This is a genomic window from Peristeroidobacter soli, from assembly GCF_004138485.1.
Classification (GTDB): domain Bacteria; phylum Pseudomonadota; class Gammaproteobacteria; order Steroidobacterales; family Steroidobacteraceae; genus Steroidobacter; species Steroidobacter soli.
Genome location: NZ_ML142848.1, coordinates 1,455,114 through 1,512,784 on the forward strand (window position 1 = coordinate 1,455,114; position 57,671 = coordinate 1,512,784).

General features: G+C 63.5%; 51 protein-coding genes and 1 pseudogene (2 of these 52 cut by a window edge). 30 read left to right on the forward strand and 22 right to left on the reverse strand.

Annotated features, from left to right (window positions below):
• The 9 genes from EKO19_RS06110 to mgtE all read left to right on the forward strand — a co-directional run.
• Positions 1-946, forward strand: partial view of a KpsF/GutQ family sugar-phosphate isomerase gene (locus EKO19_RS06110; RefSeq protein WP_217705140.1) — the 3' portion only. 53 nt of this gene lie to the left of the window's left edge; 946 of the gene's 999 nt are visible here — the last part of the coding sequence; its start codon lies beyond the left edge, outside the window; its stop codon occupies positions 944-946.
• A gap of 4 nt (positions 947-950) precedes the next feature.
• On the forward strand, positions 951-1,469 hold the full coding sequence (gene kdsC / locus EKO19_RS06115) for a 3-deoxy-manno-octulosonate-8-phosphatase KdsC (RefSeq protein WP_129775464.1): 519 nt from the start codon (positions 951-953) through the stop codon (positions 1,467-1,469).
• On the forward strand, positions 1,466-2,038 hold the full coding sequence (lptC, locus tag EKO19_RS06120; protein ID WP_129775465.1) for an LPS export ABC transporter periplasmic protein LptC: 573 nt from the start codon (positions 1,466-1,468) through the stop codon (positions 2,036-2,038). Before kdsC ends, lptC begins: the two co-directional genes overlap by 4 nt.
• Positions 2,007-2,762, forward strand: coding sequence for an LptA/OstA family protein (locus EKO19_RS06125; RefSeq protein ID WP_129775466.1), 756 nt, complete (start codon positions 2,007-2,009; stop codon positions 2,760-2,762). Before lptC ends, EKO19_RS06125 begins: the two co-directional genes overlap by 32 nt.
• Positions 2,759-3,484, forward strand: a complete 726-nt coding sequence (lptB, locus tag EKO19_RS06130; protein ID WP_129775467.1) for an LPS export ABC transporter ATP-binding protein — start codon at positions 2,759-2,761, stop codon at positions 3,482-3,484. Before EKO19_RS06125 ends, lptB begins: the two co-directional genes overlap by 4 nt.
• A gap of 56 nt (positions 3,485-3,540) precedes the next feature.
• Entirely contained in the window at positions 3,541-5,040 is a 1,500-nt protein-coding gene (locus EKO19_RS06135; RefSeq protein ID WP_129775468.1) for an RNA polymerase factor sigma-54, read from the forward strand.
• A gap of 40 nt (positions 5,041-5,080) precedes the next feature.
• A complete protein-coding gene (gene hpf, locus EKO19_RS06140; RefSeq protein ID WP_129775469.1) occupies positions 5,081-5,401 on the forward strand; it encodes a ribosome hibernation-promoting factor, HPF/YfiA family in 321 nt (106 codons plus the stop codon).
• Positions 5,402-5,567: 166 nt separating this feature from the next.
• Positions 5,568-6,440: an RNase adapter RapZ gene (gene rapZ / locus EKO19_RS06145; RefSeq protein ID WP_129775470.1), complete on the forward strand. Its 873-nt coding sequence runs from the start codon at positions 5,568-5,570 to the stop codon at positions 6,438-6,440.
• A gap of 64 nt (positions 6,441-6,504) precedes the next feature.
• A complete protein-coding gene (mgtE, locus tag EKO19_RS06150) occupies positions 6,505-7,857 on the forward strand; it encodes a magnesium transporter (RefSeq protein WP_129775471.1) in 1,353 nt (450 codons plus the stop codon).
• Here mgtE and EKO19_RS06155 read toward each other — a convergent pair.
• Positions 7,822-9,072 (reverse strand): patatin-like phospholipase family protein, encoded by a 1,251-nt coding sequence (locus EKO19_RS06155; protein ID WP_129775472.1) that lies wholly within the window; start codon positions 9,070-9,072, stop codon positions 7,822-7,824. The genes mgtE and EKO19_RS06155 overlap by 36 nt on opposite strands.
• A 165-nt stretch (positions 9,073-9,237) precedes the next feature.
• Between EKO19_RS06155 and EKO19_RS06160 the strand changes: the two genes are divergently transcribed.
• Entirely contained in the window at positions 9,238-9,807 is a 570-nt protein-coding gene (locus EKO19_RS06160) for a peroxiredoxin (protein ID WP_217705141.1), read from the forward strand.
• Between the two features lie 281 nt (positions 9,808-10,088).
• On the opposite strand, the gene EKO19_RS06170 is transcribed toward EKO19_RS06160, so the two are convergent.
• The 7 genes from EKO19_RS06170 to tkt all read right to left on the reverse strand — a co-directional run bounded on the left by EKO19_RS06170 (position 10,089) and on the right by tkt (position 20,296).
• Positions 10,089-11,264, reverse strand: coding sequence for a vWA domain-containing protein (locus EKO19_RS06170; RefSeq protein ID WP_129775473.1), 1,176 nt, complete (start codon positions 11,262-11,264; stop codon positions 10,089-10,091).
• A 10-nt stretch (positions 11,265-11,274) separates the two neighbouring features.
• The gene (locus EKO19_RS06175; protein WP_129775474.1) at positions 11,275-12,123 is read right to left on the reverse strand and encodes an AAA family ATPase; all 849 of its coding nucleotides are present in this window, start codon (positions 12,121-12,123) and stop codon (positions 11,275-11,277) included.
• A 70-nt stretch (positions 12,124-12,193) separates the two neighbouring features.
• Entirely contained in the window at positions 12,194-14,605 is a 2,412-nt protein-coding gene (locus tag EKO19_RS06180) for a penicillin acylase family protein (RefSeq protein WP_129775475.1), read from the reverse strand.
• Positions 14,606-14,615: 10 nt separating this feature from the next.
• Positions 14,616-16,049: a pyruvate kinase gene (gene pyk / locus EKO19_RS06185; RefSeq protein ID WP_129775476.1), complete on the reverse strand. Its 1,434-nt coding sequence runs from the start codon at positions 16,047-16,049 to the stop codon at positions 14,616-14,618.
• 13 nt (positions 16,050-16,062) lie between these two features.
• A complete protein-coding gene (locus EKO19_RS06190) occupies positions 16,063-17,256 on the reverse strand; it encodes a phosphoglycerate kinase (RefSeq protein ID WP_217705210.1) in 1,194 nt (397 codons plus the stop codon).
• A gap of 2 nt (positions 17,257-17,258) precedes the next feature.
• Complete coding sequence (gap, locus tag EKO19_RS06195) at positions 17,259-18,272, reverse strand: type I glyceraldehyde-3-phosphate dehydrogenase (protein ID WP_129775478.1); 1,014 nt, start codon at positions 18,270-18,272, stop codon at positions 17,259-17,261.
• A 20-nt stretch (positions 18,273-18,292) separates the two neighbouring features.
• Positions 18,293-20,296 (reverse strand): transketolase, encoded by a 2,004-nt coding sequence (gene tkt, locus EKO19_RS06200; RefSeq protein ID WP_129775479.1) that lies wholly within the window; start codon positions 20,294-20,296, stop codon positions 18,293-18,295.
• 347 nt (positions 20,297-20,643) lie between these two features.
• Between tkt and EKO19_RS06205 the strand changes: the two genes are divergently transcribed.
• Positions 20,644-21,465 (forward strand): metallophosphoesterase, encoded by an 822-nt coding sequence (locus EKO19_RS06205; protein WP_129775480.1) that lies wholly within the window; start codon positions 20,644-20,646, stop codon positions 21,463-21,465.
• An 84-nt stretch (positions 21,466-21,549) separates the two neighbouring features.
• Positions 21,550-22,416, forward strand: a complete 867-nt coding sequence (locus EKO19_RS06210) for a TraB/GumN family protein (protein ID WP_129775481.1) — start codon at positions 21,550-21,552, stop codon at positions 22,414-22,416.
• A gap of 4 nt (positions 22,417-22,420) precedes the next feature.
• Here the strand turns inward: EKO19_RS06210 and EKO19_RS06215 are convergent, their stop codons facing one another.
• Positions 22,421-22,585, reverse strand: a complete 165-nt coding sequence (locus EKO19_RS06215; RefSeq protein ID WP_116810406.1) for a rubredoxin — start codon at positions 22,583-22,585, stop codon at positions 22,421-22,423.
• Positions 22,586-22,736: 151 nt separating this feature from the next.
• Between EKO19_RS06215 and hemL the strand changes: the two genes are divergently transcribed.
• Together hemL and EKO19_RS06225 are read left to right on the forward strand one after the other, a co-directional pair.
• The gene (hemL, locus tag EKO19_RS06220; protein ID WP_246038836.1) at positions 22,737-24,005 is read left to right on the forward strand and encodes a glutamate-1-semialdehyde 2,1-aminomutase; all 1,269 of its coding nucleotides are present in this window, start codon (positions 22,737-22,739) and stop codon (positions 24,003-24,005) included.
• 68 nt (positions 24,006-24,073) lie between these two features.
• Positions 24,074-24,790 carry a glycosyltransferase gene (locus tag EKO19_RS06225; RefSeq protein WP_175596967.1) on the forward strand — a complete coding sequence of 239 codons (717 nt, stop codon included), beginning with the start codon at positions 24,074-24,076 and terminating at the stop codon, positions 24,788-24,790.
• Here the strand turns inward: EKO19_RS06225 and EKO19_RS06230 are convergent.
• A complete protein-coding gene (locus EKO19_RS06230) occupies positions 24,787-26,823 on the reverse strand; it encodes a capsule assembly Wzi family protein (protein WP_129775484.1) in 2,037 nt (678 codons plus the stop codon). The two genes, EKO19_RS06225 and EKO19_RS06230, sit on opposite strands and share 4 nt — an antisense overlap.
• Before the next feature lie 12 nt (positions 26,824-26,835).
• Positions 26,836-27,747: a galactosyltransferase-related protein gene (locus EKO19_RS06235; RefSeq protein WP_129775485.1), complete on the reverse strand. Its 912-nt coding sequence runs from the start codon at positions 27,745-27,747 to the stop codon at positions 26,836-26,838.
• 68 nt (positions 27,748-27,815) lie between these two features.
• Between EKO19_RS06235 and EKO19_RS06240 the strand changes: the two genes are divergently transcribed.
• A complete protein-coding gene (locus tag EKO19_RS06240; protein WP_129775486.1) occupies positions 27,816-28,649 on the forward strand; it encodes a glycosyltransferase family 2 protein in 834 nt (277 codons plus the stop codon).
• The gene (locus EKO19_RS06245; protein WP_129775487.1) at positions 28,646-30,397 is read left to right on the forward strand and encodes a glycosyltransferase family protein; all 1,752 of its coding nucleotides are present in this window, start codon (positions 28,646-28,648) and stop codon (positions 30,395-30,397) included. The genes EKO19_RS06240 and EKO19_RS06245 overlap by 4 nt, the downstream gene beginning before the upstream one ends.
• Here EKO19_RS06245 and EKO19_RS06250 read toward each other — a convergent pair.
• The gene (locus EKO19_RS06250; protein ID WP_129775488.1) at positions 30,314-31,288 is read right to left on the reverse strand and encodes a glycosyltransferase family 2 protein; all 975 of its coding nucleotides are present in this window, start codon (positions 31,286-31,288) and stop codon (positions 30,314-30,316) included. The genes EKO19_RS06245 and EKO19_RS06250 overlap by 84 nt on opposite strands.
• A complete protein-coding gene (locus tag EKO19_RS06255; protein ID WP_129775489.1) occupies positions 31,285-31,695 on the reverse strand; it encodes a hypothetical protein in 411 nt (136 codons plus the stop codon). Before EKO19_RS06255 ends, EKO19_RS06250 begins: the two co-directional genes overlap by 4 nt.
• Positions 31,696-31,866: 171 nt before the next feature.
• On the opposite strand from EKO19_RS06255, the gene EKO19_RS06260 reads away from it, so the two are divergent.
• Positions 31,867-32,736 (forward strand): CPBP family intramembrane glutamic endopeptidase, encoded by an 870-nt coding sequence (locus EKO19_RS06260; RefSeq protein WP_129775490.1) that lies wholly within the window; start codon positions 31,867-31,869, stop codon positions 32,734-32,736.
• 3 nt (positions 32,737-32,739) lie between these two features.
• On the opposite strand, the gene EKO19_RS06265 is transcribed toward EKO19_RS06260, so the two are convergent.
• The 3 genes from EKO19_RS06265 to EKO19_RS06275 are packed head-to-tail and all read right to left on the reverse strand — an operon-like array spanning position 32,740 to position 35,244.
• Positions 32,740-33,321: an LON peptidase substrate-binding domain-containing protein gene (locus EKO19_RS06265; RefSeq protein ID WP_129775491.1), complete on the reverse strand. Its 582-nt coding sequence runs from the start codon at positions 33,319-33,321 to the stop codon at positions 32,740-32,742.
• A gap of 18 nt (positions 33,322-33,339) precedes the next feature.
• Positions 33,340-34,710: a UDP-N-acetylmuramate:L-alanyl-gamma-D-glutamyl-meso-diaminopimelate ligase gene (mpl, locus tag EKO19_RS06270; RefSeq protein WP_129775492.1), complete on the reverse strand. Its 1,371-nt coding sequence runs from the start codon at positions 34,708-34,710 to the stop codon at positions 33,340-33,342.
• Between the two features lie 21 nt (positions 34,711-34,731).
• On the reverse strand, positions 34,732-35,244 hold the full coding sequence (locus EKO19_RS06275; RefSeq protein WP_129775493.1) for a hypothetical protein: 513 nt from the start codon (positions 35,242-35,244) through the stop codon (positions 34,732-34,734).
• Positions 35,245-35,321: 77 nt separating this feature from the next.
• Between EKO19_RS06275 and rnd the strand changes: the two genes are divergently transcribed.
• Positions 35,322-36,443 (forward strand): ribonuclease D, encoded by a 1,122-nt coding sequence (gene rnd, locus EKO19_RS06280; protein WP_157995134.1) that lies wholly within the window; start codon positions 35,322-35,324, stop codon positions 36,441-36,443.
• A 742-nt stretch (positions 36,444-37,185) separates the two neighbouring features.
• On the opposite strand, the pseudogene EKO19_RS39760 reads toward rnd, so the two are convergent.
• Positions 37,186-37,806, reverse strand: a pseudogene (locus EKO19_RS39760) (adenylate kinase); the annotation flags it as partial.
• A gap of 105 nt (positions 37,807-37,911) precedes the next feature.
• Between EKO19_RS39760 and EKO19_RS06290 the strand changes: the two are divergent.
• The 3 genes from EKO19_RS06290 to EKO19_RS06300 all read left to right on the forward strand — a co-directional run bounded on the left by EKO19_RS06290 (position 37,912) and on the right by EKO19_RS06300 (position 42,197).
• Positions 37,912-39,219: a 6-phosphofructokinase gene (locus EKO19_RS06290; protein ID WP_129775495.1), complete on the forward strand. Its 1,308-nt coding sequence runs from the start codon at positions 37,912-37,914 to the stop codon at positions 39,217-39,219.
• A gap of 252 nt (positions 39,220-39,471) precedes the next feature.
• Positions 39,472-41,520 carry a sodium-translocating pyrophosphatase gene (locus EKO19_RS06295; protein WP_129775496.1) on the forward strand — a complete coding sequence of 683 codons (2,049 nt, stop codon included), beginning with the start codon at positions 39,472-39,474 and terminating at the stop codon, positions 41,518-41,520.
• 266 nt (positions 41,521-41,786) lie between these two features.
• Positions 41,787-42,197: a YbaN family protein gene (locus EKO19_RS06300; protein WP_129775497.1), complete on the forward strand. Its 411-nt coding sequence runs from the start codon at positions 41,787-41,789 to the stop codon at positions 42,195-42,197.
• Here EKO19_RS06300 and EKO19_RS06305 read toward each other — a convergent pair.
• Positions 42,194-44,506: a bifunctional diguanylate cyclase/phosphodiesterase gene (locus EKO19_RS06305; protein ID WP_129775498.1), complete on the reverse strand. Its 2,313-nt coding sequence runs from the start codon at positions 44,504-44,506 to the stop codon at positions 42,194-42,196. The two genes, EKO19_RS06300 and EKO19_RS06305, sit on opposite strands and share 4 nt — an antisense overlap.
• 329 nt (positions 44,507-44,835) lie before the next feature.
• Here EKO19_RS06305 and EKO19_RS06310 point away from each other — a divergent pair, with 329 nt between their 5' ends.
• From EKO19_RS06310 to EKO19_RS06335, 6 genes are all read left to right on the forward strand, one after another.
• Entirely contained in the window at positions 44,836-45,486 is a 651-nt protein-coding gene (locus EKO19_RS06310) for a protein-L-isoaspartate O-methyltransferase family protein (RefSeq protein WP_129775499.1), read from the forward strand.
• 10 nt (positions 45,487-45,496) lie between these two features.
• Positions 45,497-45,838, forward strand: a complete 342-nt coding sequence (locus EKO19_RS06315; RefSeq protein ID WP_129775500.1) for a rhodanese-like domain-containing protein — start codon at positions 45,497-45,499, stop codon at positions 45,836-45,838.
• Between the two features lie 168 nt (positions 45,839-46,006).
• Positions 46,007-47,425 (forward strand): TolC family outer membrane protein, encoded by a 1,419-nt coding sequence (locus tag EKO19_RS06320; RefSeq protein ID WP_129775501.1) that lies wholly within the window; start codon positions 46,007-46,009, stop codon positions 47,423-47,425.
• Positions 47,426-47,598: 173 nt separating this feature from the next.
• Positions 47,599-48,135: a (2Fe-2S)-binding protein gene (locus tag EKO19_RS06325; protein ID WP_129775502.1), complete on the forward strand. Its 537-nt coding sequence runs from the start codon at positions 47,599-47,601 to the stop codon at positions 48,133-48,135.
• A complete protein-coding gene (locus EKO19_RS06330; RefSeq protein WP_129775503.1) occupies positions 48,132-50,510 on the forward strand; it encodes a xanthine dehydrogenase family protein molybdopterin-binding subunit in 2,379 nt (792 codons plus the stop codon). Before EKO19_RS06325 ends, EKO19_RS06330 begins: the two co-directional genes overlap by 4 nt.
• 151 nt (positions 50,511-50,661) lie before the next feature.
• Entirely contained in the window at positions 50,662-51,627 is a 966-nt protein-coding gene (locus EKO19_RS06335; protein WP_129775504.1) for an FAD binding domain-containing protein, read from the forward strand.
• Between the two features lie 6 nt (positions 51,628-51,633).
• Here the strand turns inward: EKO19_RS06335 and EKO19_RS06340 are convergent, their stop codons facing one another.
• Both EKO19_RS06340 and EKO19_RS06345 read right to left on the reverse strand, forming a co-directional pair.
• A complete protein-coding gene (locus EKO19_RS06340; protein WP_129775505.1) occupies positions 51,634-51,837 on the reverse strand; it encodes a hypothetical protein in 204 nt (67 codons plus the stop codon).
• A 105-nt stretch (positions 51,838-51,942) separates the two neighbouring features.
• Positions 51,943-53,202, reverse strand: coding sequence for an acyl-CoA dehydrogenase family protein (locus EKO19_RS06345; RefSeq protein WP_129775506.1), 1,260 nt, complete (start codon positions 53,200-53,202; stop codon positions 51,943-51,945).
• Between the two features lie 126 nt (positions 53,203-53,328).
• On the opposite strand from EKO19_RS06345, the gene EKO19_RS06350 reads away from it, so the two are divergent.
• Positions 53,329-54,252, forward strand: coding sequence for a LysR family transcriptional regulator (locus EKO19_RS06350; protein WP_129775507.1), 924 nt, complete (start codon positions 53,329-53,331; stop codon positions 54,250-54,252).
• Here EKO19_RS06350 and EKO19_RS06355 read toward each other — a convergent pair.
• Both EKO19_RS06355 and EKO19_RS06360 read right to left on the reverse strand, forming a co-directional pair.
• Positions 54,244-54,849: an ATP-dependent Clp protease proteolytic subunit gene (locus tag EKO19_RS06355; protein WP_129775508.1), complete on the reverse strand. Its 606-nt coding sequence runs from the start codon at positions 54,847-54,849 to the stop codon at positions 54,244-54,246. The genes EKO19_RS06350 and EKO19_RS06355 overlap by 9 nt on opposite strands.
• A gap of 44 nt (positions 54,850-54,893) precedes the next feature.
• A complete protein-coding gene (locus tag EKO19_RS06360) occupies positions 54,894-55,313 on the reverse strand; it encodes a VOC family protein (protein WP_129775509.1) in 420 nt (139 codons plus the stop codon).
• Between the two features lie 169 nt (positions 55,314-55,482).
• Here EKO19_RS06360 and EKO19_RS06365 point away from each other — a divergent pair, with 169 nt between their 5' ends.
• Complete coding sequence (locus EKO19_RS06365; RefSeq protein WP_129775510.1) at positions 55,483-56,784, forward strand: hypothetical protein; 1,302 nt, start codon at positions 55,483-55,485, stop codon at positions 56,782-56,784.
• Positions 56,785-56,988: 204 nt separating this feature from the next.
• A protein-coding gene (locus tag EKO19_RS39455; protein WP_129775511.1) for a methyl-accepting chemotaxis protein crosses the window boundary here: on the forward strand, positions 56,989-57,671 show its beginning. Its footprint extends 1,033 nt past the window's final position; only the first 683 of its 1,716 coding nucleotides appear in the window; its start codon is at positions 56,989-56,991; its stop codon lies off the right edge, out of view.

Consider the following 57,671-nt stretch of genomic DNA (forward strand, 5'->3'; position numbering starts at 1 on the left):
CGGCCGCCGCGTACTGGCCACGGAAGTCGCTGCGGTGCAAGCGCTGGAAGCACGTCTGGACGGCGATTTCGTCACGGCCTGCCAGCTGGTGCACGACTGCCGCGGTCGAGTCGTGGTCACCGGTATGGGTAAATCCGGGCACATCGGCAACAAGATCGCCGCGACCCTGGCGAGCACCGGCACGCCCGCATTTTTCCTGCATCCGGCCGAGGCCAGTCACGGCGACATGGGCATGATCACCCACGACGACGTGGTCATAGCCATTTCCAACTCGGGCGAGACCGCGGAACTGCTCACCATTCTTCCCGGCATCAAGCGGCTCGGCGTTCCTCTGATCGCCTTGACCGGCAAGCGGCAGTCGACGCTCGCGAAGGCCGCCACGGCGGTGCTCGATGTCAGCGTTCCCGAGGAGGCCTGTCCTCACAATCTCGCGCCAACGGCGAGCACCACGGCGACACTCGCCATGGGCGACGCGCTGGCGGTCGCGGTGCTGGAAGCGCGGGGCTTCAGCGAGGACGACTTCGCGCGCTCGCATCCGGGCGGCAGTCTGGGACGAAGGCTGTTATTGCATGTCGAAGATGTGATGCGCACCGGCGATCAATTGCCCGCGGTCAGCCCCGACACCTCACTCAAGGACGGGCTGCTGGAAATCAGCCGCAAGGGCCTCGGCATGACCGCGGTGGTCGACGACCGGAAGCGCGTGCTCGGCATCTATACCGACGGCGACTTGCGCCGCGCGCTGGACCATCCGATCGATATCAACGTCGTGCGCATGCGTGATGTGATGACCGCGAAACCCAAGACGATCCAACCGAGAGTCCTGGCCGCGGAAGCTGTGCACCTGATGGAAAAACATCGCATCACGCAACTGCTGGTGACCGATACCGACAATGTCCTGATCGGCGCCTTGAACGTTCATGATCTGTTCCGCGCCGGGGTGATGTAATCCCATGGACACCCTGGTGGAACGTGCCAATGACGTGCGCCTGCTGGTGCTGGACGTGGACGGCGTGCTAACCGACGGACGGCTGTACTTCACCGCCCGCGGCGAGACGCTGAAATGTTTTCACGTGCGCGACGGCGCCGGCATCAAGCAAGTGATCAATGCCGGTCTGCAGGTCGCGGTGATTTCGGGCCGCCAGTCCAAGGCGGTGGACAAGCGCATGGCCGAGCTCGGCGTGACCTGGATCCGTCAGGGGGTACACGACAAGCTGGCGGCGCTGCGCGAGTTGCTGGAAATGCTGAACCTCACCCCCCAAGCCGTGGCAAGCGTAGGTGACGACACGCCGGACCTGTCGCTGTTCGAAGCGTCGCGGCTCGCGGTCGCCGTCGCGGATGCGCATCCGAGCGTGAAGTCGCGCGCGCATTTCATTACACAGGCCTGTGGTGGTCAGGGCGCGGTACGCGAGGTGTGCGATCTGCTGCTGGAAACCCGGCGCATCGACGTGAATCGGCAGGTGCACGGATGAACTGGCGCTGGGTGTCATTGGCCGCCGCCCTCGCCGCCATCGTGATCGGCTACGGCGCGTTCGTGGACAATGGCGAGGCACCCGTGGCGAACCATGAGATGCCCGACCAGCCCGGTTACTACTTGAAGGACGCCGTCATCCTGCGCACGCGCGAGGACGGCTCGCCCGGGATCGAATTGATCGCGCGGCGCATTGAACAGCGTTTGAGCCAGCCGGCGCGCGGTGAGGCGATCACCATGGAGTCGGTGCGCGTGAATTATTTCGGGACCAAGGACTGGCAGTGGGAACTGACCGCGAAGAAGGGATTGGTTCCGCCCAATTCGCGCGTCGTACAGTTGGAAGGCGATGTGGAGCTGCGACCTCTCGAAGGCAACTCGAACATGTATCTGCGCACCAACGAGCTGGCGATCGACACCGAGAAGAATATTGCTTACAGCACCCGCTCACCCGTGCAGATGCGCTACGGCCAGCATTCGATGACCGTGAAGAGCCTGCGCGCCGATTTGACCAGCGAGAAACTGCGGCTGGAGACAGTGAATGGAAAATTTGACCCGCAAACACGACGGTAGGCGACGCGCGGCCCGGGCGGCCGGCGCGCTACTGTTGCTGTTTGCAACGGTTGGCAGCGGCGCCGCGGACGCGCCCAAGCTCGAGGGTGGCTTCACCTGGAGCGCCGATGTGCTGAGCTCGGATTTTCGCAGCGATACGCTCGACCTTTCCGGCAACGTACGCGTCCTGCAAGGCCCGAGCTCGATCGAAGCGCAGACCGCGAAAGCGCGCAATGTGCGCGCGGACACGAGCCGCTGGACCTTCGAGACGGCCGTGCGCATTCGCACCGCCGAGGCGGATTTACAGTCGAACGTGGCGACGGCCGCTTTCGTCAACGGGCAGATCGCCGATGCGCGCGTCGAAGGCTCGCCCGCGCGCTTCGAACAGATCGGCGCCTCCGACAATCGCCAGGTGCGCGGTCGCGCCGGCGTGATCGAGTACGACTTCAACACCGGCGTGGTGAAGCTCACCAATCAAGTGTGGTTCAGTAACGGCAAGGACGAGTTCCGCGGCGACGTGGTGATCTACAACGTGCGCGACGAGCGCGTGCAGATCAATCCGGGCGGCTCATCGAACCGGGTCCGCGGCATCATCCGCCCGAACCAGAAGACACAGACCAACAGCGGCGCCAATGGAACCGCCGCGGTCGTGGAGCCCGCCTTCAACGAGGGGGGCGAGGCGCTCCAGAACGAGCGCGTCGAGCCCAAGCTCGCCACCGAAAACAATCCTGGCGGCGGCGCATGACCCGGCTGCGCGTCGAGGGGCTCGCCAAAAAGTATCGCTCGCGACAGGTCGTCAAAAACCTGTCGCTCGAAGTCTCGAGCGGTGAAGTCGTCGGTCTGCTCGGCCCCAATGGCGCCGGCAAGACCACGGCGTTCTACATGATCGTCGGCCTGGTCCCCACGGACGCGGGCCGCATCATCATCGACGACCAGGACATCTCGAAGCTGCCGGTGCATCGGCGCGCGCGTCTCGGCGTGGGCTACCTGCCGCAGGAAGCCTCGGTGTTCCGCAAGCTCACGGTCGAGGACAACATCCGCGCCATTCTCGAAGTGCGCCCCGAGCTGAGCCGCGACAAGCGCGACGAGATGCTCGAATCTCTGCTCGATGAGCTGCACATCGGCCACATCCGTAACAGCGTCGGCCAATCTCTGTCCGGCGGCGAACGGCGCCGCGTGGAGATCGCACGTGCGCTGGCCGCGGAACCCCAGTTCATGCTGCTGGACGAACCGTTCGCGGGCGTCGATCCGATCTCGGTGCTGGACATCCAGCGCATCATCCGGCACCTCTCCGCACGCAATATCGGTGTGTTGATTACCGATCATAACGTCCGGGAAACCCTAGGAATTTGTGGCCGCGCCTACATCGTCAGCGGGGGCGGCGTGATCGCTGAGGGGACTGCGGAAGAGATCCTTGCAAATCAGCAGGTCCGTGAGGTGTACTTGGGTCAGGATTTCCGGCTTTAGGCATCCTGCTTGCAGGGGCCGCCCGCCGGCCCGTTGACGATCTACAAGCGAGACGAATGCTCAAGCCCGCCCTGCAGCTCCGACTCGGCCAGCAGCTGACCATGACCCCTCAGCTGCAGCAGGCCATCCGCCTTTTGCAGCTGCCCGTGCTGGAGCTTCAGCAGCAGATCCGCGAGGCGTTGGAAAGCAACGTCATGCTGGAGGCCGAGGACGAAGCGGGCAGTCTGGAGACCGGCGAGTCCGCGGAGCCGCATGAGTCGACCTACGAGTCGCCCGCGCCCAGCCCCGAGTCGAGCTCCAACAACGAGCACAACGAACACAATGAAGACCGCGGCGAGACGGCCGAGGCCGCCGAGCAGCCGCTCGACATCGTCGAGGACCAGGATTGGAGCGACACGCCAGTCACCGGCCAATCCGACACGCCCTGGTCGGGCGATGACGATCATTCGCAGGACTTTTCCGACGCGCGCGGCGAGACGCTGCAGGAACATCTGACCTGGCAGCTGGAGATGTCGCGCCTCAACGAGCGCGAGATGCGCATCGGCGCGGCCATCATCGACGCGATCAATGACGACGGCTACGTTATCGAGCCGCTCGACGAGATCGCGCGCAATTTACAGCCCGAGCTGGTCGTCGCCACCGCCGAAGTCGAGCGAGTGCTCAAACAGGTGCAGGCGATGGACCCCGCGGGCGTCGGCGCGCGCTCGGTCAGCGAGTGCATCGAGCTGCAGCTCCGTCAGCTGGACCCGGATACGCCGGGCCGCGAGACCGCGCTCGCCATCGCCGCCGGTTATCTCGATCAAGTCGCCGAGCAGCAGTACGCGCTGTTGCGACGGCAGCTGCGCGTCACCGAAGAGGAATTGGAGAACGCACTGGTGCTGGTCCGCGCCTGCCAGCCACGCCCCGGTTCGAGTGTGCATTCCGTACCTGCCGAGTACATCGTGCCCGACGTGTTCGTGCGTCGGACCGAGCGAGGCTGGGCGGTCGATATCAATCCCGCAAGCCTGCCGCGGATTCGCGTGAATCAAAGTTACGCGGGGCTGATCGGCCGCGGCGGCGACCACGCGATGTTACGTACCCAGCTGCAGGAAGCCCGGTGGCTGATCCGCAGCCTCGAAATCCGCAACGAGACGCTGCTCAAAGTGGCTCGTTGCATCGTGCAGCGTCAGTCGGCGTTCCTAGAGAACGGCGACGAATACATGCAGCCGATGATTCTCAAGGACGTGGCCGAAGCCGTGCAGATGCACGAGTCGACCATTTCCCGCGTCACGACCAACAAGTACATGCACACGCATCGTGGCGTGTTCGAGTTTCGTTATTTCTTTTCCAGTCATGTCGCCGCCAGCGACGGCACGGAGATGTCCTCCACGGCCATCCGCGCCAAGATCCGCAAGCTGGTGGCCGCGGAGGAGCCCGACAAACCGCTCTCGGACAGCCGCATCGCCGACATCCTGTCACGCGAGGGCGTGCTCGTAGCGCGACGTACCGTCGCTAAATACCGTGAAGCGCTAGGTATACCTCCGTCCAGCGAACGTAAGAGAGTTTCGGTGAGATAGCCAGCAGTTCCCCCCCGCTCCGTACCCGTAGGAGGCTTCCATGCAACTGAACGTCACTGGTCACCACGTCGATGTCACCACTTCCATGAAGGGCTACGTCGAGAAGAAGCTGGACCGCATCGTCAGGCACTCAGACCACATCATTGACGTTCATTGCATACTCAGGGTGGAGAAACTGCGCCACAAAGCCGAGGCCAAGGTACTGTTGAACGGCGCCATGGTGTACGCGGACGCCGTCGACATGGACATGTACGCGGCCATCGACGCGCTGGCCGACAAGCTCGACCGCCGGGTCAAGAAGCACAAGGAAAAGCTCGCCGACCACCACGCGCTCGAAGCACAAAAGATCCGTCCGTCCTGATCGGTCACCGCACCGGAAAAAACTGCCGAGCGGTTCACAAGTCCGCCGGCCATCGGGCACAGGGAGCGTGCCCCGCCTGTCACGCACCGCCGACTCGTTGCCGCCCCCGCACCCCTCGCTGTAGTCTTCGCGGCAGCCCCCCTCACCAGCGTTTTGTCTCGCCCCCATGCGTCTCGTCATCGTCAGTGGCTTGTCCGGATCCGGCAAGAGCGTGGCTCTGCACATGCTGGAGGATCTCGACTATTACTGCGTGGACAATATCCCCGCGGGCCTGCTGCCAATGTTCATTTCCCATACGGTACGCTCGCGTGAGTCGACGTATGGATACACGGCGGTCGGCGTCGACGCACGCAACCGGCCTGCGGAAATCGCCTCGGTGCCGAAGCTGGTCGCCGATCTCAAACGCAGCGGCGTTGCCTGTGAAGTGCTGTTCCTGCGCGCCGACCAGGAAGTCCTGCTGAAGCGCTATAGCGAGACACGGCGGCGTCATCCGCTGAGTCGCGACGGCCTGGGTCTGGCCGAGGCCATCAGCCAGGAACAGGCGCTGCTGGAGCCGATCGCCGACGCCGCCGATCTGATCATCGATACCACGCGCTCCAGCGTGCACGAATTGCGCGAGCTGATCCGCGACCGCGTGGGCGCGCGCGTCGAAGGGCGCATGTCCATCCTGTTTGAATCGTTCGCCTTCCGTCACGGCGTGCCGGGCGATGCGGACTTCGTGTTCGATGTGCGCAGTCTGCCCAATCCGTATTGGGAACCCGGCCTCGCGCGCTTCACCGGCCGCGATCCCGCGGTCGTGGAATATCTCGAACGGCATCCGCAAGTGACCAAGATGTTCGACGACATCGTCGGCTTCCTGGAACATTGGATTCCCGAATTGGTACGCACCAACCGCAGCTACCTGACCATCGCGATCGGCTGCACGGGCGGCCAGCATCGTTCCGTGTATCTCGTGGAACGTCTGGCACGACATTTCTCGGCGAAATTTCCGCAGGTTCACGCGCGTCATCAAGTTGTCGGCGCCCACCGCGCCAGCTGATCCCGGAAAATCCGTGGCAACTTAACTTCGCGGGCGCGCCTCACGCCGCTACACTGCGCGCGCCATGACCGAAGTCCAGGAACAAAAGCAGAGCCGACTCGCCGCGCTACGCAGCGCGCTCGAGCAGGGTTCGCTGCGCCATGGACATCGGCTCATCAATAGCCTGCATCCCGCGGAAATCGCCTCGTTGATCGAGTCGCTGCCGCCGGCGCGCCGCGAAATCGTCTGGGAATTCGTCGACCCTGAGCACGAGGGCGACGTCCTGATCGAGCTCAACGAGGAAGTGCGCGCCGAGCTGATCGGCGGCATGGACGCCGAGGAGCTGATCGCGGCCACCGAAGGCATGGAAGTCGACGACCTCGCCGACCTCATCGGCGACCTGCCCGAGACGCTGAACGAGCGCGTGCTCCATTCCATGGACGCGCAGGACCGCGAGCGACTGTCCGCGGTGTTGCAGTTCGACCAGGACAGCGCCGGCGGTCTGATGAACCTCGACGCCGTCACCGTCCGCGCGGACGTGACACTCGAAGTCGTCCTGCGTTACCTGCGGATGCGCGGCGAGCTGCCCGCGCGTACGGACCAGTTGTTCGTGGTCAATCGTCACGACCGCTACCGTGGCGCTGTGGACATAACCCGGCTGCTCACCGAAGACCCGGAGAAGACCGTCGGCGAGGTGATGGACTCAAGCATCGAAGGCATCGCGCCCGAAACGCCGGCGGGCGAAGTCGCGAAGCTGTTCGAAGACCGCGACCTCGTCTCCGCCGCCGTGGTGACCAGCGACGGCAGGTTGCTCGGCCGTATCACCATCGACGACGTCGTCGACGTGATCCGCGAGGAAGCCGATCACTCGGTCATGAGCATGGCCGGTCTCGGCGAGGACGAGGATATGTTCGCCGGCGTCCTCACAAGCGCGCGCCGTCGCGCGGTCTGGCTGAGCGTGAACCTGGCCACCGCGTTCCTGGCCGCGAACGTCGTCGGGCTGTTCGAAGCAACGATCGAGAAAGTCGTGGCACTCGCCGTGCTGATGCCCATCGTCGCCAGCATGGGCGGCATCGCGGGCAGTCAGACGCTGGTGCTCATCATCCGCGGTATCGCGCTCGGTCAGATCGAGCACGCCAATGCGCGCTGGCTGCTGATTCGAGAAATCTCCGTGGGCCTGCTCAACGGCATCGGACTCGCCAGCATGGTGGGGCTTGCCGCGGGTATCTGGTTCGAGGAATGGACCATCGGCGTCATCATCTTCGCCGCGCTGATGATCAATTTGTCCGCGGCGGCACTGGCCGGCGTCGGCGTGCCGCTCATATTGAAACGTTTGGGCGTCGATCCCGCGCTGGCGGGCGGCGTGATCCTCACCACCGTCACCGATACCGTGGGCTTCGCCTCACTTCTGGGCCTCGGCACGCTGTTCCTTACGTAAGTCGAGCCGCCGCAGGATGGCGGTCGCCCCCGTCGACTCAACCGAGTAACCGGCCAGGAACGACATCAAGTCGTCGGCACGCTTCATCGCGTCCTGATAGCCGAGCGCGATCAATTCCCGCGTGTACGTATCCTGGAACAGCAGATAACTCATCAGCTGACCTCCGCCGGTGTTCATCGCGCCCATCGTTCTGAGCAGCACGCGCAAGGTCCGCGGCAACGAGTCGACATGATGACGCGCGATCTCCGACAGGTCTCGACTCGGCAGAATCACCAGCATGTCGACCCGCCGCAGCTGAACCGTGCTGTCCGGATTGCTCACTGTAATGGGGCCGACCTTGTCCACGATCTGGTTCAGCTGCGTGAGCCGTTCCAGGTCCGAATACATGCCGTCGCTGAACAACGAGTCCAGCATGTAGCCGAAGATCTGGCCAAAGGTGGGACACAGCGGCGGCACCGCCATGGCCGGCGAAGTTTCGTTGCGCGTGCCGATCACTAGCAAACGTTGCGCGCCCAGATGAATGGCGGCGCTGAACGGATTCGCCTCGCGCATCGCGCCGTCGCCGTAATACTCGTCGCCGAGCAACACCGGCGGGAACAGGAACGGCACCGCAACGCTCGCCATCAAATGTTCGACCGACAGCGACACCGGTTCGCCGGCCCGCCGCGTTCGTTTCCAGGGCGAGCAGCCCGGCTTGGCTTCGAAAAAGGACACGGAGCGCGTGCTCGTGTAGCCGGCGGTCGACATGGCGAGGGCGTCCAGATGACCGTCGGCGATGGAGCGGCCGATGCGACTGAAATCGAACTGTTCCTTCAGCAGGTCGCGCAACGGCGAATTGTCGAACAACGATTTCGGCGGCGGCAGCAGCCAGCCACCGGACAGCATTGCGAACAGCCAATGCAGGCTGGCGCGAAGCATGCTGCCGGTGTCGGCCCGAAACACCTGCCCGACCTGGAAGTTCCGCCAGACCCGTTCGAGATTGCCGACCGCGACGCGGTAGCGATCGGCGTAAACGGCGATGGCGGTCGCATTCACGGCTCCCGCCGAGGTGCCGGAGACCACCGGAAAGGGATTGATGGCACGTGCCGGCAATAGATCCGAGATGGCCCGCAGGACACCCACCTGATAGGCGGCCCGCGCGCCGCCGCCGGGTAACACCAACCCGACCTTGGGCGGTCCGACCGCAGGCGCGGAGGTGGGAATGCGCTCGCTCATATGTTGAATCCGTGCCGTTATCGTTGGCGAAATTCCCGACGCTGTTGCATCGATCCGGGCGCTCGCCGCTGAGTGATTAGTATGGCACAGTGCCTCGAAACGCCCCGTGACACGCGTGTTATATGGCGTCGCGGGCCGCCTTCATTGGTTTCCAGGGGATTTACCATGAATCTTCGTCTCGCTCGCTCGAACATGCAGCTGTGGCTGCGCACCTGGGTGCTGGCCGTCACCTTCACCTGGATGGCGGCCAGCCTGGCCCAGGCCGCCGAGGGCCCGGCCGTGGGCAGCGCCGCGCCGGACTTCAAACTGCAGGACCAGGCCGGCAAATGGCATGAGCTGAAGGACTATCGCGGCAAGTGGGTGGCGCTGTACTTCTATCCCAAGGACAAGACCCCGGGCTGCACTACCCAGGCGTGCGAGTTCCGGGACAACGTGTTTGCATTCCGCGACGCCAACGCGGTCATCCTCGGCGTGAGCGTCGATGACGTCGAATCTCACAAGGAATTTTCCGAGAAACACGGGTTGCCGTTTCCGATCCTGGCCGATGACCAGAAGGTCGTCGCCAAGGAATACGGCGTGCTGAAACGCTTCCTCGGCACGTTCGAGCTGGCCAAGCGGGATACGTTTCTAATCGATCCCCAGGGCAAGATCGTGCGCCACTACGCGGATGTGGATCCGAAGGGGCATTCGCAGATCGTGCTGAAGGACATCAAGGAATTGCAGGCGAAGAGCTGATCTCTACGCTCGCTGAGGAAGCTGCGCTCGCTGGGGAAGCTGCGCTCGCTGGGGAAGCTGCGCTCGCTGGGGAAGCTGCGCTCGCTGGGGGTAAGCCTGCCTCGGGGGTGTCTTCCCCGGGACCGCGCATAACCCTTGCCCTACGCTGTCGCTGGGCCGTTGCATACACGTCCCTGTGGCGCTCTAAAAAAAGGTCCCTCTTTTTTTTAAGTCCCGGGGAAGACACCCCCGAGGCAGGCTTCCCTTTTGAGCTTTGATGGGCGGAGCAAGAGCGTCGCGGTTCAGTGCAACGCTTTGATCGCTTGCTCCAGGCCGCCGAGCGTCAGCGGAAACATTCTGTTCTCGATTAGTTCACGAGTGAGCTGCACGGACGGCGTGTAATCCCACCGTTGCTGCGGCTCGGGGTTCAGCCACACGTGATGCGGCCACGTTTTGGCAAGGCGTTGCATCCACACCGAGCCCGCCTCTTCATTCCAGTGCTCGATGCTGCCGCCGGGCTGCACGATCTCGTACGGGCTCATGGTCGCGTCGCCGACCACGATCAGTTTGTAGTCGTGACCGTAAGTGCGCATGACTTCCATCGTCGGGATCTTCTCCGCGCGGCGACGGTGGTTGTCCTTCCACACATGCTCATAGACGAAGTTGTGGAAGTAGAAATATTCCAGGTGTTTGAACTCCGAGCGGGCGGCGGAGAACAGTTCCTCGCAGACGCGCACGTGATAATCCATCGAGCCGCCGACATCGAGGAACAGCAGCACCTTGATGGCGTTGTGCCGCTCGGGCACGAACTTCAGGTCGAGCAGGCCGGCGTTGCGGGCCGTTGCGTCGATGGTGTTGTCCAGGTCCAGCAGCTCCGCTGCGCCTTCGCGGGCGAACTTGCGCAGCTTGCGTAGCGCGATCTTGATGTTGCGCGTGCCGATCTCGACGGTGTCGTCGAGATTCTTGAACTCGCGCTGATCCCACACCTTCACCGCGCTCTTGTTGCGCGACTCGTGCTGGCCGATCCGGACGCCTTCCGGGTTGTACCCGTACGCGCCGAACGGCGACGTGCCGGCGGTGCCGATCCATTTGTTGCCGCCCTGGTGACGTTCCTTCTGTTCTTCGAGCCGCTGCTTGAGCGTCTCGATCAATTTGTCCCAGCCACCGAGCGACTGGATCTGCGCCTTCTCTTCGTCGGTGAGCGTGCGCTCGGCCATGCGCTTGAGCCATTCCTCGGGAATGGCCTTCATCATGGCTTCGAACAAATCCTCCGCGCCCTTGAAGTGGGCGGCGAAGGCGCGGTCGAAACGATCGAAGTGACGTTCGTCCTTCACCAGGCAGGCGCGCGACAGGTAATAGAAATCCTCCGCGCTGGCGCTAGCGACCCGCGCCTGCAATGCCTGCAGCAACGACAGGAACTCGGTGATGGACACCGGCACCCCGCCCTCGCGCAGCTTGAAAAAGAACGGCACCAGCATGGCTCGAAACTCAGCGACCGCCGCGACGGTTCAAGAACACCAGCTGCTCGAACAGATGCACATCCTGCTCGTTCTTCAACAGCGCGCCATACAACGGCGGAATGGATTTCTTCGGATCGTCGCTGCGCAGGGCTTCGGGCGGAATGTCTTCCGCGACCAGCAGCTTGATCCAGTCCAGCAGCTCGGACGTCGAGGGCTTCTTCTTCAACCCCGGCATCTCGCGCACCTTGAAGAACGCAGTGAGCGCTTCCGACAGCAGTTCTTTCTTCAACGTCGGGTAGTGCACGTCGACGATGCGTTCCATGGTCGTCGCATCCGGGAACCGGATGTAGTGGAAGAAACATCGGCGCAGGAACGCGTCCGGCAGTTCCTTCTCGTTGTTGCTGGTGATGATGATGATCGGACGGTTGCGCGCCTTGATCCATTGACGCGTCTCGTACACGTAGAACTCCATGCGATCCAGCTCGTGCAACAGATCGTTCGGGAATTCGATGTCGGCCTTGTCGATTTCATCGACCAGCAGCACCGGCTGCACATCGCTTTCGAAGGCTTCCCACAAGCGGCCTTTGACGATGTAGTTGCCGATGTCGTGCACCTTGGCCTCGCCGAGCTGCGAATCGCGCAGGCGGGACACGGCGTCGTATTCATACAAGCCCTGCTGGGCTTTGGTCGTCGATTTGATATGCCAGCGATACAGCGGCCGCTGCAGCGAGCGCGCCACTTCTTCCGCGAGCTGCGTCTTGCCGGTGCCCGGCTCGCCTTTGACCAGCAATGGACGACCCAGCACGACGGCCGCGTTGACGGCCATCATCAAATCTTCAGTGGCAACGTAGTTGTCCGTGCCGGCGAACCGTGACATGAATACCCCGATCCAGAAGAACAGTCAGAGAAACGACACCATACCACCGCAGGCAATTTTGCTGGGTGACTTACTGTTTAGCGACGGCCGCAGGCGACAATTTCAGGGTATGTTTGGCCTCGCCCGGCAACAGCGGGCGCGGTTCGCCGCGGGCCCAGGCTTTGTGGCCCGCTCCGTAGAACGGCGACATCGGGTGGTCGACCGGCCCACCGGGCATTTGGAAATATCCCTGCGCTTCCCGCCCCGGCGACACCACCATGCGCTCGGACGCGCCGAATGCCGGCCCCTGAACGCGCGGCATGAATGAATCGCCCGACAGCGGCACCGAGGGCATATCCAGCCAGGTGCCGACGAACGGAATGGCCTGCGAGAGCGGATGTCTCATCGCCAGCATGTTCTGCGCGCCCCAGCTGCATTGGCCCAACGAGCCGCACTCGTGCACCAGCCCTTTGAGCGCGGCATCGACAGACGCGAGCAATGCATCGTCCCAAGTCGGATAGCGCGGATCGAGCATGTGCGCCGGCTGCTTGGTGACCAGTTGCCACAGCGGACCTTCGAACTGCGCCGACGGTGAGAATTTGGTCTTGGGATATTTGAGGCGCGCCGCGGCGGTCAGCGATTCGAAAATATCCTGACGAATCTGCAGACGCATGGCGCGAACCAGGCGATAGCCCACGTCATCGGCAGCGGCGCGCGCCGACCAGTCCTCCAGGAACTTCCGCGCCTCCGCTCGCAGCGGTTGACCTTGAACCGCGCGCTCATCGAACAGCTCGAGCAGGAAGTCACGCCAGCGGATCAGAAACAACGCGCGATCGTCCAGCTGAATGTTGGCCATGTCCGCCGGCGTCGCCTTCTCGAGTGCCAGCAGATCGTCGCGGATCTGCGCGGCCCGCGCACCGTTGTCGTACATGCCATCGCCCATGAACGACAGCCAGGTCTCGACATCGACAGTGCGTGCATTCGCGGTCCACAGCCGACCCGATTGTGGGTCGATGATGCGAGGATATTCCTCAGGCTTGCGCCAGCCATTCCAACCGGTCTCCGGCGTGTTCCAGAGATAGGGCATGGTCGAGTCATAGTTGCCACGTACCGGCACCTGCCCCATCAGCGACCAGCCGATGCGACCGCCGGTATCGACCGCGATGAAATTCTGCACGGGCACGCCGGAGCGATTCGCCACCAGCAAGGCATTCTCGACGGTATCGACCGTCTCGAGATCGGCCATCCGGAAGTTGGTGGCCTGCGCATGGTGCGCGGTCCACGCCAATGCCAGCGGCCGGCTCGACGTATCCTCACGCACGATCGGTCCCCACCGCGTGTTGGTGACGGTGAGCTTCACGTCGTCGCCGTCTTTCACCTTGAGAATTTCCTGACGCACCTGAAACGGCTCGGAGCCCTCGGGCGTGAGATAACGCGAAGTGTCCTGCGGATCGCGCTCGACGATGATCAGATCGGTCCAGTCGCCGAAGCTGTTGGTAAAGCCCCAGGCCACGTGACCGTTGCTACCGACGATCAGCAGCGGCAATCCCGGCAACGTCACACCGACCAGATCACGATGCGCGTCGCCTTCGGCATCGACGATCAAGCGCGCGCGATACCAGACATGGGGCAGTCGCAGGCCGAGATGCATGTCGTTCGCGAGCAAAGCGCCCTTGTCGGCGGTATGAGTGCCCGCGACGGCCCAGCTGTTGCTGCCGACATAAATCTTTTCTTCCATCGTGCCGGCCGTGCGAGGCGCCGACAAAGCCGCCGACCGTGAAGCGCCTTCGCGCAGATCGAACACGTCCGGACCAGGAATGGTTGCGGAGCGAATCGTTCCTCCCTGCATCGGCGCATCCCACTCCGTGCCCAGCGGCGAGAGGAAGGCGAACATCGCCGGCGGCAACGCGTCGCGCAGCTGCAAGCGCGTCAGCTCTTCGCTGCCCGAGGAGTCGTTCAAATTGAGATACATCGAGAACGCGGCCAGCACCGAATCTTCGGGCAGCCAGGGCGCAGGCTTGGCACCCAGCAGCAGATATTCCCAGGGCTTGGCGCTGGCTTTCGAGAGCGCGAAATTCACACCCGCCGCGTACGCATCCAGCAAGGCGCGATCACCAGCGGTTGCAGACGCGATGACTTCACGCGCGACATGCCTGAAGCCATGCACACGCAGTCTGCGATCCATGTCGAGCACGGACGAGCCCAGCAGCTCCGCCATCTCGCCCGCGGCCGCACGCCGCATCAGGTCCATCTGGAAATAACGGTCCTGGGCGTGAGCGAAGCCAGTGGCGAACGCGAGATCGGTACGATTGCCGGCGCGAATCACCGGCGTGCCTTCGGCATCGCGCTCGATGGCCGCGGGTGCGGAGATGTGCGCGTTGGCAACGTTGCCGTCGATCTGCGGCAGGCTGGCCCGCAGCGCGAAGTAGCCGATCAACCCACCGACGACCAGAACGATCAGTAAGGCAAGACCAACAACGCGCAGCGGTCGGAGCGAACGCATCTGGATGAGGTTAGACTCGGACCTCTAGAATCTTCATCGCGTTGGTCTTGCCCGAGACGCCGGACAGCTCGCCCTTGGTGATGATGATGCGATCGCCCATCTCCACCATGCCCTGCTTGAGCATGAGCTTGAAAATATCCGCGTACAGCAGCTGGGCGTTGCTGTGAGTGATATCGAACGTCACCGGGTACACGCCTCGATACAACATCACCCGGCGCCGCGTCTCCTCGTGGCGGGTGAACGCGTAGATGGGAATGTCGGCACGAATGCGCGACATCCACAGCGGCGTCGAGCCCGACTCGGTCAACGCGACGATGGCCTTCACCTTCAGATGATTGGCCGTGTACATCACCGCCATGGCGATGGCTTCGTCGGTCTTCTCGAAAATGCCGTGCTCGCTGCGAGCACGAACCGGCGTATGCGAGGACTCGTACTTCTCCGCGCCGAGGATGACCTGCGCCATCGTCGACACGGCCTTCACGGGATATTTACCAACGGCGCTCTCGCCCGAGAGCATCACCGCGTCGGTGCCGTCCATCACCGCGTTGGCGATGTCCGACACTTCGGCGCGCGTCGGCACCGGGTTGTGAATCATCGACTCCATCATCTGCGTCGCCGTGATGGCGACACGATTGCGCTTACGGCACGCGGCGATGATGTGTTTCTGCAGACCTGTCAGCTCGGCATAACCCACTTCGACGCCGAGGTCGCCGCGCGCCACCATGACGGCGTCGCTGGCTTGAATGATACGATCGAGGTTCACCAGCGCTTCACTGCGCTCGATCTTCGCGACCAGGAAACCGTGGCCGCCGGCACCACGCAACAGGTGGCGGGCTTCTTCCATGTCGTGACCGTCGCGCGCAAACGAAACGGCCAGATAGTCGACGCCCAGCTCGGCCGCGAGCTTGATGTGCTCGCGATCCTTGTCCGTCAGCGCGCCAGCCGTCAGGCCGCCGCCCTGCTTGTTGATACCTTTGTTGTCGGAAAGCTCACCGCCCACCACGACCCTGGTCATGATGCGCGGGCCATCGACATCGACGACTTCCAGCACGATCAGGCCGTCATTCAGCAGCAGCGTGTCGCCGCCACGGACGTCCTTCGGGAGATTCTTGTACGCGACACCGACCGACTTCACGGTGCCGGCCTTGGAATCCAGGGAAACGTCGAGGACGAACGGCTCGCCCTCGTTCAGGAACACTTTGCCTTCGACGAAACGATCGATGCGGATCTTCGGGCCCTGCAGGTCGCCGAGCACGGCGACCCACTTGCCGACCTGCTCCGCCACCTCACGCACCATCTTGACGCGGTTGGCGTGAGCCGCCGCCTCGCCGTGCGAGAAGTTCACTCGCACGACGTCGGCACCGGCCCGCAACATCTCACCAAGCACCTTTGGGTTGTCGGTGGCCGGCCCGAGGGTGGTCAGGATCTTGGTGCGACGGAGCATTGAGAACCTCGTGTCAACTGCGACTGCGTTCTTCCAGAACCGCAACGGCGGGCAGCTTTTTACCTTCCAGGAATTCCAGGAAGGCACCGCCACCGGTGGAGATATAGGAGATGTCGTCTTCTACACGATATTTCTCGATGGCCGCTAGCGTATCGCCACCACCGGCGATGGAAAATGCCGAGCTCTTGGCGATGGCCTGAGCCAGCGTGCGCGTGCCTTCGCCGAACTGATCGAACTCGAACACGCCCACCGGGCCGTTCCAGACGATGGTGCCGGCGCTGGCGAACGTGCGCGCAAACTTTTCAGCCGTGTCCGGACCGATGTCCAGAATCATCTCGTCGGCTTCCACCTTGTCGACCGGCTTCACGTCGGCTTCGGCCTTGGCCGAGAACTCGGTGGCAACCACCACGTCGGTGGGCAACGGAATGCTCACCTTCAGCTCCGCCGAGCGCTTCAGCAGGTTCTTGGCGATATCGATCATGTCGGCTTCGTACAGCGACTTGCCGATCGGATATCCCTGCGCGGCGATGAACGTGTTGGCGATGCCGCCACCGACGATCAGCGTGTCCACTTTGGACAGCAGGCTCTCCAGCACCGTGAGCTTGGTCGACACCTTGGAACCGGCGACGATGGCGATCAACGGCCGCTTGGGTTTTTCCAGCGCGGTCTCGAGCGCCACCAGCTCGTTCATCAGCAACGGACCGGCGCAGGCCACCTTGGCGAACTTCGCCACGCCATGGGTGCTGGCTTCGGCGCGATGCGCCGTGCCGAACGCGTCCATGACGAACACGTCGCACAGCTGCGCCATCTTTTTCGCGAGATCTTCCTTGTCCTTCTTCTCGCCTTTGTTGAAACGCACGTTCTCGAGCAGCACCACTTCGCCGGGGGCGCATTCCACGCCATCCAGCCAATGCTTCTCGAAGCGCACCTTGAAGCCCAGCAGCTCGGACAGCCGCTGCGCCACCGGCGCGAGCGAAAACTCTTCGTCGTACACGCCCTCTTCCGGGCGTCCCAGGTGCGACATGACCAGGACGCGCGCGCCCTTCTCTTTCGCCGCCTGGATCGTCGGCAGCGACGCGCGAATGCGCGCGTCGCTGGTAACAACACCACCCTGCACCGGCACGTTCAGATCCTCACGGATCAGCACGCGCTTGTCGCGCAGGTCTAAATCGACCATCCGCAAGACGGCCCCTGCCCCGACGGACATCTTCAGACCGCCTTCGACCAGGCGATCGTGGTGTCGAGCATGCGATTCGAGAAGCCCCACTCGTTGTCGTACCACGAGCACACCTTCACCAGCGTGCCGTCGATGACCTTGGTCATGGTGGCGTCGTAGGTCGAGGAATGCGGGTCGTGGTTGAAGTCCACCGACACCAGCGGGCCGTCGCTGTACGCCAGGATGTTCTTGAACGCACCGTTGGCGGCTTCCTTCATCACGCCGTTGATCTCTTCGATCGAGGTGGCGCGCCTGGCGACGAAGCTCAGGTCGACCAGCGACACGTTGATGGTCGGCACGCGCACCGAGAAGCCGTCGAGCTTGCCATTCAACTCCGGCAGCACCAGGCCGACCGCGGCAGCCGCGCCGGTCTTGGTCGGAATCATCGAGTGAGTGGCCGAGCGTGCACGACGCAGGTCCTTGTGGAACACGTCGGTGAGCACCTGGTCGTTGGTGTACGAGTGAATGGTGTTCATCACGCCGGACACGATGCCGATCTTCTCGTGCAGCACCTTGGCCAACGGCGCCAGACAGTTGGTCGTGCACGACGCGTTGGAGATCACGGTGTGGCTGGACTTCAGCGTGTTGTGGTTCACGCCGTAGACGACCGTCGCATCGACGTCCTTCTCGCCCGGAGCGGAGATCACGACTTTCTTGGCGCCGCCCTGGATGTGCAGACCCGCCTTCGCCTTGCTGGTGAACAGGCCGGTGCACTCGAACACGTAATCGACGCCGAGCTGGCCCCACGGCAGCTTGGCCGGATCGCGCTCGGCGAGCACTTTGATACGGTCGCCGTTGACGACCAGCGAGTCGCCGTCGACTTTCACTTCACCGTTGAACTTGCCGTGCACGGTGTCGTAGCGCGTGAGATGCGCGTTGGTCTGCGCGTCGCCGAGGTCGTTGAGCGCGACGATCTGGATTTCTTGCTGGCGGTTCGCTTCGTAGAGCGCGCGCAGGATGTTCCGACCGATGCGGCCGTAGCCGTTGATACCAACCTTGATGGGCATTTACGTTTACCTCGTTAGAATCACTGCAGCAGCTTGGTCACGGTGCGGACGACATTGTCCGCGGTGAAACCAAAGTGCTTGAACAAATCCTTGGCCACGCCCGACGCGCCGAACGTCGTCATGCCGATGATGGCGCCGCTCGGACCGACGTAGCGGTACCACGTTTCGGTCGCCGCCGCTTCGATGGCCACGCGCACCTGGACTGCGCGCGGCAGTACCTGCTCGCGATACGCCTCATCCTGCGCTTCGAACACATTCGTGCTCGGCATCGAGACTACGCGCACTCGCTTGCCGTTCTGCTGCAACAGGCCGGCGGCTTCGACCGCGATGCCGACTTCCGAGCCAGTCGCGATCAGGATCACGTCGGGGGTACCGTCCGAATCCTTCAACACATAACCGCCGCGGCGGATGTTTGCGATCTGCTGGTCGGTGCGAGGCTGCGGCGGCAACGCCTGACGGGTCAGCGCCAGCGTCGACGGACCATTCTTGCGCTCGATCGAGTCCGCCCAGGCCACCGCGGTTTCGGTGCTGTCGCACGGACGCCAGACCGTCATGTTCGGGATGATGCGCAGGCTCGGCAGATGCTCGATGGGCTGATGCGTCGGGCCGTCTTCGCCCAGGCCGATCGAGTCATGGGTCATGACATAGATGACCCGTTGCTTCATCAGCGCCGACATGCGCATGGCGTTGCGCGCGTAATCGGAGAACACCAGGAAGGTGCCGCCATAAGGAATCACGGCGCCGTGCAGGGCCATGCCATTCATGATTGCGGACATGCCGAACTCGCGCACGCCGTAGTGAATGTAATTGCCGGCGGCATTGGTGCCGGTGATGGACACCGAGTCCTTGCGATTGGTGTTGTTCGAACCGGTGAGGTCGGCCGAGCCGCCCAGCAGCTCCGGCAAGCCCGGGCCGTAGGCGTTCAAGGAAGCCTGGGAGGACTGACGAGTCGCGAGCGGCTTGCTCTCCTTCGCCACGTCGGCGATGTACTTCGCGGCGCTCTCGTTCCAGCCCTTGGGCAAATCGCCGGCCTGGCGACGCAGGTACTCGGCGGCGAGCTCAGGGAACTGCGACTTGTATGAGTTGAAGCGCTGCTGCCACTCAGCTTCACGCTTCGCGCCCTTGGCCTTGGCGTCCCAGCCCTTGCGAATCTCCTCGGGAATCACGAACGGCTCGTAATTCCAGCCGAGCTGCTTGCGCGTGGCCGCGACTTCATCGGCGCCGAGCGCCGCGCCGTGCGTGGCTTCGGTGCCCTGCTTGTTCGGCGAGCCCCAGCCGATGATGGTCTTGCAACAGATCAGCGACGGCTTGTCGGTCTGCGCCACCGATTCAGCGATGGCTTTCTCAATGGCGGCCGGATCGTGGCCGTCGACGTTCGGCACCACGTGCCAGCCGTACGCCTCGAAGCGCTTCGGCGTGTCGTCGGTGAACCAGCCATGCACTTCGCCATCGATGGAAATGCCGTTGTCGTCGTAGAAGGCGATCAGCTTGCCGAGCTTCAACGTGCCGGCCAGCGAGCAGGCCTCGTGCGACACACCCTCCATGAGGCAGCCGTCGCCCAGGAACACCCAGGTGCGATGATCGACGATCTCATGACCCGGCTGGTTGAACTGGCCGGCGAGGTGCTTTTCCGCCAGCGCCATGCCGACGGCATTGGCCAGGCCCTGGCCCAGCGGGCCGGTGGTGGTCTCGATGCCGAGGTGCGCGTCGTGCTCGGGATGGCCGGCGGTGTGCGAACCGAGCTGCCGGAATTTCTGCAGGTCTTCGATAGTCAGGGGGTAACCGGTCAGGTGCAGCACCGAGTACAGCAGCATCGAGCCGTGACCGTTGGACACCACGAACCGGTCTCGATCCGACCACAGCGGATTACCGGGATTGTGCTTGAGGTGATCGTTCCACAAGACTTCGGCGATGTCGGCCATGCCCATGGGCATGCCCGGGTGGCCGGAATTGGCCTTTTGCACGGCGTCCATCGCCAGGGCACGAATGGCGTTGGCGAGCTGTCGGCGGTGCGTTGTCTGCATCAGAAAATATCTCGAAAAGTGCGTGGAAGGCCGGCCGAGAGCCTGCGATGCGCGTGCCGGAAGGCCGCACATTTTGGACTAGTGGGCGAGGTGGGGCAATGCAGACCGGGAGCCAGAGGGAACGAAACCCCGCCTCGCCAGTCGGAACCGGAACGGCGGCGGCACGTTCATGCGCTGTGGGTCGCTCCATCGCGACGTCTGGAGTTTGTGAGACGAAGCGCAAAACTCACGCCCGCGACGGCTGCGAGCCATGCGATTAGACGCTGGTCACCTTTTCGCCCGGTCCCCGTTGCTACGATGATTGTGGCTATTTTGCCCCATTATGTAGCGAGCCAAAGCTAGTAACGATGCAGTCCGTCCGCCTCATTCAGTTCAGCGATCTGCACCTGTTTGGAGAGCCCAGCGCGCGCCTGCGCGGCGTGGCGTGCCTGCCAGCCTTGCAGGCTGCCGTCGCCGATGCCCAGCGTCGCAGTCATCGTGCTGACGGCGTGTTGCTGACAGGCGACTTGGTGCAGGACGACCCCGAGGGCTATCGCTGGGTGCGCCAGGTGTTCGGCGCCTCGCGCGTGCCGGTGCTGTGTCTGGCTGGCAATCATGATCTTCCGGATCACATGCGCGCGGCCTTGCGCGGCGGGCCGTTCAAAGTCGGCGGTCACACCGAATTCGGTCGCTGGCTGGTGGTCATGCTGGATTCCTGGGTGGCCAACGATGCCGCCGGGCGCGTCGGCGCCGAGCAGCTGAACTATCTGCGCGAAGTACTGCGCACTCATCGCAGCCACCACGTGCTGGTGTGCTTGCACCATCACCCGATTTCGATCCGCAGCCAGTGGCTGGATCAGGTCGGCCTGTACGACGCCGACGAGCTGATGACCATCGTGCGCGAGCACTCGAACGTGCGCGGCGTGCTGTGGGGCCACGTGCATCAGTCGCTCGACAGCTTCATTCACGGCGTGCGCTTCATGGCAACGCCGGCCACCTGCGCGCAGTTCGTGCCCGGCAGCGTCGACTTCGCCATCGACAACCGCCCGCCCGGCTATCGCGTGCTGGAACTGATGCCCGACGGCAGCATCGCCACCGAAGTGTGCTGGCTGGAGAGTTACGCGCATTCCAATGAACTCGGGACCGGGCATCTTGCCACGGCCCGAGTTGCGAGTTGGCAAAAGGCTTGACTTTTGCCTCTCGCTCGCCGCTGCAGCGGCGGGGTACATCCATGTACCCTGGGCGGCACTAGTCGACCGTCGAGATAAAACTCAATGAAGAAGCTACTCGTCGCGCTTTGCGTATTCTGGCTCAGCGCGACCGCCTGCGCCGCCACTCAAGAGCACCACAGCCTCTGGTCCCTCAAGGGCAAGACCAACACCGTCTACCTGCTCGGCTCGGTGCATTTCCTCAACGCCTCCGAGCAACTGCCGGCGGTGGTCGACGAGGCCTATAAGCGCTCCGACGTGCTGCTGATGGAGATCGACATGGACGATCTCGATCCGGCCGAAACCCAGCAGATCACGCTCGAGCTCGGCCTGTTGCCGGCCGGGCAGACGCTCGAGCAGCAGCTCGGCAAACCCACCTATGCCCGGCTGACGACCCGCGCCCAGGAAGTCGGCGTCGATCCGATGCTGCTGAATCGTTTCAAGCCCTGGTTCGCGGCCATGACCCTGGTGCAGCTGCAGCTGGTGAAGCTCGGCCTGGATCCGACCTCGGGCATCGAGCAACGCTTCACGACGCGCGCGGTCGCGGACAAGAAGCCCATTCACGGCCTGGAAACATTACGCGAGCAACTGAGCATGCTGGCCGGCCTGCCCGATCGCCAGCAACGTGAATTCCTGCTCTACAGTATCGAGGACACGGACCGGATCTCGGAGGAGATCGATGAGCTGCTGTCCGCCTGGCGGCGGGGCGACAGCAAGGCCCTGGCGAACCTGCTGGCGGAAGGATTCGATCAATATCCGGACCTGTACCGGCCGCTGACCACCGACCGCAACCGCCGCTGGCTGAGCCAGGTGGAAGCGCTGCTGGACGAGCGCGAGGACTATCTGGTGATCGTCGGCACGCTGCACCTGGTGGGCAAGGACAGCCTGATCGATCTATTGGAAAACAAAGGCCACGAAGTCACTCAGCACTGAGCGGTCACACCTCGACCATCTCGAAATCTTCTTTGCCGGCGCCGCAGTCCGGGCAACGCCACGACAGCGGCACGTCATCCCAGCGCGTGCCGGCGGCTATGCCGGATGCGGGATCGCCTTTTTCTTCTTCGTAGACGTAACCGCAGATCACGCACATGTAGGCTTTCATTTCGCAGCGCCGGTCTTAACCGTAATAGACAAGGGGCCGGATTATAGGGAAGTGAGGCCGGCGATGGGAGGCCGCCCTGGGGCGGGGCGAGTCGAATGCCGCTGGTCGGATGGCTTACACTGCACGCTTTCGAGATCCTGCGGAGCTCCCCGTGTCGCTATTTTCCGATGCCAGCCGCTACATTCCCGGCGGCGTGAACTCGCCCGTCCGCGCTTTTCGCGGTGTCGGCGGCGAACCTGTTTTCATCGAGCGCGCGGCCGGCGCACGTATCTTCGATCAGAACGAGCGAGGTTACATCGACTACGTCGGCTCCTGGGGTCCGATGATTCTGGGGCACGCACATCCGACGGTGATCCGCGCCGTGCAGGAACGCGCCGCGCTCGGCCTGTCGTTCGGTGCGCCGACACGCATCGAGACTCAGGTCGCGCAGCGCATTTGCGAAATCATGCCGTCGATCGAGCTGGTGCGCATGGTGAGCTCCGGCACCGAGGCGACCATGAGCGCGATTCGTCTGGCGCGCGGCTTCACCGGTCGCGACAAGATCGTGAAATTCGAAGGCTGCTATCACGGCCACTCCGATTCGTTGCTGGTGAAAGCCGGCTCCGGCGCGCTCACCTTCGGCGTACCGACCTCGCCGGGCGTGCCGAAGGAATTCGCGGCCCAGACCATCACGCTCAACTACAACGACATCGCTCAGGTGCAGCAGCTGTTCAGCGACAGCGGCAACGAAATCGCCTGCATCATCGTCGAGCCCATCGCCGGCAACATGAACTGCGTGCTGCCCGTGCCCGGCTTCCTGGAAACCTTGCGCGCGGTGTGCGATCAGAGCGGCGCGGTCTTGATCTTCGACGAAGTGATGACCGGCTTCCGTGTCGCGCGCGGTGGCGCTCAGGCGCTTTATAACATTCGCCCCGACCTGACCACGCTCGGCAAGATCGTCGGCGGCGGCATGCCGGTCGGCGCGTTCGGCGGCCGGCGCGACATCATGGAAAAGATCGCCCCGCTCGGCCCGGTGTATCAAGCCGGCACGCTCTCCGGCAATCCCGTCGCCATGGCCGCGGGCCTTGCTACGCTGGCGCTGCTCGATCAACCGCAGTTCTACGAAGAGATCGCGGCACGCACCACGCAGTTGATGGAAGGACTCCAGCATGCCGCGAAGCTCGCGGGCATCCCCTTGTCCACCAACCATGTCTGCGGAATGTTTGGCTTGTTCTTCACGGACCAGAGCCCAGTGCGGTATTTCCGTGAAGTGATGGCGTGCGACGTGGAGCGCTTCAAACGTTTCTTCCACGGCATGCTGAATGAAGGCGTCTATCTCGCCCCCTCCGCGTTCGAAGCCGGCTTCGTCTCGGCGGCCCACACGCCCGCCGACATCGACGCGACGATCGCGGCGGCGAAGAAAGTGTTCGCGACGCTGTAAGCCGCTTGCTCCCCGACATTCACATGTTCTGGCACGGGCCGCCGTTGTCGCGGCTCGAGCAGTTATGCATGCGTTCGTTCGTAGCGCACGGCCATCAGGTGATGCTGCATGTTTACGACCAGCCCACGAATGTTCCCAACGGAGTGACGCTCGCCGACGCCGGCAAGATCCTGCCGCGCGAGCGCCTGTTCAAACATGCCGAGTCCGGCTCGTTTGCGATCTTCGCCGACGGCTTTCGTTATCGACTGCTGCTCGAGCTGGGCGGCTTATGGGTCGACACCGATATGGTGTGCCTGAAGCCGTTCGACTTCGCGACCACGGAGATCTATGGCTGGCAGGACGAGCGCACCATCAACAATGCGGTGTTCGGGCTGCCGAAGGGACATCGGCTGGCGCAATGGATGAACGATGTGTGCGAGCAGCCGAATCGCGTGCTGCCTTACGACTCGGTGAAGATGCGTCGACGCAAACTGCTGCGTCGGTGGCTGCCGAACAGCCGCGGTCGTATGACCTGGGGAGAGACAGGGCCGAACGGACTCACCGCCGCCGCTCAGCACTTGCACTGCACGGGAGCGGCGCTACCGTTCTGGTATTTCTATCCGATCTCGTACGCCAACTGGCACACCGTGTTCGATTCCAGCCTGCGTGACAATCCCGGCCTGACTGCCGCCAGCTACGGGCTGCATCTGTGGAACGAGATGTCACGTCGCAGCCCGGGCTTCGACAAGAACGGGCACTTCCCGCCGGACTCGCTGTTCGAGCAGCTCTGCAGCCGCTATCTCTAGAAGCGGTAGCTGGCCGACAACGTATAACTCGTGATGTCGTAGAACACGTCCGGCCGCAGCTCGCGAGCCGGATCGGCACCGAAATCACCCGGCAGCAACTTGTCGCGCGACACTTTGTCGGCGTAACGGTAATCCAGGCCGAGATCCAGCTTGGGCAGAATGTTTCGCCACTGCACGCCCGCGCCGAAGTAATAACCGTACGCGGGCGTCGCTACGTCGTAACGGGCCGCACCGAGAAACGCCGAGAACGCCAGCGGACCTTGCGTGCGATATCGGTAGTCGAGCGCGCGCACCGCCAGCAACATATGGTCGTCGATTCGATCGAACTCGAGACGCACGCCGAGATCGCTTCGTGAGCTCACGGAACGTCGCGCGCCGATACCGATGTGCGGCGTCCACTCCGAGGAGGTCTGTTGAGGATCGCTGACAGGCGGCGGCCCCAAGTCGCCGGTGCCCGGACGATACGTCACGTCCGACATGGAAATGCCGGCGTCGACGAACAGGTCCGCGCCGTTCGGTCTGCGAACATCGCTGCTCCAGTCGCCCGTCGGGCCACCCGAATCCCATTGATCGCCGAAGCGCACGAAGCCCGCGATGCGACTGTAACTGTCGCCGAATGTATCCTTGCCGGCGGTGAGCTCACCGCCCGCGGTGAATCCCCTCAGCGTGCGCGAGTAGCTCAAGGAAACATCGTAGCCGCGCTCGTACGGGAACAGACCATAAGGTCCGTACACGTAGCCCTCGTTCGCGATGGTGCGTCCGCGAAATTGCATCAGCCCACCGAAGCCCGGCTCCCATCCCAATCGCGCCATGAACGACTGCGCGCCCACCGCATCACCGAAGACGCGTTGGTCGGCGCCCCAGTGGCCAAGCACACGACCGTTCTCGGTGAGTCCGTCGCCGTACGCTCCGTTCACATACCAAGCGTTCTGCCACTCGGAGGCTTCGACCGTCAGATCGAAATGTTTCCAAAGCCGCGGAAAGTGCAGACCGATCGACAGCGCGGAGTTGCCCAGCCGATAGTTACCTTCATAGGACGTGTCCTCGCCGGCGTATTCCAGATATGCGGAAAACGGCGTCTCCCCCGGGAAGATGAAACGGCTGGTGAATGAAGCGACCTGGTTACCGAACTGCGACTCCGGGCCACCAGTATTGTCATATTGACGCGGCCGCCAGAGCGCGCGCAGAAAGTCGGTGAACGAGCTCTGCCGGTCGCCGCCGCCGAATTGCAACAATCGATTGGCACTCAGCGACCAACCCGGCACGGGCGCAATGGCGATGCGCATGCCTCCCAATCGGGGCTTGCCGGCGGTGCAGGTCTCTCCTGCCCGCGGCGGCTCAGTCGTTACGCAATTGTTGCCGAAGGCGATCCGGTCGGAATATTCCATTTCCGCCATGAACAACTCGTAGGTAAAGCCCCAGCTGCCCATCGGCTTGTAATTCGACAGCGTGATCGACGGCAGCGTCTGCGCCTCGGTGCTGATCAGCATGGCGCTGTCGGTGAACGGCGAATACCAGCGCGGCCGGTAGCCTGCGTCGAGCTGAAAATATTCATTGCCGAAGCTCACCATCGTGCCGGTGGGCGTGGCGTCGTCGGCATCGGCGACCCCGCCCAGGCTGACGATGAAATTGTCGGTCACCTGCCAATGCCCGCTCGCCGACACCTGGAACTCGCTGTCGTTGGCCATGCCGTAACGATTTGGCACGGGCGTGTTCGAGCCGTCGGTGACCGCGCCTTCGATGCTGGCGTGATCGACGCCGATCTTGCGCATGTACGAATTCAGATAGGCGCGCACCCGCTTGCACAGCGCCGCGTCGATGCGACACGCCTGAGGCAGGGCGTCCAGCACGGTGGCGGCGGCGATCGGCCGCGACATGACGGGCCGATCGGCCAGGATCATCACGCGCTCGATCTGTCGCTCCATTTCCGGCGACATGTTCAAGGGCAGATAGGGACTGACGCCGCGTGCGCCGGCCAGCGGCGCCAGCAACGCGAGACCCACCGCGAATGCGGACAACGAGATGCGATTCAAAACGTTCGATCCTTACCAGCGGACGCGGATTTTTTCGTATGCGGGGCCGTACTCGGCCGAGCCGCTGCGCTCGACGACTTCATAGCGCAAAGTGTTCAGACCATCTTCGGCCGGGTCCACCAGCCCTCGCAACAACAGACTGCGCCGCTGACGATTGCGCCGGACGTGCGCCGGAGCCCACGGATAACGGCGCTGTACCTGCTGATGGGGCGGATTGGGCAAATCCTGATACGTGCCTTCCTGGTCGTAGTAACACAGCAGCTCGGTCAACAGCAGGCGGAAAAAGAAATCGTCATCTTCCTTGCCCCAGCCCCAGTATTCGTTGGAGAAACCGTTGGCGGCCTGCACCTGATCCTTGCGGATCGAGACGGCACCGGAGAAGTAGTAGTCATTGTGCCGACTCTTGCCGTGCAAGCCAATGATCTTGCTCACGAGGCGCAACGGCTGCGACGGACAGGCATAGTTCGCGACCACCGGCACGGCGTCGACGTCGTGCAGACAGTAATAATCGGTGCTGTCGGCCGCGTAATGGATGCCGGCGTTCAGCAGCCGGCCGCGATTGAATCGGGAGCCGTTCTCCTGCTCCACCACCACGATGCGGTAATTGAGCTGCTGCTCCTGCAACTTTTCCTGCAGGACCGGCATCAACTGCGCCAGATGCGCCTCGCGGTCCCGATAGGGAATGACCACCGTCAGCCGGCGATCGCCGGCGAACGTGAGCGGCCGCACGATCCGGGTGCTGAGCAGGCTGCGCGCCACGCTGGGAATGAGCTTCCAGTTGGCGATGCTGACCGGCACGTAACGGCCGTCCACGCGCAGTTGCTGCAACGGATCTGTGCGCAGACGAACGCTGGGCCACCAGCGATTCAGCCAACGCCGGCGTCGCCGCAGCTCCTCGGGGGCGAACAGATACGAGACGGACAAAATTTCACTCCTGCAAAGACACGCCACGATGACAGCGATGCGCGGCAGTTGGAATATTATCCCGTTTCATGCGCACCAGCCTGATCATCACCACCTATAACTGGCCCGAAGCCCTGGAGCTGACGCTCGCCAGCGTCACCCGCCAGAGCCTGCCGCCGGACGAGGTCGTGGTCGCCGACGACGGCTCGGGCCCGGCCACGCTGGCCGTCATCGAGCGCTGGCGCCAGCGCCTGGCCATGCCGCTGGTGCACGTCTGGCAGGCCGATGAAGGGTTTCGACTGGCACGCTCACGCAATCGCGCCATTGCCGCATCGAGCACGGACTACATAGTGTTGGTGGACGGCGACATGGTGTTACACCGCCATTTCATCCGCGACCACGTCGCCTGCGCGCGGCCGGATTGCTTCATCCAAGGTGCACGGCCGCAACTGACCGCGGAGATTACCGGTCGGCTCCTGAACGGCGAACAACTGTCGCTGGGCTGGTGGACGGCAGGCCTGCAGCGTCGCGCTTATGCCTGGCGCAATACGCTGGTGAGCCGGATGACGTCGCGAGTCAAGGCGGCGCTCGGCGGCATCCAGGGCTGCAATCAGTCGTTCTGGCGCAAGCACGCATTGCAGGTGAACGGCTACGACGAGCGTTTCGAAGGCTGGGGGCCGGAGGATCGCGAGTTCGCCGCGCGGCTGTTACACATCGGCGTCCATCGCAATTATGTCCGTCATCGCGCCGTCGCTTTCCATCTGTATCACCGGACTCGCGCGCCGACCGACGGCATCAATCCGCTGGACAGGTTGCTGCAGGAAACTCTGACAGCGCGTACGATCCGCTGCGATCGAGGTATCGAAGCTCCGCCCCGCCCACTGGACACGGCGGCAGGCTCCCTGGGCCGGCCAGTTACATGACAAGAAAGTTCGTTCTCATCGACCATTCCATGAGGGACCTGGGCGGGCACTACTACACGTATGCCAGTTGTGTGCTGCCCGCGGCCGAGCGCGCCAGCTTACAGCCGGTGCTGGCCATGCATCGTGAGTTTCGCGACCTGCCCGCGTTGCCGCCGAGCTGGCAATCGCATCCGATCTTCCGTAACAAGAGTTACTCCCAGCGCTACATAGAGACCGGCAACGTCAATGGCGCATTGGGCGGCTGGTGGTCACGCACGCGAAGCAAATGGCGCGCTCGCGAACGCCAGCGTCTGGCGGAAAGTTTCGCCGAGGATTGCGCCACGCTGTTCACCAAGATCGAGCTCACGGAAGGCGATCACGTGTTCTTCGCGTCCGCCTCGGAAATCGACCTGGAAGGCCTGGCGATATTTCTCCAGCGCGCGCCCGCCGAATACCGGCGCGTTCATTGGCATCTGCAGTTTCATCTGGGCATTTTCGAAGGCCGCGATCCGGAGTACGCCAAGCAGCGGCCGCGTCGCGAGTTCATGCGCGAGATCTTTCGGCACGCCCTGGCGCGCGTGCCCGAACATCACATTCATTTGTACTGCACGACGCGAGAGCTGACCGCGCAGTACGAGTATCTCGGCGTCGCCCCGTTCCATACCCTGCCCTACCCGGTCCATCCATTGTTTCTTCTGCCGACGCCGCCGAAGACCTCGAGCGACAATGTGCGCATCGCGTGCCTCGGTCACAGCCGTCGCGAGAAGGGCTACCGCGAGTTGCCCATCGTGGTCCGCAGGCTGTGGAACGAGTATTTGAGCAAAGGCCGCGCGCAGCTGGTCATGCAAACTCGCCGTCGCGATCTGATGCGCGCGCTCGACTCGACCGTCAGCGACCTCGGTCCGCACAGCGCTACGCCACCCATCGTGTACGCGCCGTTCCCGCTGGATCTGGAACGTTATGCCGAGCTCGTGCGCAGCTCCGACATAGGCCTGCTGCTCTATGACAGCACCCGCTATTACTCTCGTTGCAGTGGCGTGCTGCTCGAAATGCTGAGCGCGGGCAATCCGGTGATCGTGCCGGGCGGATGCTGGCTCTCGGAACAGATTCACGAAGAGAACCAGCGTCACCTGCGCGACATCGCTGCGCGCGGCGTGCCGTTGAAACAAATCGGTAGCGCTGACGGCGCGGCGATCTCATTTACCAACGTCGAGCAGAGCTCGGAGCTCGATCTGACGGCGGGCGCGCGCTCATTGTTACTTCGTCTGCGCTGGCTGCAGCCGTCGACTCCCGGCACCTACGCGCACGTCGAGCTGGAACAACTGGATGAACAGGGCGCGCAAGTGATGACGTTCGCCGCCATCATTGGCCCGGGCAGCGATCCTTCGGCGGTGTATTCGCTGTTCCATCTGCACGAGAACGCGCGCCGCGCGCGACTGAAGTGGCGCAATGCCTGGGACGACGGCCCCATTACCGTCGATTCGCTCGAATACCGGCTGTACGCCGAGCACTATCCGGCGGGTTCGGTCGGCCTGACTGCCGCGAACATGGATCAGAGCGGCGAGTTGCTCGGCGACGTGTTGCTGCACATGGATCACTATCGACAGCGTTCGGCCGCCTTCGCCGGACGCTGCGCCGAATACTTCAATGCCGACCAGATCGTCGCGCAGCTGCTCGGCGCCACATCAACCGCGCAGCCGCTCTCGCAGCCGCTTGCCGGCCGCCTCGATTTCCCGGCGCAGACGAACGCGAAGACCAATGCGCGCTGAGTGATCGGTCCGGTGCGCATTGATGAGCGCCGGATTGATGAAGATCCGATAACCCCGGGCTCGCAGCTGCGCATGCAGCGGCACGTGCTCACACACAGGGCGCTCTGGGTTGCCACCACTGTAACGCCCGCTGAGCAGCGCATCGCGCCGGTAGATCGCAAGCCCGCCGAACGCCGACTCCACTTCGATCCAGGCCGCCCGCGGACTCAGTCGTGCCATGCGCGAGTGAATGGCGATGGCCAGGGCGCGCGGGCGATCGAACAGTTCGCGCAACCGCGAGTACTGTTCGTGACAATCCACGGGACACCAGTCTGGATGGCGTAGCGCCCAGATGTCGTAGTACGCGTCGCTCTGATTGGCGGCTACCACATCCCAAGGTTGCGTCGACGCCCAGCACGTTGCCACCGCCTCGGGTCGCAGAGCGTTGTTCACGCCGTCCAGGTCCGCGACCATCACATAGTCGACCTCCGCGTACTGAGGGTCGTGGCGCAGCTCGTCGAGATAACGATTGCGACAGGCCGCGATCCGTTCGGTCCGCGCGGGAATCTGTTCCGCCAGCGCACCTAGCGAGGTGAACTGAAACCCGGTGACCTCAGCTCGCAAGCGCTGCAATTCCGCGACGGTGCCGTCGGTCGAGTCGCTCTCGATAATCAGGAACTGCACGCGCGCGAAACCGTCCGTGGCGCGCGCCAATGTCTCGACCGCGCGGCGCACGGTCTTAGCTCCGTTGCGCACGCAGCCAACTATGACCAGCGAGGCGGCGTCGATCAGCTTGTGCTCTCGCATCGGCAACGAAGGTGGCGCAGGGAATTCCGGCTGCGACGCATTGGAGCAGGATACGCGCGGACTGACAACGCCGCGCGTATCGAGGCCGATGGCCTGGCCGCTCATGTTTCGACCGGATCGGCATGAGTCGACGGCGCACTGCCGGCCCGCCCGCGCCACTGCAAGCCCTGCCCCGGCAGCCGGCCGTGTCGCTCCAGCCGGGCTTGAATGCCCGCTATCGTCCGGTCGTGCGCCTGAGCCAGCTGTGCGAGCGACTGGCCATCGGCGAACCGTTGCAGCAGGTCGCGATCCTCCTGTTCCACCCACGGCTTGCCGGCATTGGCGGGCATCCGCCCGCGATTGCCGCGCGCCCTGGAGCGGTTGCTCAGCTCCAGGGCGCGGACGGCCACATACAATGCGCGAATCACGTCGGCCGCCTGATACGGCGAATCGATCTCGAACATTTCACCGGTCTGCGGGTTGACGCCATTCGCCAGCGCGGACACGATGCTCAGAGCCTTGTTGTCATCCATGATGTCGTTCTCCAGAAGTTGCAGATGAATGCGAATCCTTGCCGCCTCGGGGCGCGCGGCCTCGAAGCTGACGGCAGTCTAGGTGCGCCGACCCCGCGCAAATCGGCCGTATACGTGGCGTTTCACCGAGAAATGGCGCGCTTTTCGCCACGCTATTTGAGCTACTGACCCATGCGCGCCTTCGCCCTCTTCGTCGCGCTGCTGGCGGGCTCGCTGCTCGTAGCCGCGGTGCTCACCTATCCCGCCTGGTGGCTGGTCAGCCTCGTATCCGTCGAGCCGGTCCACCGCGTCATGCATCGCATCGCCATGCTGTTGGCGCTGATCGGCCTGGTGGTACTCACCCGCAAGCTCGGGCTCACCGATAAGGAGTCGCTGGGCTACGGATTGCCCCGTCGTGAGTTTCTGCGCCAGATGGGCATCGGCTTTGTGTGCGGTATCGGCTTGATGTTGCCGCTCACCGCGCTGCTGCTCGGGCTCGACATCCGCGAAGTGAAGCCGGGGTTCGATGGCGCCTGGCTCGGGGTGATCGCCGGCGGACTGCTGACGGGCGTCACGGTCGCGTTCATCGAAGAAACATTTTTCCGCGGCGTGCTGTTTACAGCTGTCTCACGAACGTCCGGTGCAGCCGCGGCCGTGATTGCACCGAGCGTGCTGTACGCGTCACTGCACTTTCTGGGCGGGAAGCTGCGCGTGCCCCCTGAAGAAGTGTCCTGGGTGCATGGCTTCGAAGTGTTGAGCAAGCTGTTCGAACGTTACGTCGAGCCACTGACGTTTGCCGATTCGTTCGTCGCACTGGCCATGCTGGGCGTGTTGTTCGCTCTCGTTCGCTTGCGCACCGGAGCGATCGCCGGCTGCATCGGCTTGCATGCCGCTGGTGTCGCATTCATCGCCGTGCTCCGCGAAGCGACGCTCGTCAATCCCGACACGCAACTGGGAGTGCTCGTCGGCAACTACGATGGCGTCATCGGGTGGGCGGCGTTGGTGTGGTTCGCAGTAATCGCCGCGGTCTTTGCTGTATTGAGCCGTCGGCGGGCCGCGTAGACGTCAAGCCTCGCGGATATCCAGCCGCTCGCGTAACAAGCGCAAACGCTCCACCGCGTCATCCATTTCCAGGCATTGCTGCTTCTCCGGCATCGGCAGCGGGAGGATTTCCGCGAGACGCATTCCGACCCAGGTCGCGTTCTCATAGTGCGGCGGCTCATCGCCGTACGCCGTGCCGACCTGCACGAACGCCTGCTTCAACAACTCCGCGAGGATGGCGAGGTCGTCCGGGATCTCCATCGCCGGCTCGTCGGGGATCATCTCGACATCGGCGACGTTCAAGCCATCGCTCTGGGTTTTCACTTCGAGGATATTGAAGCGCTGCCCGCCGCGTGCGGTGATCCCCAGCAAGCCATCGTCGAGACGTTCGAAGTCGACGATGCGCGCCGTCGTACCAATCGTCGTGGTACGCGCCACGCCGCCCGCTTCACGACCTTCCGTGATCAGCGCGACTCCAAAGCTGCTGCTCTCCCGCATGCAGTGGCTCACCATGTCGAGATAACGCGGCTCGAAAATTCGCAGGCGCAGCGGGCCGCCCGGGAACAACACCGTGTTCAGCGGGAATAACGGCAGGACCACCGACATGCGTCCTCCTGATGTTCCTCAACGCTTGCGCAAGCGGTCCAGCAACTTGCCATGAATGCCGCCGAAACCGCCATTGGACATGATAAGCACGTGATCGCCACTCACCAGCGACGCGTCCAGCTGCGCGATCAACTGGTCCAGATCCTTCACCGTATCGGCTCGCTTGCCGAGCGCCGCGACCGAGCCCGCGACATCCCAGGTGACATTCGGCCCTTGATACATCCACACATGATCCGCCTGTGACAGCGCCCCCGCCAGGGCCGAGGAGTGCGTGCCCAGTTTCATCGTATTGGAGCGCGGCTCCAACACAGCAATCAAACGCGCGGAACCGATCTTTCGTCTCAAACCGTCGATGGTCGTCGCCACCGCGGTCGGGTGATGCGCAAAATCATCGTAGACGGTAATGCCATTGACCACACCGCGCACTTCCATTCGACGACGCACGCCCTGGAATTCCTTCAACGCCGCCACCGATGTTTCGATCGGTACGCCGGCGCCGCGCGCGGCAAGGATGGCGGCCAATGCATTTTCGGCATTGTGTCGGCCAAGCATCGACCAGCTCACTTCGGCGACCGCGGCATTGCCCTCCATGATGGAGAAGGTGCTGTAGTCCCCGCCCGCCGGGGCAATCGCATACCACGCGGTGTCGCCGTGCGTACCGCTCGCGAAACGTTCCACTGGCGTCCAGCAACCCATGTCGATCACGTGCATGACGTTGGCATCGCCAGAGTTGGCCACCACCAGGCCGTTCCTCGGCACCATGCGCATCAGTTGATGGAACTGCCACTGAATGGAAGCAACGTCCGGATAGATGTCGGCGTGGTCGTGCTCGAGATTGTTGATCACGGCGGTGCGCGGCCGGTAATGCACGAACTTCGCGCGCTTGTCGAAGAACGCGGTGTCGTATTCGTCGGCCTCGACCACGAAATGCTGGCCCTTGCCGAGCCGCGCCGTCACATTGAAATTGCCCGGCACGCCACCGATCAGAAAGCCCGGCTCGAGCCCGCCGTATTCCAGCAGCCAGGTGAGGATGCTGGACGTCGTGGTCTTGCCGTGCGTGCCGGCGACCGCCAGGGTCCAGCGCTTGTTCAACACGTGACGCGCCAGCCACTCCGGCCCGGAGGTGTAGGGAATATCGCTTTCCAGCAGCGCCTCGATCAGCGGATTGCCGCGGCTCATGACGTTGCCGACCACCACCACGTCCGGCTTCAGCTTCAGCTGCTCGGGCGTGTAACCCTCGATGATCTCGATGCCCAGCTCGCGCAGCTGATCGGACATGGGCGGGTAGACGCTCTGATCCGATCCAGTCACACGATGGCCCGAGGCGCGCGCCAGCGCCGCGATGCCGCCCATGAAGGTGCCGCAGACGCCGAGAATGTGAACGTGCATGAATCCTCTGTTTTTCTGGCCTTAGCCGCGCAGGCCCAGCATCAGCTGCACGGCCTGGGTTGAGTAGAATATTGCGATGGTCAGCGCGATGCCCGTCATCAGGCCGCGATCCAATGCCAGCATGAATATGCGCCCGAGCAGGACCGCGAGCAGCAGGAACCGCACATTCAGCCAGTTCTTCGACAACTCATCGCTCCAGCCCATCGTCAGCTGCACGGAACGGATGGTCACATCCAGCAGCATCACCAGCAGACCGACGCCCAGCGTCGCCGTGATGGTCTGCACGAACCGCTGGCGGCGGCCGAAAAAAGCCAGCACCAGCCACAGCCAGGCGCCGAGCATCAGCGCGTCGATACAGATGAACAGCAGCGCGGTCGGCCGGTCCAGCGTGAACAGCCGCATACGCAGAAAACCGGTGCTCAGATAGGCGATCAGCGCCAGCGTCGCCAGCGGGGTCGAAGCCGGGAGGTCCTGCGGTCCCTTCCGCCAGAGCGCGATATCCAGGAAGCTTTGCAGAAAGCGCAAAATGACCATGAGCGAAACGCGTGTAGAAGCCGGCAAGCCACGCCGGCGGACTCCCCTATAATGCGATGAATTGTACACGCACGCCCATGCAAGCCGCGCCACCAGTCACCACGTCCGCTGAACTTCTACACGCACTCGACCAGCTGCGCGACGCCGCCTTCGTCGCGCTCGACACCGAGTTCATGCGTGAGAGCACGTACTTTCCCAAGCTCTGCCTGGTGCAGCTTGCAACTCCCGCGCCCGATGGAACGACACGGTGTGCGCTGGTGGACCCGCTCGCCGTCCCCGATCTGCAGCCGTTATGGGACTTTCTGAACGACCGCGGCCGGATCAAAGTCCTGCACGCCGCGCGTCAGGATCTGGAAGTGCTGTCGGTCGCGATGAGGACCGCGCTCAGCGGCCCGATCTTCGACACTCAGATCGCCGCCGCCCTGCTCGGTCACCCGGCGCAGATCGGCTATGGATCGCTGGTCGCCGAGCGGCTCGGTCAGCAGCTGGAAAAAGGCCACACCCGCACCGACTGGTCGCGACGCCCGCTGAGTCCCGAACAGCTGCTGTATGCCGAGGACGACGTGCGCTATCTGGTGCCGTTGTATCAGAACCTGCGAGACGCCCTGGAAGCCGCCGGCCGCACCCCGTGGCTCTATGAGGAAACGCACGAGCTGGAATCTCCGGCACTCCATCGCACCGAACCCGAAGCGGCCTGGAAACGCCTGAAAGGGCTGGATAGGTTGCGCCCCGAGCAACGTGCGACTGCGAAGCTGCTCGCGCACTGGCGCGAGGAAATGGCGATCAAACACGACAAGCCGCGCGGCTGGATTCTGGCGGACGACGCCTTGCGCGAGCTCGCTGAACGCTTGCCCGGCAAGGCCGAAGACCTCGAAAACATTCGCACGCTGCCGGCCGGCGTCGCGCGCCGACGCGGTGAGGAATTGCTGGCGCTGGTCACACGCGGTCGTGAGCTGGCCCAGTCGGAACCGGCCGCCTTCATCCCGCCCAAACCGGAAGCTCAACAGGTCGCGCTGGTCACCAAGCTGATGAATCTCGCGCGCACGACGGCCGAGGGATTGAAGATCAGCCCGGAGATCCTGGCCACCCGACGTGACGTCGAACAACTGGTGTTCTCACGTCGCACCGATCGTCTGAGCAGCGGCTGGCGAAAAGAGGTGATTGGCGATCGGCTGATCGCGATGGCGGCCGCTCGCTGAGCGGACTCGAACATGCGACCGCTACATCCCGAACGTAGCAACGGCGCTCGATGGCTCACCTCGCCGGTTACGGTCGGCCGTCCATCGACGAGCGGGATAGTTTCAGGCGACGCAGGCTGAGCGCGCGAGATGCGCGCCAGCCGGCATTTCTCACGCGCCCATCAGGCGCGCGCGATTACTTCTTCTTGCGAGCCTTGGTCGCGGCCTTCTTGGCCGGAGCCTTGCCAGCGGCCTGCTTCGTGCCGCGAGCGGCGGCCTTGGAAGATTTCTTCGCGGCCTGCTTGGCAGCCTTGCCCTTCGCAGCCGGTGCCTTGCTCTTGGCAGCAGCCTTGCCTTTCGCAGCCGACGCTTTGCCCTTGGCAACAGCCTTGCCTTTCGCAGCCGGCGCCTTGCTCGTTGCACCCGACTTGGCCTTCGCAGCCGATGCCTTGCTCTTGGCAGCAGGCTTGCCCTTCACAGCCGGTGACTTGCCCTTGGCAGCAGCATTGCCCTTCGCAGCCGGCGCTTTGCTCTTGGCAGCAGCCTTGCCCTTCGCAGCCGGTGACTTGCCCTTGGCAGCGGGCTTGGCCTTCGACGACCTGGCCGTCGCGGGCTTCGCCTTGGCCGGCGACTTGCTCTTGCTTGCGCTCTTGGCCGCGGGCTTGGCGCTCTTGGCCGCGGCAGTCTTCGACTTGCTCTGAGCGGGCGACTTCGTGACTTTCACCTTGGAGGCCGGCACGGGCTTGGCCAGCGCGGCGGCTTCCATGCGCTCGGAGACTTCTTCCAGCTCGCCTTCGCCCGCGACTTTGCGCAGCAGGCCCAGCTCCGAGTAGTGCGCGATCAGCGGCTTGGTCTGCTGGTCATACACGGCCAGGCGCTTGCCGATCACTTCTTCCTTGTCGTCCGGGCGTTGATACAACTCGGTGCCGTCCTTTTCGCAGGTGGTCACGCCCGGCGGCAGCGAATGGATGTTGTACACCGTGCCGCACTTCTGGCAGATCCGACGGCCGGCGAGGCGTTGCATCAACGTCTCGTTGCGCACATCGAGCAGCAGCACCGCGTCCAGCGGCTGGCCGATTTCTTCCAGCAGCGCATTCAATGAATTCGCCTGGTCGATGTTGCGGGGAAAGCCGTCGAGGATGAAACCGTTGGCGGCGTCGGGACGGCTCAGGCGCTCGCGGATCAGGCCGAGCACGATGTCGTCGGACACCAGCTGGCCGGCGTCCATGACCGACTTGGCTTGTTTACCCAGCTCGGTGCCCCGGGCCACGGCGTCTCGCAACAGATCGCCGGAGGAAACCTGCGGCACGCCGTATTTGCCCATGAGGCGCTGTGCCTGAGTTCCTTTGCCCGAACCCGGTGCCCCCAGTAATACGATCCGCATCATTTTTGATTCCGACCTCCCAAGAAGAGCCCGGGAGGGTACAGAAAGGCTCGTTCGAGCGCTATCCTTCGCGGCCACTTGCCTACGTTGCACAGGTCGAAGCCCATGCCGAAAAAGACCGCGTCACGAAAGACCGCGCCGAAGAAGACCGCCCGGCCTCGCAATGCCTTCTACGCCCAGTCGGGCGGTGTTACCGCTGTCATCAACGCATCGGCAGCCGGCGTCATCGAGGCGTGCCGCAAGGCCAGCGGCCGGATCGGCAAGGTCTACGCCGGCCGCAACGGCATCGTCGGCGCTTTGACAGAAGATTTGATCGACACCAGCAAGGAATCGGCCGCCGCCATCCGGGCCTTGCGCCACACCCCGTCCGGCGCGTTCGGCTCGGCGCGCTTCAAGCTGAAAAAGTTCGAGGACAATCCGGCGCAATACGAGCGCCTGATCGAAGTGTTCAAGGCGCACGACATTGGTTATTTCTTCTATAACGGCGGCGGCGACTCGGCCGATACCTGCCTGAAGGTCTCGCAGCTGGCCGATAAACTCGGCTATCCGATTCAGGCCATCCACGTGCCCAAGACCGTGGACAACGACTTGCCGATCACCGACTGCTGCCCGGGCTTCGGCTCGGTCGCGAAATATGTCGCCGTGTCGATCCGCGAGGCGGGCTTCGACGTAGCCTCGATGGCCAAAACCTCCACCAAGGTGTTCATCATGGAAGTGATGGGCCGCCATGCGGGCTGGATCGCGGCCGCCGGCGGACTCGCCGCCGAGCAGGAAGGCGACTCGCCCCACATCATCCTGTTCCCGGAAATCACATTCCACGAGGACAAGTTCTGCGCGCGAGTGAAGCAATGCGTGGAGAAATACGGCTATTGCGCCATCGTCGTGTCGGAAGGCGTCAAGACCGCGGACGGCAAGTTCCTGTCCGATGCCGGCCTGCGGGACGCGTTCGGCCATGCGCAGCTCGGTGGCGTCGCGCCGATGATCGCGCAGCTGGTCAAGTCCAAGCTGAACTACAAATATCACTGGGCAGTCGCCGACTACCTGCAGCGCGCCGCCCGCCACATCGCTTCGAAAGTCGACGTCGAACAGGCCTATGCGGTCGGCAGGGCGGCGGTGGAACTCGCGCTCAAGGGTCACAACTCGGTGATGCCGACCATCGTGCGCACCTCGCACAGCCCGTACAAATGGAAAATCGGCATGGCACCGCTCGACAAAGTGGCGAATGTGGAAAAGATGCTGCCGCGGGATTACATCACCGAGGACGGCTTCCACATCACGGCCAAGGGTCGCCGTTACCTCAGTCCGCTGATTCGCGGCGAGGACTATCCACCGTATAAAGACGGCCTGCCCCAGTACGTGACACTGAAGAACGCGCCGCTGAAGAAAAAGCTCGACACGCCCTTTGTGTTATAGTTTTGCGAATTATTTTCGGCACTTATCAGTTGCTATCCCGTTTCTTCACGACTTGCCACGGCTGACGCCGGGCAAGCGGGTTTGAGATGGTCCGCGCCCGGCGTAGCCGGGCGCAAACATGTATGAAATAGCGCGCGCCGGCGACAGCCTGGCGCAAGCTCGGCTCAACGTTTTTTTGGAACTGACTTACTGACGATCTGCTCGCGTTAAAAATTTGCTCACAACGATGCACCCGCAAGGGGGAGGAAGTTGATGTCCACAGATGTCGCGCTTTGGCTCGCGATCGGCGCCGGTGTTCTGGCCGTGCTGTATGGCGTAATTTCGGTCGGATGGATCAACAAGCAGCCCGCGGGCAGTGAGCGAATGCAGGAGATAGCGGCGGCCATTCAGGCCGGCGCGAAGGCCTATCTGAATCGTCAGTACTCCACCATTGCCATCGTCGGCGTCGTGTTGTTGATCGTGCTCGGCCTGGCGCTCGACTGGGCCACCGCCGGCGGCTTCGCGGTCGGCGCCATTCTCTCCGGTCTGGCGGGCTATATCGGCATGAATGTTTCGGTGCGCGCCAACGTGCGTACCGCGCAGGCTGCCAGCGTCGGCCTGAACCCCGCGCTGCAAGTGGCCTTCCGAGGCGGCGCCATCACCGGCATGCTGGTGGTCGGCCTCGGCATGATCGGCGTCGCCGGCTACTTCGCGGTGATGCGCAAGTTCATCGGCGATGAACATGCCCTGCACTCGCTGGTCGGCCTCGCCTTCGGCGGCTCGCTGATCTCCATCTTCGCGCGTCTCGGCGGCGGCATCTTCACCAAGGGCGCCGACGTGGGCGCCGACCTGGTCGGCAAGGTCGAAGCCGGCATTCCCGAAGACGATCCGCGCAACCCCGCCGTGATCGCCGACAACGTCGGTGACAACGTCGGCGACTGCGCCGGCATGGCGGCCGACTTGTTCGAAACCTACGCGGTGACCGTGGTCGCCACGATGGTGCTCGGCGGTCTGATGTTCACGGCCGCCGATGGCGGTCTCGACATCCGCTACATCATCTATCCGTTGATGCTCGGTGCAGTTTCGATCGTGGCATCGATCATCGGCTCGTACTTCGTGAAAGCTCGCGAAGGCGGCAAGATCATGAACGCGCTGTATCGAGGCACCGCCGTGGCCGGCGTGCTGGCGCTGATCGCGTTCTACTTCGTGACCAAGATGGTCATGGGCCCCGAGCTCGCCGGCGGCTATTTCGCGTGCGCCGTCATCGGTCTGGTGCTCACGGCCGCGCTGATCGTGATCACCGAGTACTACACCGCCACCGAATACGAGCCCGTAAGATACGTCGCGGCCGCTTCGCAGACGGGTCACGGCACGAACGTGATCGCGGGTCTCGCGGTGTCGATGAAGTCGACCGCACTGCCGGTGCTCGCCGTGGTCGCGGCCATCTGGGGCGCGTATCACATCGCCGATCTGTACGGCATCGCCATCGCCGCCACCGCGATGTTGTCGATGACCGGCATGATCGTCGCGCTCGACGCGTACGGCCCGATCACGGACAACGGCGGCGGCATCGCCGAAATGTCCGGTCTGCCGAAAGAAGTGCGCAAGATCACCGACGCGCTCGATGCGGTCGGCAACACGACCAAGGCCGTGACCAAGGGCTATGCCATCGGCTCCGCCGGCCTCGCCGCGCTGGTGCTGTTCGCCGACTACACCCACAACCTCGAGGCCGCCGGCAAGTTGCAGGTGTTCTCGCTGTCCGATCCGGCCGTGATCATCGGCTTGTTCATCGGCGGTCTGGTGCCTTATCTGTTCGGCGCCATGGCAATGGAAGCGGTGGGTCGCGCCGCCGGCTCGGTGGTCGTGGAAGTGCGCCGTCAGTTCCAGGAAATCAAAGGCATCATGGAAGGCACGGCCAAGCCGGATTACTCCCGCGCCGTCGACATGCTGACGCGCGCCGCGATCAAAGAAATGATCGTGCCGTCGATCCTGCCCATCCTGGTGCCGGTGGTCGTCGCCTTCGGCATGAACTTCCTGATGGGCCCGGGCGCCGGCATCCGCGCGCTGGGCGGGTTGTTGATCGGCACGATCGTGACGGGCCTGTTCGTCGCCATTTCCATGTGCACGGGTGGCGGTGCGTGGGACAACGCCAAGAAGTACATTGAAGAAGGTAACTTCGGCGGCAAGGGTTCGGACACGCACAAGGCCGCGGTCACGGGTGACACGGTGGGCGATCCGTACAAGGATACGGCCGGCCCGGCCATCAACCCGCTGATCAAGATCATCAATATCGTGGCGCTGTTGCTGGTGCCGCTCCTCTAATAACGCCGCAACGGCGAGTTACGAAACGGCGCAGCTAACGCTGCGCCGTTTTCGTTTGGACCGGAGAGATTGCGCCTTCGGCGCGTTCTCGTTTGGACGCCAGCTTATTGGCCATGGCACGTTCATCAGGCCGGTGAGCCTGGCGTCTAAGGCGCGTTCTCGTCGGGCCGGCGGACCTTGCGCGCCGAAGTGTCACTTTCTAAAGAAAGCGGCCGCGCGTCAGTGCAGGCCGCGACACGAGCGCAGCGAGCCGGCAAACTACAGCGATGGATGACTCCAGCAAGCCTGCTCGTCCTTTACCCGCGGTAGCGCGCTACCTGCTGCTGGTATTCGCGGTGCTCAGCTTTGCATTGGGCGTCATCGGCATCTTCGTCCCCGGCCTGCCCACCACCGTCTTCATCCTGATGGCCGGCTGGGCCGCCGCGCGCAGTTCGCCGCGATTTCATAACTGGCTGGAAAGTCATCGCCTCTTCGGTCCCATGCTCCGCGACTGGAGAAAGCACGGCGCCGTGAGTCGCCGGGCGAAGCTCATGGCGACGATCATGATGACGGCCTGCGCCGTGGTCCTGTTTCTGACGACCTCGCGAATGTGGGTCGCCGAGCTCATCACCGGCGTGATGGCGATAGTTCTGATGTGGCTCTGGCTGCGACCGGAGCCGCCGCCAAAAACTTTCTAGCCAATGCTCCGAGCGGGCGTGACGCGCGCCAGCGGTTGCGGGCGGCCGAGATAGAAGCCCTGCAGGAAATCGACGCCCATCTTCTTCGCGGCGTCCAACGCGCCGGCATCTTCGACCTGCTCGGCGATCACCTGGAAATTCAGTGTACGCGCCAGCTTGATCATGGCCGCGACCATGGCCTGATTCACCGAGTCCACCGCCAGGTTGCGAATGAACGTGCCGTCGATCTTCAGGTAATCCAGCGACAGGTTCTTCAGATTGCCGAACGACGACAGCCCGCGACCGAAATCGTCCAGCGCAAACTGACAGCCCATCCCATGCAACACGCCGATGAAGCGCTGCGCATGTTCGATGTTGGTGATCACCGAATTCTCGGTGACCTCGAAGCACAGCTGCGCCGGCGACACGCCGGTGCGATCGAGCACGTCGACCACGAACTCCAGGAACTGCGGATCGCCCAGCGTCTGACCGGAAAGATTGATGGCGAGGCTGCGACTCGACGGCAAACGGATGCCGCCCCGACCCAACGCAGTGAGCGCGGTCTGCACCACCCAGCGATCGACATCCGACATCAAGCGATACCGTTCCGCCGCGCGCAGGAACTCCGCCGGCGAGATGCCGCCGGGCACATTGTCATCCTGTAGACGCAGCAGCACTTCGAGCGCCGGCCCCGTCTCGGTCGCCGCCGAAGCAATGATGGGCTGAGCCATCAGCTCGAACCGATTGTCCTTGAGCGCGGTCTGCAACCGCTGCAGCCACTGAATCTCGCCACGATGACGCGCCACCGCTTCGTCGCGCGCCGAGTAGACGTGCACGTGGTTGCCCTGTTTCTTCGCGACGTAGCAGGCCGAGTCGGCCGCGCTCATCACTTCATCGGGCGCGCCGCTTTCGCGAGAGATCTCGATCAAGCCGACGCTGATACCGATGTTGAAGATCTTGTCCTTCCACACGAAGCGGTAATCGCTGATCTTGCGGACCACGTCGTCGGCGATCTGGCGCGCCTTATCGAGCGGACAGCCCACCAGCAGCAGACCGAACTCGTCGCCGCCGAGACGGCCGACGGTATCCGAATCGCGCACCGTCTCTTTAATGAGCGCCGCAACCTCACGGAGCATGCCGTCGCCGGCCATGTGACCGCAGGTATCGTTCACGGCCTTGAAGCGATCGAGGTCGAGGTAGCACAGCACGTGCTTGGCTTCGTTGGTGTGCGCCGTCTGCAGCGCCTCCTCCAACCTGCGCTCGAACTCACGACGATTCACCAGACCGGTGAGCGCATCGTGGCTGGCCTGATACGACATCTGCTTGGTGATACCGCGCAGCTCGCTCACGTCGCGCACCACGACGACCGTGCCGACCAGGTCGCCCTTCTGTCCTTTCAAAGGCGTGACGGTCAGCTCCACCGAGCGCTCTTCACTGCCATTGCGCGAGATCATCAAGCCACGCCGACCCGCGGTGACTTTCGATTGCGTGGCCAGGCAATGGCGCACGGGATCGCCGAGCGAGCGGCGATCGCCCTCGTCCAGCAATTGAACGATGTCGGTGATGCTCTTGCCGAGCGCGTCGACGGCGCTGGCGCCGATCAGTTGTTCGCCGGCTTGATTGACGTAGTCGATACGGCCGCTGACATCGGTCGTGATGATGCCTTCGCCGAGCGAGTCCAGCGTCTCCCACGCCGTGGGTCGGCCGCGAGCCGCCGCCGGCGCGGCCGGCATGGAGCGCGGGCCCATCTCGACCAGCGTCAGCAACAACGCCGGGCCGCCCTGATAGTCGATGCGCACGGCGGTCAGCTCGACGCGCGCGGTGCCGCCCTGATTGTCGGGATGCATTTCGATCTCGAGCCGATCGAGGCCCGGCTCGCCCGACAGCGAACGACGCAGATGTTCGATCACCAGCTCGGTGTAATCGGGATGCAGCAGGTCGGCGATCTTCTTGCCGGTGAGATGCTCGGCGGCGAGCGCGCCGGTGAGTGCGGCAAACCGCTCGTTGGCGAATACGATGTGCTCGCGATGGACGGCGACGGCTTCCTGCAGGCCGGCCAGCAGCCCGACCAGCGAGCGCTCGCGCTCACCGAGCATCAGATCCTTCATCGCCATCTGCTCGAGCAGGCGGTTGGCGTTCTCCGCGAATTCGGACGCGGGCCCGCTGACCCGGACGCGCTCGGCGAATTTTCCGGAGCGAACGATAGCCTCCAGTTGTCCGGCGGCACGAGTCAGGGCCGAGCTCCGGCGCTCCCGCCAGAGGATGAAACCCAGCAGCAGCAGAACCGCGACGGCGAGAGAAATGGTCAACGTCCCCAACAGGGCACTCACATTGAAACGCTCTTTACTTCGATCCCCTAGGTTGCCGCGGCAAGCCCCGGCCCCCGGTGAATTGCAGTGGCGCAGCGAAAAAACATGCGCAAGCACTTAATTAGCCGGGGAAGGAGCATAGCGAACGGCTGAACATCTGCCGGGGGGATTGACCATATTGTATGCGGCGAGCGGGTAAATATTGGCCTGAATGTGTCCCTGAAGAAGGCTTCAGGGTTCCCGGCAGGCGCCAACCCACCTGACCGGCCTTTAACTTGTACCGCGGAATCAAAGCCCGTACCCTTGCCGCCGCCGGCGCATCCCGCCTGATTTGTCTACGAATATTGCCTATGAATATCGAGTTTGCCCGCGCGCAGATGATCGAGCACCAGGTGCATGCCTGGGACGTGTTCGATGAGCGGGTCCTGAGCACCATGCGCGAGATCCGGCGCGAGCAGTTCGCCCCGGCGCCGTTCAGCACTGTTGCCTTCGCCGACGCACCGATCCCGCTGCCGGGCGGCCAGTCGATGCTGCCGGCCAAGATCCACGGCCGCATCCTGCAGGCCCTGCTCCCCGCTCCGGCCGAGATCGCGCTGGAAATCGGCACCGGCAGCGGCTACCTGAGCGCCTGCCTGGGCCGGATGACCGCCCGCGTGCGCACCGTGGAAATCCTGCCCGAGCTGGCCGAGGCCGCCCGTCGCAACCTGTTCGCCGTCGCGGTCAACAATGTGGCCGTGGAAGTCGGCGACGGCATGCAGCTCACCGAACAATCCACCTACGACGTGATCGCCGTGACCGGCTCGCTGCCGTTGTATGACGAGCGCTTCCAGCAGGCGCTGCGCATCGGCGGCCGGCTGTTCGTGGTGGTCGGTCAGGCACCGGTGATGGAAGCCTGGAAGGTCACTCGCGTCGGCGAACGCGAATGGCAGCGTGAGAGCCTGTTCGAAACCGTGATCGCGCCGCTGATGAACGCGCCGCGCCCCTCCGAATTCGTGTTCTGATCGTCATCTCATGAGCACTCCCCAACAGATTGCCGAAATCACCCCCGCCGAATTCGTCGCCCGCCGCCAGCGCGGCGACGTGCTGACGCTGCTCGACGTGCGCGAGGCCTGGGAGCTGGGCGTCGCCAGCGTGCCGGCCGATCAACCGGTCGTGCACATTCCGATGGGTGAAGTGGCCGACCGCGTCGGCGAGCTCGACAAGAGCAAGGAAGTGGCGGTGCTGTGCCGTTCCGGACGCCGCAGCCTGGAAGTCGCCAGGTTTCTGCAGCAGAACGGGTTCCGCACGGTCAATGTAGCGGGCGGCATCCTGGCGTGGTCGCGCGATCTGGATGCAACCATTCCGGCGTACTGAGCGTCTCAAGTCGCGTCACTGACCGGGCTCATGGAACCCAAGGACGGTGGCTCGGGCACCTGTGTCTGTGGCATGAATAGTTAAGCTCGCCCGAGCCTCGCGGCCTCGACATAAATTGATTCGCCAGCGTGTCATCATCCGGCGAACACGGGATTGGAACGAAACAAGATGAAAGTACGCGCTCCGCTCATCGTCGCCGCTTGCAGTCTGATCCTCGCTTCGGCCGCCGCCGAGGCCGCCGACCTGCTCACCGTTTATCAGCGCGCCTTGCAGAACGATCCGCAGATCCGCGAAGCGGACGCCAATCGTCTCGCCAGCCGCGAATCCAAGCCGCAGGCGCTGTCGGCGTTGCTGCCGCAGTTCGAAGTGAGCGGCTCGTACACCAAGTTCGACCAGGACCGCGGCAACATCCAGTTCACGCGTGCCGATCCGACCGACGAGAACAGCGAGCTGGTGCCGATCAATGTCACCAGCAGCTCCGACATCAGCGCTAAACAATACGACCTCACGCTGCGCCAGAGTCTGTTCCGCTGGGATCAGTGGATGACGTTGAAGCGCGCCGACGCGGAAGTCGCGCAGGCCGAAGCGGATTATCAATTCGCTCAACAGGATCTGATCCAGCGCACCTCGGTGCGCTATTTCGACGTGCTGGCCGCGCAGGACACCGTCGATGCCGCCGAAGCCGCGCTGGAAGCGTTCTCCCGCCAGCTCGAACAGGCCAACAAGCGTTTCGAAGTCGGCTTGATCGCCATCACCGACGTTCAGGAAGCCCGCGCCGCGCACGACTCCGCCGCCGCCGCGGTGATCGCAGCCAAGCGCGTACTGGCGACGGCTCGCGAGTTGTTGCGTGAACTGACCGGCGAATCGTTCGATACATTGGCGACGCCGGTGGACGACATGCCGTTGAAGTCGCCCGAGCCGGCCAGCGAAGAACAATGGGTGACCCGCGCGCTGGAACAGAATCTCGCGGTGATCTCGGCGCGACTGGCCACCGACATTGCCAAGCAGGACGTGCGTGTCGCGCGCGCCGGCCACTTGCCCGCGATCGATCTGGTCGCGAGCCGTGGCGATCAGGACTACACCGGCGATCAGGTCGGTCGTAACGCGGGCGGCGTATCGCGCGCGCCGGCCGATCAAACGCAGACCACCGACTCCATCGGCATTCAGGTCACCGTTCCTATCTACTCCGGCGGCTACACCTCCTCGCGCGTGCGCCAGCAGGTTTATCTGCATCGTGCCGCTCGCGAGCGCCTGGAGCGGGCCAACCGCGAAACCGAGCGCTCCGCTCGCGACGCCTATCTCGGCGTGATCAGCGAGATGTCGCGCGTTCGCGCGCTTCGCCAGGCGCTGGAGTCCAGCCGCACGGCGTTGCAAGCCACCGAAGCAGGCTTCGAAGTAGGAACTCGCACCACTGTCGACGTGCTCGATGCGCGTCGTAGGTTGTTCCAGGCGCAGACCGACTATGCGCGCAGCCGCTACGACTACATCCTGAACGTGTTGCAGCTGCAGTTCGCGACCGGCACGCTGGATCGGACCGATCTGGAGGAGATCAACGCCTCCCTCAGAGAGCGCACGATCACACGCTGATCTTTGGGGGCCGGTCCTGCGCGTCCCTGCGCCCTTCCGGGCAGCTCCTGCACGTCCATGTGCCCGCTGCATTTGGGCATCCTGCCCATTGGAACTCTGCCGAACCGGGAGCGTTGCCGTTTGATTGAGCCAGGGAGCGGCGCCGAAGGATCGGTTCTTCGACGGAGGCTTCCATGAGTGTCGCTACCCATCATCCGCTTGGCGGCGAAGGTCTCGGGACGTTCGGTCCCGAGCCGCAGCCATTGTCGCTTCTGATCAACGGCGAAGTTCGCACCGCGCTCGCCGATCCCGCCACGACGCTGGTGGAATTCCTGCGCGACGCGCTCGGTCTGACCGGCACCAAGATTGGTTGCGATCGTGGCGCATGCTCCGCCTGCACGGTCTGGCTCGACGGCGAAGTGGCGGCCAGCTGCATGACGCTCGCCTTCGACGCACGCGAACGAAGCATCACGACCATCGAGGGCTTGAGCCGTGACGGCGAGTTGCATCCCGTACAACGCGCCTTCATCGAGCACGACGCGCTCCAATGCGGCTTCTGCACCCCAGGCATGGTGATGAGCTGCGCGCACCTGGTGAACAAGAATCCCGAGTGCTCGCTCGATGATGTGAAGACGGCAATCTCTGGTCACCTCTGCCGCTGCGGAACGTATCCCAACATCTTCAAAGCGACCCTGGCCGCGGCGGCCGCGAGCAAGGGCAAAGCGAAATGAGCGGCGCGGAGCCTTTCGAACAACGCACGCTGTCCGCGGGCATCGTCGGCGACGCGTTCAAACAAGTCACTCGCAAGGTCCCGAGCGGCGAACCGCCTCCCTGGCCCACGAACGCCGAGCTGAATGTCGTCGGCAAAGATGTACCGCGCATGGATGCGTTGGACAAAGTCACCGGCCGCGCCCGCTACACGTTCGACGTACAGCTTCCCGGAATGCTGTACGCGCGAACGCTCAACAGCACAGTTCCGCACGCGCGCATCAAGTCGATCGACACCTCGCGCGCTGAGCAATATCCCGGCGTTCGAGCCGTGCATGTGCTCGAACGTTTGTTGATGGCCGCGGAACTGCGCGATCCGGGTGACGAAGCGAAAGAGCCCTACCCTGTCGTGCGCTTCACTGGTCAGCCGATCGCGGCCGTCGCTGCGATCTCGGCTCGCGCTGCTGAAGCCGCGCTTGCGTTGATCAAAGTTGACTATGAGGTGCTGCCTCATGTCAGCGAGCTCGCGGACGCCATGCAGTCCGATGCACCTCCCGTGTTTCCCGGGCCGACGGAACAGCGAGCCACCGCCGGCGGTGGCGGCGCGGCCAAAGGGTTGCCACAGAAAGGCAACCTGCGCGGGCCGAGCACGGGCGGCTCACGCGGAGAAATCGCGCGTGGCTTCAAGGAAGCCGATGTCGTTGTCGAAGGCGAATATCGCACGCAGGTCCAAACGCACACGCCCCTGGAGCCTCATGGCCTCGTTGCTGATTGGCGTGATGACGAACTGACGCTCTACGCGTCGACCCAGCATGTGATGAGCGTGCGCGATGAAGCCGCTGAGATCTTCAAGCTGCCCAAAGAAAAGATTCACGCGATCAGCGACTACACCGGCGGCGGCTTCGGCGCGAAATACGGCGTCGGCAACTACGGCACGCTCGCGATTCATTTGTCACGAAAGGCAGGTGCGCCTGTGCGTCTGGTCCTGGACCGGCGCGAAGAGCACGTCTCGGTCGGCAATCGTCCCGCCAGCCTGCAACGGTTGAAGATCGGCGCAAAGCGCGACGGCTCACTGACTGCCATCGAGCTGCACAGCTTCGGCACCGGCGGCGTCGCCGCTGGCGCCGGCGTCGGCATGTGTCATCACAGCATGTATCCGTGCCCGAACGTGAGCATCGAACACTACGATGTGTTCACCAACGCCGGCCCCTGCGCGGCCTTTCGCGGCCCAGGCCAGACGCAAGGAATCTTCGCATTCGAACAAGCGATCGACGCCCTTGCCGACCGCCTGGGCATCGACCCTATCGACATGCGAAACAAGATCGACACGCGCGACGCCGACGATGTCCGCGCTCGCGCGGCCGAACGTCGCATCGGCGCGGAGAAGATGGATTGGTCACGTCGCCGCCCACCCGGCAGCGACGCGGGCCCGGTGAAGCGCGGCATCGGCATGGCGCAGTCGATGTGGCCGTACATCGTGAACAGTTACACCACTTGTGAGATCCGCGTCGCTGGCGATGGCACCGTCGATGCTTTCTGCGGCACGCAGGATATCGGCACGGGTACGCGCACCGTGTTTGCTCAGGTCGTCGCTGAAGAATTGGGATTGGAAGCGGAAGACATCAGAGTTCACGTTGGCGACTCCCGCTTTCCACCCGGCCCGCCGTCGGGTGGCAGCCGCGTCACGAGCTCGCTGACACCTGCTGCACGTAACGCAGCTCATGCAATGGCTCGTGACATCGCAGAGCGCGTTGCTCCGCTGTTGAATGCGAAGGCGGAGGATCTCGTCTTTCGCAACGGACACATCCAGCTACGCGATGATTCCAAGACCTCGCTCGGTTTCTTCGAATCACTCCGCCGCGCCGGCGTCGAGAGGCTGACCCATCGCGCCGATCGCCGCGACGACTACGAAGGCTACGCACGTAAAGCTGGCGAGCTGCATATCAGCCCGCACGCGATTGGCGGCGTGCAGTTCGCGGAGGTCTGCGTCGACACGCAGACCGGCGCGGTGAAAGTCGAACGCGTCGTCGCCGTCCACGATTGCGGCCGGCCCATCAATCCCAAACTCGTCGAGAGCCAGATCCTCGGCGGCGTGGTTCAAGGCGTGAGCTACGCGTTGTATGAAGACCGCCGCCTCGATGCAGCCACTGGCGTACAACTCAACGCCAACATCGATCAATACAAAATCGTCGGCTCCCGCGAGACACCGCGGATCGACGTCCACCTGATCGAACTGCTCGGCGGCCAATCCTCCACCGACGCCCGCGGTGTCGCCGAACCCGCCAACGTCGCAACGGCTGCAGCCATTGCCAATGCGTTCTTCAACGCCACGGGCAAGCGCATCTACACGCTCCCCATGACGCCCGCAAACGTCCTCGCAGCGTTGCGCTCGGAGTAATCATGCGAAACGAGCCCCTCTCTCAACAGCCCACGACACCCGCACAAGTTCTGGCGGCGTGGCGCTCGGAAGTAATCATGCGAACCGAGCCTCTTTACCAACAGCCCATGACATCCGAACAAGTTATGGCGGCGTTACGCTCGGAGTGATCATGCGAACCTTCGAGTGGGTCGATGCGAAATCAGTCGATGAAGCGGCGGCGCTGCTCGCCACGACGTCGGCGAGCCGGCCGGTGATTGCGAAGGCGGGCGGCATGGATCTGCTCGATTTGATGAAGGAAGGCATCGTTCAACCGGCGCGCGTCGTCAATCTCAAATCGATTCGCTCGCTGGGCGATGTGAGACTCGACAAGTCAAGCATGCAGCTGGGTGCGCTGGTGACTCTGGCTCAGATCGAGAAGCACGCCGGCATTCAATCGCACTATCGCGCACTAGCTGAAGCCGCCGCTCACGCGGCCACGCCGCAGGTGCGGAACGCGGCGACGATCGGTGGCAATTTATTGCAAAGGCCGCGCTGCTGGTATTTCCGCAACGAGCACTTTCATTCGATCGCCGAGGCGGATCGCAGCGAGAACCAATATCACGCGATCTTCGACAATCAACAGACCGTGATGGTCCACGCCTCGACGCTCGCCACTCCGCTGATTGCTTACGATGCCAGCGTGCATCTCCCGCACGGCAAAGGTTCGGCGCGAGCAGTTGCACTGAAGGATTTTCTGTTGCCGCCATCGATGCAACGGGATCGCGACACTGCCATCGAGGATGGAGAGATTCTGATGCACGTCAGCGTCCCGCCCATTCAACCGAACACCCGATGCGCGTATCACAAGCAGACCGAGCGTGACAGTTACGACTGGCCGATCTGCGACGTGGCCGTCGTGCTGCAAATGGATGGAGACATTGTGGCCAGCGCGAAGATCGTTCTCGGCTGGGTCGCTCCCACACCACGACGAGCTGTGGAGAGTGAGAACGTATTGGCGGGCCGCCGCCTCGACGAACACTCCGCCGTCGAAGCCGCCACCGCCGCTGTGCGTGGCGCAACCCCACTGGCGAAGAATGCTTACAAAGTCCCTATTCTCGAAACCGTGATCAAACGGACGATTCTCGCCGCCCGGTGAGCACCATCAACCCCGGTGACCCAGCAGCCGGGCGGGCAAGAACAGCAGGGCTTTGATGAAGGCGAACATCGCCTCGAGCACCACTGCGACCGCCCGGAACGGCAGGGACAGCAGCCAGAGCACCGGCAACAGGAAAATGGCGAGCAGCGCCAGCGGCCAGGCAAGCACGAACAACACACACCAGGCGAGCATAACGAGCACGAAAGTCATTGCCGTCTCCTCCAACGTCCCACCCGCGCCGGCACTGACCGGCGCTCTCGGTGATTGAGACGTGACAGCCCGCTGAAAGGTTGCAGTGGTGGCCAAGCCGGCGGATCAGCTTCCTCGAGTCACCGGCATGTCCACCTCACCCCTGGCGCCCACGTGCTTCGCCAGCTCCAGCTTGGCGATCGCATTCCGGTGAACCTCATCCGGCCCATCCGCCAACCGCAAGGTTCGTTGATGCGCCCACAGCCGCGCCAGCGGGAAGTCATTGGAGACGCCCCCGGCACCGTGCGCCTGAATCGCCCAATCCAACACCTGCAGAGTCATGTTCGGTACCACGACCTTGATCAGCGCGATCTCCTGCTTCGCGACCTTGTTCCCCACCGTGTCCATCATGTACGCCGCTCTCAGCACCAGCAGCCGCGCCTGGTCGATCAGGCAACGTGCATCGGCAATCCGCTCATGCCACACCGATTGAGCGGACACCGGCTTGCCGAACGCCACTCGCGAGCTCAAGCGTTTGCACATCAATTCGAGCGCCCGCTCCGCCACGCCGATCGATCGCATGCAGTGATGAATGCGCCCGGGCCCCAACCGCCCCTGGGCAATTTCAAACCCGCGCCCCTCGCCCAACAGAATGTTCGACGCCGGCACGCGCACGTTGGCAAGATCGACTTCCGCGTGACCGTGCGGGGCATCGTCGTAACCGAACACCGGCAAGTGACGCATCACCGTCACTCCCTTCGCATCCGCAGGCACCAGGATCATCGACTGCTGTTGGTGTTTGCCCGCCTCGGGATTGGTCTTGCCCATCACGATATAGAGCTTGCAGCGCGGATCGTTCGCGCCGCTCGACCACCACTTGCGGCCGTTGATCACATACTCATCGCCCTCGCGACGAATACTGCATTCGATGTTGGTCGCATCCGACGACGCCACCGCCGGCTCCGTCATCAGGAACGCCGAGCGGATCTCCCCCTTGAGCAAAGGCTCCAGCCATTTGTCCTTGTGCGCCTCGCTGCCATAGCGCTCGATGGTCTCCATGTTGCCCGTATCCGGCGCGGAGCAATTGAACACCTCCGGCGCCCAGGGCACGCGCCCCATGATCTCGCACAGAGGTGCGTATTCGAGATTGGACAGCCCTTCCGGCGCGCGCGGTGAATGGGGCAGGAACAGATTCCACAGCCCGGCCGCCCTGGCCTCGACCTTCAAATCCTCGATGACCTTGGTCGGAACGAAGGCATCCCCGTTGCGGCGGTTCCGCGCCACTTCGTCCTCGTAGACCTGCTCGTTCGGATAGACATGCCGGTCGAAGAACTTCAACAGGCGCGCCTGCAGTTCACGCACGCGGGGGCTGTATTCGAATTCCATGCTCGTTCCTCCAAGATCGATGCGCTAACTTGCCGCCTCGCCCGGCCCGGAAGCCAATGCATTGTCTGAATGCGGCCGGATCAGCGCTGTGCATAGAATACGGGACAACGGGCGCCGGAGGCCCCCATGCAGCTGTCCAGAGTCGATCTCAACCTGTTTACCGTGTTCGACGCGATTTATCGCGAAGGCGGCATCACGCCCGCCAGCCGGCGGCTGCATCTGTCGCAGCCCGCGGTCAGCCATGCGCTGGGTCGGTTGCGCGAACTGCTGAACGATCCGCTGTTCGAGCGGCGGGGTCACGAGATGATTCCGACGCCGCTGGCCCGCTCGCTCGCCGACAGCATTGCCAGCTCCCTGGGCAACCTGGAACAGATGCTCCAGCGGGTCGGGCACTTCGAGCCCGGCACAGCGCAGCGCTGCTTCACCATTGCTGCGCGCGAGTCGCACGAGCTGACGTTTCTGCCCGCGTTGATGAACCGCATCGGGACCGAGGCCGCGCACATCGACATCGCTTCGGTGCGCATCGATCGCCGTGACCTCGAGGAAGACCTGCAGAGCGGCGAGATCGATCTGGCGATCGACGTAGCCTTGCCGTTATCGAACGACGTGCGACGAGAGCGCGTCGGCGCCGAGCCGCTGGTCGTGCTGGCGCGCGCCGATCATCCGGTCGTGCAGGGGCAACTGGACATCGAGACTTATACCGCCCTGTCACACATTCTGATCACAGGGCGCCGCCGGGGAGGCGGTTATGAGGACGGTGCGCTCGCGCGCTTGGGATTATCCCGGCACATCAAGATGCGCTGTCAGGATCACGCGGCCGCGAGCCGGGTGGTGAGCCGGTCGGAGCTGCTGGCTACGATGACTCGCAGCCAGGCTCTGATCGTCGATCGAGCCACCGGCAATCAACTGCTGCCCTTCCCGGTCGAAGTGCCGCCGTTGGAGTCCTTTCTGTACTGGCACTCCAACGTCGACGAAGACCCGGCGTCGCAATGGTTCCGGGCGCAGGTCAAAGGCTGCCTGGCCCAGAAATCCGATCCGGGATCAGGCTAGATCCTTGTAAGACTCCACCACGCGCGACACGATGCCGTAGTCGATGGCTTCGCTCGGGCTCATCCAGAAGTCGCGTTCCATATCGACCGCGACCTTCTCGTACGGACGACCGGTCTGCTTGGAGATGGTGCGAGCGATGCGCTCACGCGTGCGCAGGATTTCCTTGGCCTGAATCGCGATGTCGGACGCGGGGCCGCCGGCGCCGCCGCCCGGCTGATGAATCATGAAGCGGGTGTTCGGCAGACACACGCGGTTGTGCTTTTCCGCCGCCAGGAAGATGTGCGTGCCGGCGCTGGCCACCCAGCCGGTGCCGATGGTGATCACCGGCGCATTGATGAAACGAATCATGTCGTGGATGGCGTCGCCGGACTCGACGTGACCGCCAGGCGAGGAAATCAGCACACGGATCGGTGCATCCGATTGTTGCGACAACGCGATCAGCCTTTCGCACACGCCACGCGCGGCGTTGTGATTGATCTCGCCGAACACCAGCACGAAACGCGACTTGAACGACAGCTGCTCCGCCAACGTTTCCGGACGGTCGGCCTTCTCGGGCTGCTTCTCTTCGCGCTCGGCGTTGAAAATGGGGGCGGACATGGACACAACTCCTTGGAGCAATAAGTCTGGGTCGGACGCGGATTCTACCATTCGCCGGTATTGGGCATGGACTTCCAGGGTTCGCGCGGCTCGAGCGAGCCGCCCCGCTGCAACAACTCGACCGAGATATTGTCGGGCGAGCGCACGAACGCCATGCGGCCGTCGCGCGGCGGGCGGTTGATGGTGACACCGTGATCGATCAGGCGCTGGCAGGCGGCGTAGATATCGTCGACTTCGTACGCAAGATGACCGAATGCGCGCCCGATTCCGTACTTTTCGGGGTCCCAGTTGAAAGTCAACTCGACTTGAGCGTGCTCGTCCCCGGGCGCCGCCAGGAACACCAGCGTGAAACGACCCTTTTCGTTGTCGATCCGGCGCAGCTCGCGCAATCCCAGCGCCTCACAATAAAAACTCAGGGAAGCCGTCAGATCCGTGACGCGCACCATAGTGTGCAGATACCTCATGGGCGATACCCTCGACGACACAACAAGGTCGGTCATGATAAACGACGACAGCCACCGGACCGAAGGAACTCCAGCAATCCGATTGCGTTGATTTCCCCGAGGCTACCGGCAAAAAACAGGACATATGGGTGCGGAAGCGCCAACGGTCAGAACAGCTCGAAGGCGCACCATGCCGCGGCACTCCAGCCTGGCGGTAGCGCTCGCGCTGCTTTGGGCACTGGCTCGAAGCACGCAAGCCCTGGCGCAAACGCCCGAGCCGGCGACGCAACCGCCGCCACCGCCGCAGACTGAACCCGTTCAGCCCGCGCCCCCCGTGGCCGACGACGCGCCGGAACAGGTGGAGCAACCGGGCGACAAGCCCGAAGTGGTCAATCCCAAGGACGTGAATCAAGGTCCGCTGCGCGATCCCGTGCTTCAGCAGAACGAAGGCGATCCGCGCACGCTGGAGCGCGAGCCTGAAAAGGACCCGGCAGCCGAAGGCCCGCAGCCGGAACCCAAGACCGACGACACCGGCCCGATGGAGATCTGCGCGCAGCCGGCGGAACAAGGCGTCCTACAGCGTGTGCGTCGGACGCTCACAGTGACCGCCTGCGCCTCATCGGCATGGCTCGATGGTTTGTTTGGCGATCAGATCTATCGCGATGAATATCACGCCACTTACGGCACCGTGACCGCGGGCGGCCTGTGGAGCGACTACGACGGCTTCGATCCACGCCTGCGTTTCCGAGCGCGCCTGCAACTGCCGCAATGGGACAACCGTATTTCCGCGTTCGCCGGTCGCGTCGGCGAAGAGGACTACATCAGCGATACCGAAGGCGATTTCGACGCGTTGCCGACGCGTCAGTTCGGCACGCTCGAAGATGAAAGCGTGCTGGTCGGCCTGGGCTATTCCAGCCCCGAACGCACCGGCAACGATTTCGATGCAGGCGTCGGCGTGCGCATCGACCTGCCGCTCGATCCGTATGCGCGCGCCCGCTATGAAATCGTCCGGTCGTTCGCCGATCGCTATGTATTCAGCGCCCGCGAAACCGTGTTCTGGCAGAACACCGAGGGCTTCGGCACCACCACCCGTCTCAATCTGGATCGGGTCTTCTCCGATCGTTTCCTATTGCGCTGGAGCAACCTGGGCAAGTTCACCGAAGAGACCATCGGCATGGAGTGGTATTCGCAGCTGACCTTGTTTCAAAGCGTCGGCCAGCGCACGGGCCTGGCATGGCAGGCGCAAGTGGAAGGCGCGACGGACAATGAAGTGCCGCTGACACGCACGGCGGTGCGCCTGATCATGCGTCGCCAGCTCACGCCTGAATGGCTGATCCTCGAAGTGCGCGGCGGCGTGTCCTGGCCGCGCCGGCGGCTCATCGAAGAGCGGGAAGCCAGCCCCGAAATCGGCGTTGCCCTGGAAATGCAGTTCGGCCAGAAGCGCGACCGCATGCGTCCGCCGCCGCCGAGCCAGCCGGTGAATCCGCGCTAGCCGGCGCGGCTAAGACTTTTCCCTAGGAATTCTCCGAGGTTTACCGCCGGTAAGCGGTTCTTACTGACGGACAACCCGGCGTACGCAGATCAGGTGCCTCCTGAATCTGCCAACCCTGCTTTCAGATGCTCCAAGGCGCGCCGATGCGACTCCTCGTAACGCCACGATGTCGTGGCACTGCATTTGCGTGCCGAGGAGTTGAAGATGAGTATGTCCGATCTCAGCGTCAAAGCGCGTCTGACCATGACGCTGAGCTTGCTGGCGCTGGCCATGTTCTGCGTGGGCCTGCTGGGTCTGAACGGCCTGAAGCAGTCCAACGCCCGATTGAACGAGCTGTACGGCAATCAGTTTCAATCCGCCGCCCTGGTCAACAAGATCGCCGCCTTGCGCCGGGACAGCGTTCGCGCCCTGGACATCGCGCTGATGAACGGCGATACGCAGCTGATCGGCGAATACCACAGCATCCAGCAGCGCGATTCCAAGCTCATCGACGAGCTGTGGGCGAAGTACACAGCGCTGCCGGCGGGTAAGGAAGAAAAGGGGCTGGCGGATGATTTCCATCAGAAAGGCGAGGTGTACCGCGCGGTGCGCGACAGCGTGTTCGCGAAACTCAGCGCCGGCGCGCTCGAAGAAGCCCGCACGCTGCGCGTTCAGCAGCTGCGCCCCGCGATCCAGGAGATGATGAACGCCGCGGACCGGCTGGTCGACATTCAGGATCGCCTGGGTAAAGAAGCCAACACGGACAACGTGGCCGCGTACCGGCAGGCCACCATGATCTCATGGGCCTCCATGCTGATCGCCGGCGCGTTTGCCGCTGTACTCGGCATGCTGCTGATCCGCTCCATGATGAATTCGCTCAACGCCGCGGTCGCCACGGCCGAGCGCAT

Bases quoted from the DNA above. Each gene is read 5' to 3' on its own strand.
- kdsC (WP_129775464.1), top strand. From the start codon at position 951: ATGGACACCCTGGTGGAACGTGCCAATGACGTGCGCCTGCTGGTGCTG.
- lptC (WP_129775465.1), top strand. From the start codon at position 1,466: ATGAACTGGCGCTGGGTGTCATTGGCCGCCGCCCTCGCCGCCATCGTG.
- EKO19_RS06125 (WP_129775466.1), top strand. From the start codon at position 2,007: ATGGAAAATTTGACCCGCAAACACGACGGTAGGCGACGCGCGGCCCGG.
- lptB (WP_129775467.1), top strand. From the start codon at position 2,759: ATGACCCGGCTGCGCGTCGAGGGGCTCGCCAAAAAGTATCGCTCGCGA.
- EKO19_RS06135 (WP_129775468.1), top strand. From the start codon at position 3,541: ATGCTCAAGCCCGCCCTGCAGCTCCGACTCGGCCAGCAGCTGACCATG.
- hpf (WP_129775469.1), top strand. From the start codon at position 5,081: ATGCAACTGAACGTCACTGGTCACCACGTCGATGTCACCACTTCCATG.
- rapZ (WP_129775470.1), top strand. From the start codon at position 5,568: ATGCGTCTCGTCATCGTCAGTGGCTTGTCCGGATCCGGCAAGAGCGTG.
- mgtE (WP_129775471.1), top strand. From the start codon at position 6,505: ATGACCGAAGTCCAGGAACAAAAGCAGAGCCGACTCGCCGCGCTACGC.
- EKO19_RS06155 (WP_129775472.1), bottom strand. From the start codon at position 9,072: ATGAGCGAGCGCATTCCCACCTCCGCGCCTGCGGTCGGACCGCCCAAG.
- EKO19_RS06160 (WP_217705141.1), top strand. From the start codon at position 9,238: ATGAATCTTCGTCTCGCTCGCTCGAACATGCAGCTGTGGCTGCGCACC.
- EKO19_RS06170 (WP_129775473.1), bottom strand. From the start codon at position 11,264: ATGCTGGTGCCGTTCTTTTTCAAGCTGCGCGAGGGCGGGGTGCCGGTG.
- EKO19_RS06175 (WP_129775474.1), bottom strand. From the start codon at position 12,123: ATGTCACGGTTCGCCGGCACGGACAACTACGTTGCCACTGAAGATTTG.
- EKO19_RS06180 (WP_129775475.1), bottom strand. From the start codon at position 14,605: ATGCGTTCGCTCCGACCGCTGCGCGTTGTTGGTCTTGCCTTACTGATC.
- pyk (WP_129775476.1), bottom strand. From the start codon at position 16,049: ATGCTCCGTCGCACCAAGATCCTGACCACCCTCGGGCCGGCCACCGAC.
- EKO19_RS06190 (WP_217705210.1), bottom strand. From the start codon at position 17,256: ATGTCCGTCGGGGCAGGGGCCGTCTTGCGGATGGTCGATTTAGACCTG.
- gap (WP_129775478.1), bottom strand. From the start codon at position 18,272: ATGCCCATCAAGGTTGGTATCAACGGCTACGGCCGCATCGGTCGGAAC.
- tkt (WP_129775479.1), bottom strand. From the start codon at position 20,296: ATGCAGACAACGCACCGCCGACAGCTCGCCAACGCCATTCGTGCCCTG.
- EKO19_RS06205 (WP_129775480.1), top strand. From the start codon at position 20,644: ATGCAGTCCGTCCGCCTCATTCAGTTCAGCGATCTGCACCTGTTTGGA.
- EKO19_RS06210 (WP_129775481.1), top strand. From the start codon at position 21,550: ATGAAGAAGCTACTCGTCGCGCTTTGCGTATTCTGGCTCAGCGCGACC.
- EKO19_RS06215 (WP_116810406.1), bottom strand. From the start codon at position 22,585: ATGAAAGCCTACATGTGCGTGATCTGCGGTTACGTCTACGAAGAAGAA.
- EKO19_RS06225 (WP_175596967.1), top strand. From the start codon at position 24,074: ATGCGTTCGTTCGTAGCGCACGGCCATCAGGTGATGCTGCATGTTTAC.
- EKO19_RS06240 (WP_129775486.1), top strand. From the start codon at position 27,816: ATGCGCACCAGCCTGATCATCACCACCTATAACTGGCCCGAAGCCCTG.
- EKO19_RS06245 (WP_129775487.1), top strand. From the start codon at position 28,646: ATGACAAGAAAGTTCGTTCTCATCGACCATTCCATGAGGGACCTGGGC.
- EKO19_RS06250 (WP_129775488.1), bottom strand. From the start codon at position 31,288: ATGAGCGGCCAGGCCATCGGCCTCGATACGCGCGGCGTTGTCAGTCCG.
- EKO19_RS06255 (WP_129775489.1), bottom strand. From the start codon at position 31,695: ATGGATGACAACAAGGCTCTGAGCATCGTGTCCGCGCTGGCGAATGGC.
- EKO19_RS06260 (WP_129775490.1), top strand. From the start codon at position 31,867: ATGCGCGCCTTCGCCCTCTTCGTCGCGCTGCTGGCGGGCTCGCTGCTC.
- EKO19_RS06265 (WP_129775491.1), bottom strand. From the start codon at position 33,321: ATGTCGGTGGTCCTGCCGTTATTCCCGCTGAACACGGTGTTGTTCCCG.
- mpl (WP_129775492.1), bottom strand. From the start codon at position 34,710: ATGCACGTTCACATTCTCGGCGTCTGCGGCACCTTCATGGGCGGCATC.
- EKO19_RS06275 (WP_129775493.1), bottom strand. From the start codon at position 35,244: ATGGTCATTTTGCGCTTTCTGCAAAGCTTCCTGGATATCGCGCTCTGG.
- rnd (WP_157995134.1), top strand. From the start codon at position 35,322: ATGCAAGCCGCGCCACCAGTCACCACGTCCGCTGAACTTCTACACGCA.
- EKO19_RS06290 (WP_129775495.1), top strand. From the start codon at position 37,912: ATGCCGAAAAAGACCGCGTCACGAAAGACCGCGCCGAAGAAGACCGCC.
- EKO19_RS06295 (WP_129775496.1), top strand. From the start codon at position 39,472: ATGTCCACAGATGTCGCGCTTTGGCTCGCGATCGGCGCCGGTGTTCTG.
- EKO19_RS06300 (WP_129775497.1), top strand. From the start codon at position 41,787: ATGGATGACTCCAGCAAGCCTGCTCGTCCTTTACCCGCGGTAGCGCGC.
- EKO19_RS06310 (WP_129775499.1), top strand. From the start codon at position 44,836: ATGAATATCGAGTTTGCCCGCGCGCAGATGATCGAGCACCAGGTGCAT.
- EKO19_RS06315 (WP_129775500.1), top strand. From the start codon at position 45,497: ATGAGCACTCCCCAACAGATTGCCGAAATCACCCCCGCCGAATTCGTC.
- EKO19_RS06320 (WP_129775501.1), top strand. From the start codon at position 46,007: ATGAAAGTACGCGCTCCGCTCATCGTCGCCGCTTGCAGTCTGATCCTC.
- EKO19_RS06325 (WP_129775502.1), top strand. From the start codon at position 47,599: ATGAGTGTCGCTACCCATCATCCGCTTGGCGGCGAAGGTCTCGGGACG.
- EKO19_RS06330 (WP_129775503.1), top strand. From the start codon at position 48,132: ATGAGCGGCGCGGAGCCTTTCGAACAACGCACGCTGTCCGCGGGCATC.
- EKO19_RS06335 (WP_129775504.1), top strand. From the start codon at position 50,662: ATGCGAACCTTCGAGTGGGTCGATGCGAAATCAGTCGATGAAGCGGCG.
- EKO19_RS06340 (WP_129775505.1), bottom strand. From the start codon at position 51,837: ATGACTTTCGTGCTCGTTATGCTCGCCTGGTGTGTGTTGTTCGTGCTT.
- EKO19_RS06345 (WP_129775506.1), bottom strand. From the start codon at position 53,202: ATGGAATTCGAATACAGCCCCCGCGTGCGTGAACTGCAGGCGCGCCTG.
- EKO19_RS06350 (WP_129775507.1), top strand. From the start codon at position 53,329: ATGCAGCTGTCCAGAGTCGATCTCAACCTGTTTACCGTGTTCGACGCG.
- EKO19_RS06355 (WP_129775508.1), bottom strand. From the start codon at position 54,849: ATGTCCGCCCCCATTTTCAACGCCGAGCGCGAAGAGAAGCAGCCCGAG.
- EKO19_RS06360 (WP_129775509.1), bottom strand. From the start codon at position 55,313: ATGAGGTATCTGCACACTATGGTGCGCGTCACGGATCTGACGGCTTCC.
- EKO19_RS06365 (WP_129775510.1), top strand. From the start codon at position 55,483: ATGCCGCGGCACTCCAGCCTGGCGGTAGCGCTCGCGCTGCTTTGGGCA.